General features: G+C 44.3%; 34 protein-coding genes. 29 read left to right on the top strand and 5 right to left on the bottom strand.

Features of this window, described 5'->3' with window-relative positions; genetic code table 11:
* Window positions 1-151 precede the first annotated feature (151 nt).
* Window positions 152-964 (top strand): alpha/beta hydrolase, encoded by an 813-nt coding sequence (locus tag DWW23_RS25180; RefSeq protein WP_122357219.1) that lies wholly within the window; start codon window positions 152-154, stop codon window positions 962-964.
* A 48-nt stretch (window positions 965-1,012) separates the two neighbouring features.
* On the opposite strand, the gene DWW23_RS25175 is transcribed toward DWW23_RS25180, so the two are convergent.
* Window positions 1,013-1,333 (bottom strand): YbjQ family protein, encoded by a 321-nt coding sequence (locus DWW23_RS25175; RefSeq protein WP_122357216.1) that lies wholly within the window; start codon window positions 1,331-1,333, stop codon window positions 1,013-1,015.
* A 181-nt stretch (window positions 1,334-1,514) separates the two neighbouring features.
* Window positions 1,515-3,770 (bottom strand): GH92 family glycosyl hydrolase, encoded by a 2,256-nt coding sequence (locus DWW23_RS25170; RefSeq protein WP_122357215.1) that lies wholly within the window; start codon window positions 3,768-3,770, stop codon window positions 1,515-1,517.
* A gap of 167 nt (window positions 3,771-3,937) precedes the next feature.
* Between DWW23_RS25170 and DWW23_RS25165 the strand changes: the two genes are divergently transcribed.
* The 23 genes from DWW23_RS25165 (at window position 3,938) to DWW23_RS25055 (ending at window position 30,038) form a co-directional block, all read left to right on the top strand.
* On the top strand, window positions 3,938-4,192 hold the full coding sequence (locus DWW23_RS25165; protein WP_122357214.1) for a sigma factor: 255 nt from the start codon (window positions 3,938-3,940) through the stop codon (window positions 4,190-4,192).
* A gap of 19 nt (window positions 4,193-4,211) precedes the next feature.
* The gene (locus DWW23_RS25160; protein WP_122357213.1) at window positions 4,212-4,550 is read left to right on the top strand and encodes a hypothetical protein; all 339 of its coding nucleotides are present in this window, start codon (window positions 4,212-4,214) and stop codon (window positions 4,548-4,550) included.
* A gap of 34 nt (window positions 4,551-4,584) precedes the next feature.
* Window positions 4,585-4,863 (top strand): LysO family transporter, encoded by a 279-nt coding sequence (locus DWW23_RS25155; protein WP_122357212.1) that lies wholly within the window; start codon window positions 4,585-4,587, stop codon window positions 4,861-4,863.
* Complete coding sequence (locus DWW23_RS25150) at window positions 4,860-5,486, top strand: lysine exporter LysO family protein (protein WP_122357211.1); 627 nt, start codon at window positions 4,860-4,862, stop codon at window positions 5,484-5,486. Before DWW23_RS25155 ends, DWW23_RS25150 begins: the two co-directional genes overlap by 4 nt.
* Window positions 5,487-5,521: 35 nt before the next feature.
* Entirely contained in the window at window positions 5,522-6,118 is a 597-nt protein-coding gene (locus DWW23_RS25145) for a hypothetical protein (protein ID WP_122357218.1), read from the top strand.
* A gap of 80 nt (window positions 6,119-6,198) precedes the next feature.
* Window positions 6,199-7,251: an HPP family protein gene (locus DWW23_RS25140; RefSeq protein WP_370449339.1), complete on the top strand. Its 1,053-nt coding sequence runs from the start codon at window positions 6,199-6,201 to the stop codon at window positions 7,249-7,251.
* 54 nt (window positions 7,252-7,305) lie between these two features.
* Window positions 7,306-8,187: an AraC family transcriptional regulator gene (locus DWW23_RS25135; protein ID WP_122357210.1), complete on the top strand. Its 882-nt coding sequence runs from the start codon at window positions 7,306-7,308 to the stop codon at window positions 8,185-8,187.
* An 87-nt stretch (window positions 8,188-8,274) separates the two neighbouring features.
* A complete protein-coding gene (locus tag DWW23_RS25130; RefSeq protein WP_122357209.1) occupies window positions 8,275-8,832 on the top strand; it encodes a flavodoxin family protein in 558 nt (185 codons plus the stop codon).
* A gap of 219 nt (window positions 8,833-9,051) precedes the next feature.
* Complete coding sequence (locus tag DWW23_RS25125; protein WP_122357208.1) at window positions 9,052-10,656, top strand: isochorismatase family protein; 1,605 nt, start codon at window positions 9,052-9,054, stop codon at window positions 10,654-10,656.
* 10 nt (window positions 10,657-10,666) lie between these two features.
* On the top strand, window positions 10,667-12,028 hold the full coding sequence (locus tag DWW23_RS25120; protein ID WP_122357207.1) for a Gfo/Idh/MocA family protein: 1,362 nt from the start codon (window positions 10,667-10,669) through the stop codon (window positions 12,026-12,028).
* 17 nt (window positions 12,029-12,045) lie between these two features.
* On the top strand, window positions 12,046-13,296 hold the full coding sequence (locus tag DWW23_RS25115) for a Gfo/Idh/MocA family protein (protein ID WP_122357206.1): 1,251 nt from the start codon (window positions 12,046-12,048) through the stop codon (window positions 13,294-13,296).
* Window positions 13,241-14,050 (top strand): hypothetical protein, encoded by an 810-nt coding sequence (locus tag DWW23_RS25110; RefSeq protein WP_122357205.1) that lies wholly within the window; start codon window positions 13,241-13,243, stop codon window positions 14,048-14,050. Before DWW23_RS25115 ends, DWW23_RS25110 begins: the two co-directional genes overlap by 56 nt.
* A 21-nt stretch (window positions 14,051-14,071) precedes the next feature.
* Window positions 14,072-15,118, top strand: coding sequence for an aldo/keto reductase (locus tag DWW23_RS25105; RefSeq protein ID WP_122357204.1), 1,047 nt, complete (start codon window positions 14,072-14,074; stop codon window positions 15,116-15,118).
* Window positions 15,119-15,146: 28 nt separating this feature from the next.
* Window positions 15,147-15,590, top strand: a complete 444-nt coding sequence (locus DWW23_RS25100; RefSeq protein ID WP_122357203.1) for an RbsD/FucU family protein — start codon at window positions 15,147-15,149, stop codon at window positions 15,588-15,590.
* Window positions 15,577-16,725 carry a galactonate dehydratase gene (dgoD, locus tag DWW23_RS25095; protein WP_122357202.1) on the top strand — a complete coding sequence of 383 codons (1,149 nt, stop codon included), beginning with the start codon at window positions 15,577-15,579 and terminating at the stop codon, window positions 16,723-16,725. Before DWW23_RS25100 ends, dgoD begins: the two co-directional genes overlap by 14 nt.
* Before the next feature lie 24 nt (window positions 16,726-16,749).
* A complete protein-coding gene (locus DWW23_RS25090; RefSeq protein ID WP_122357201.1) occupies window positions 16,750-17,526 on the top strand; it encodes an HpcH/HpaI aldolase/citrate lyase family protein in 777 nt (258 codons plus the stop codon).
* Window positions 17,519-18,841: an L-fucose:H+ symporter permease gene (gene fucP / locus DWW23_RS25085; RefSeq protein WP_122357200.1), complete on the top strand. Its 1,323-nt coding sequence runs from the start codon at window positions 17,519-17,521 to the stop codon at window positions 18,839-18,841. Before DWW23_RS25090 ends, fucP begins: the two co-directional genes overlap by 8 nt.
* Window positions 18,842-18,942: 101 nt before the next feature.
* Window positions 18,943-19,485, top strand: coding sequence for an RNA polymerase sigma-70 factor (locus DWW23_RS25080; RefSeq protein ID WP_122357199.1), 543 nt, complete (start codon window positions 18,943-18,945; stop codon window positions 19,483-19,485).
* 67 nt (window positions 19,486-19,552) lie between these two features.
* Window positions 19,553-20,554, top strand: coding sequence for a FecR family protein (locus DWW23_RS25075; RefSeq protein WP_122357198.1), 1,002 nt, complete (start codon window positions 19,553-19,555; stop codon window positions 20,552-20,554).
* Window positions 20,555-20,717: 163 nt separating this feature from the next.
* Window positions 20,718-24,029: a TonB-dependent receptor gene (locus DWW23_RS25070; protein ID WP_122357197.1), complete on the top strand. Its 3,312-nt coding sequence runs from the start codon at window positions 20,718-20,720 to the stop codon at window positions 24,027-24,029.
* A gap of 23 nt (window positions 24,030-24,052) precedes the next feature.
* Window positions 24,053-25,843 (top strand): RagB/SusD family nutrient uptake outer membrane protein, encoded by a 1,791-nt coding sequence (locus DWW23_RS25065; RefSeq protein WP_122357196.1) that lies wholly within the window; start codon window positions 24,053-24,055, stop codon window positions 25,841-25,843.
* Between the two features lie 72 nt (window positions 25,844-25,915).
* Window positions 25,916-27,610 (top strand): alpha-L-fucosidase, encoded by a 1,695-nt coding sequence (locus DWW23_RS25060; RefSeq protein ID WP_122357195.1) that lies wholly within the window; start codon window positions 25,916-25,918, stop codon window positions 27,608-27,610.
* 46 nt (window positions 27,611-27,656) lie between these two features.
* A complete protein-coding gene (locus DWW23_RS25055; protein WP_122357194.1) occupies window positions 27,657-30,038 on the top strand; it encodes a beta-L-arabinofuranosidase domain-containing protein in 2,382 nt (793 codons plus the stop codon).
* 13 nt (window positions 30,039-30,051) lie between these two features.
* Here the strand turns inward: DWW23_RS25055 and DWW23_RS25050 are convergent, their stop codons facing one another.
* The 3 genes from DWW23_RS25050 to DWW23_RS25040 form a co-directional block, all read right to left on the bottom strand.
* The gene (locus DWW23_RS25050; RefSeq protein ID WP_122357193.1) at window positions 30,052-30,903 is read right to left on the bottom strand and encodes an AraC family transcriptional regulator; all 852 of its coding nucleotides are present in this window, start codon (window positions 30,901-30,903) and stop codon (window positions 30,052-30,054) included.
* A gap of 183 nt (window positions 30,904-31,086) precedes the next feature.
* Window positions 31,087-34,359: a S41 family peptidase gene (locus DWW23_RS25045; RefSeq protein ID WP_122357192.1), complete on the bottom strand. Its 3,273-nt coding sequence runs from the start codon at window positions 34,357-34,359 to the stop codon at window positions 31,087-31,089.
* A gap of 52 nt (window positions 34,360-34,411) precedes the next feature.
* Complete coding sequence (locus DWW23_RS25040; RefSeq protein ID WP_158583243.1) at window positions 34,412-38,413, bottom strand: hybrid sensor histidine kinase/response regulator transcription factor; 4,002 nt, start codon at window positions 38,411-38,413, stop codon at window positions 34,412-34,414.
* A gap of 487 nt (window positions 38,414-38,900) precedes the next feature.
* Here DWW23_RS25040 and DWW23_RS25030 point away from each other — a divergent pair, with 487 nt between their 5' ends.
* The 5 genes from DWW23_RS25030 (at window position 38,901) to DWW23_RS25010 (ending at window position 47,965) form a co-directional block, all read left to right on the top strand.
* Entirely contained in the window at window positions 38,901-40,409 is a 1,509-nt protein-coding gene (locus DWW23_RS25030) for a hypothetical protein (RefSeq protein ID WP_122357189.1), read from the top strand.
* Window positions 40,410-40,430: 21 nt separating this feature from the next.
* Window positions 40,431-43,463 (top strand): TonB-dependent receptor, encoded by a 3,033-nt coding sequence (locus DWW23_RS25025; RefSeq protein WP_122357188.1) that lies wholly within the window; start codon window positions 40,431-40,433, stop codon window positions 43,461-43,463.
* 12 nt (window positions 43,464-43,475) lie between these two features.
* On the top strand, window positions 43,476-45,110 hold the full coding sequence (locus DWW23_RS25020) for a RagB/SusD family nutrient uptake outer membrane protein (RefSeq protein ID WP_122357187.1): 1,635 nt from the start codon (window positions 43,476-43,478) through the stop codon (window positions 45,108-45,110).
* Window positions 45,111-45,229: 119 nt separating this feature from the next.
* Entirely contained in the window at window positions 45,230-47,092 is a 1,863-nt protein-coding gene (locus tag DWW23_RS25015) for a DUF4838 domain-containing protein (protein WP_122357186.1), read from the top strand.
* A gap of 207 nt (window positions 47,093-47,299) precedes the next feature.
* Complete coding sequence (locus DWW23_RS25010; protein WP_122357185.1) at window positions 47,300-47,965, top strand: MIP family channel protein; 666 nt, start codon at window positions 47,300-47,302, stop codon at window positions 47,963-47,965.
* Window positions 47,966-48,308: the final 343 nt, after the last annotated feature.

Below are 48,308 nucleotides of genomic sequence, written 5' to 3'. Positions count from 1 at the left end.
AGCGAGAGCTGAAAGGTAGAAGGAGTTCATTCGAAAGAGTGGACTCCTTTTTTTATTTATCATGGTTTCACTTTTCTTTATTGGCATAATGGAACCGACTCCTTTTTTGTTTTATACAAATCCTTTATCTTTGTCCAAAAATCAATGCTTTATGATCAAGTCTTATATTTTATTTGTATTCCTTCTCGTATCCTCTGTTCTTTCTGCTCAGAAAGATATAAGTTATATCGTAGAAAAAGATGTTCCATATCGTACGACAGGCGATCCTTATGGCCTGGAACGTTGCAAAGTGGATATTTATTATCCGGAAAACCTGGAGGATTTCGGAACAGTCGTTTGGTTTCATGGTGGGGGACTGTCCGGTGGAAGTAAATTTATTCCGGATGAGTTGAAAAATTGCGGACTGGCAGTTGTTGCCGTCAATTATCGTTTATTACCCAAATGTTCTATTAAAGATTGTATCGATGATGCGGCCGCTGCGGTTGCATGGACTTTTAAGACAATCGAGAAATATGGAGGTAGTCGGCAACGTATTTTTGTCTCAGGACATTCTGCAGGCGGCTATCTGACAAATATGATCGGATTGGATAAAAAATGGCTCCAGGTATATTCGATAGATGCCGATTCTATTGCTGCGTTAATACCTTTTAGCGGGCATGCTATCAGTCATTTTGCGTACCGGGAATCTTTAGGGATGAAAGAGACGCAGCCCAGTATTGATGAATATGCCCCTCTTTATTATGTCCGTCCGGATGCTCCTCCTTTAATAATTGTGTCCGGAGACCGTGAAATGGAGATGCTGGGACGCTATGAGGAAAATGCATACTTCTGGCGTATGATGAAGGTGGCAGGACATAAAGAAACTTATTTGTATGAACTGGATGGCTATGATCACGGCTCAATGGCGGCTCCGGCTTTTCATATACTGAAGAATCATGTGAAAAAGATTTTGGAAACGCGTTGAAAGGGCGAAGAAAACCTGTTCCCGTGATTGACACGGGAACGGATTATATCATTCGTAGCGTACTGCTGTTCCGGCAGCTGTGACCATCAGCATACTTCCGCTCCCTCCTACAGTTTCATAGTCCAGGTCCACCGCAATGACAGCATTGGCGCCCAGGCGGGCAGCATGCTCGCTCATTTCCTGCAAGGCCGTATCTTTTGCTTCGCGTAACACACTTTCGTATGAGCCGGCCCGACCACCTACGATATCGCGTATTCCTGCAAAAAAATCTTTGAATACATTTGCCCCGATGATTGTCTCGCCGGAAACTATTCCATAATATTGGGTGATCTTTTTCCCTTCGATGTTGTTTGTCGTTGTTAATAACATAGCTTTTTTATTTTATAGTCTGCAGCAAATATATCCATTATATTGAATAGATGATTGGATTTGGAACAAATAAAAACGGGCAGAGGTTCATTTGTATGGAATCTCTGCCCGTCGTTTATCGGATGCCTATCCGTTTGTCATTGGATGCTTATCCGCTTGTGAACGGATAAGCACCGGATTTTTACGGATGTGTGTTCGTCATTTCAAATACAAGTTTACCACCTTTAACGATATCATTATGCGAGATAAACGGAGTATCCAGTACTTTGCCGTTCAGCAAAACTCTTTCTATATATTTGTTTTCCGGACTGTTGTTTTCCACCCGGATCTCAAAAGCTCCCCCTTTCACGCGTATTAAAGCACGATCTATCATCGGACGTCCCAATGTGTAAACCGGAATACCCGGAGCAACCTGGTAGAAGCCTAATGCACTCATAACATACCATGCCGACATCTGTCCGCAATCTTCATTACCGATGATGCCATCCGGTTTATTCGTATAGAATTCACGCATAATATAGTCCAGGCGTTCTTGTCCTTTCCAGGGTGAATCCGTCCAGTTATATAAGTAAGCCATATGATGGCTCGGCTCGTTACCGTGAGCATACTGGCCGATCAGACCGGTGATATCGCCTGATGCATGTTCACCATCGACCTGTGAAGATGTTGTAAACAAGGTATCCAGACGTGTTTCCAATTCTTTCTTGCCACCGATCGTAGCAATGAAGTTATCCATATCATGCGGTGCGAAGAAACTCCACTGGAAAGCATTTCCTTCCGTATAATCACTTCTCATGTGTGCGGAGTAACGCGGATTGAACGGAGTGCGGAAAGTTCCGTCACCCATAATGGGACGCATCATCTTTGTTTCCGGGTCCAGATAACGTTTGTAGTATTCCCCTTTGGCAGCATAAGCCTGTGCCAACGAATCCAATCCTGCTTTAGCAGCGATTTGTGAGATACACCAATCTTCATAAGCCATTTCCAATCCCCAGGATACGGATTCGGGAACGGAGTCAGCCGGAACGAAACCATATTTTTCTTTATAATAAGGATGGCGGGTGATCAGATCGAGTTCGCGTGTCCCCTTGAACTTTTCAGCCAGGTCTTCACGGTAAACAGAAGAACGTGCACCAGCTTCCGCCCATGTTTTCAGGTCACTGTCAGCCAGGTCTTTACAAACCAGGTCAGCCAGAACGGATACGGCAGGATAACCTACCATACAACCTGTGTAGCTGGAAGCTAACGGCCATTTCGGCAGGATACCGCCTTCTTTATATCCCTGTACCAATACTTTACCCCAGTCGGCAGCCAGATCCGGATTGATGATCGTCATCAACGGATGCAAGGCACGGAATGTATCCCACAAAGAGAATACGGAATAGTTCGTATAACCGGGTTCTGCCTTATGTACTTTTTTATCCATACCCAGATAGCGCCCATCTACGTCCTGATAAGCGAACGGAGCGATCATCGTATGGTATAGAGCTGTGTAGAAATTCACCATTACAGTAGGATCTGCCTGAATTTCGATTGCATTCAGCGCGTCGTTCCATATCTCAGCCGATTTGATGCGGGTGGCTTCGAAATCCCAGCCTGGAAGCTCTGCTTCGAGATTCTTTTCTGCTCCTTCCGTATCTACCATGGAAAGTGCCACCTTTACGTACAGAGGTTCTGCCTTTTCCGGGAATTTATAATGGAATTTCAGATCTTCAGTAGTATTGATACGCAGGAACAATGAATCCTGGCGTAATTTACCGTCGATATATTGGTATATTGTTTCGATAGGTTCAGAGAAGGTGATCCGGTAAGAAACCGAGTGGAAATGTGCCCACCCTTGTGTACGGACAGTACCTTCAACTGTCGAATCATTCACGAACAGGTAGCTGTTATCTACCAGTTTATGTCCCCAGTTCGGTTGGAGGATATGCCCCAGGTCGAGCATTACGCGGCGATCTTTAGGGTTGTCGTAGGTGTATTTGTGGAAACCGACTTTATCAGTACTTGTCAATTCCACGTTTACGCCGAAGTTATCCAGGCGTACGGCGTAATAACCCGGAGTCGCTTTTTCGGTGTCCTTATTGAAAAGACCGACAGGTTTGATTGAGTCGGCACCGGAGAAAGGCAGTAATGCTACGTCCCCCAGGTCGCCGATTCCGGTACCTGAAAGGTGTGTATGACTGAATCCGTAGATTTCCCGGTCGTCATAATGATAACCGCTACTGGCATCCCAGCCCATGATATGAGTGTCGGGGCTAACCTGTACCATGGCGAACGGACGGGTGGCACCGGGAAAGGTATGTCCGTGGAATCCGGTTCCGATGAACGGATCGACATACTTGATTTCATCGCTTAATAAGCCGCTGCCGGGGGCTGACTGGCATCCTGCCAGCAGGCAAAGTACAGCAGCCTGGAGGAATAAGATCGTCTTTTTCACTTTTTATTTATTGATTTAGTTTGATATTATGCGTATCAATTATTTGTTAGAACTGCTACAAATATAATGAAAAAGAACTATATAGCGGTGTTTTTCTATCATCTGGTAAAAAAAAGTGACAGGAAACTGCAACCTTTTACCTGGGTTACTCGTCTAATATAACAGAGATGAGAACAGACGAATTCATAACAAGGATACTGCCGCTAAAAGACAACCTGTTACGGGTTGCTTTCAGGATCACCGGTAATGCAGAGCGTTCGGAACAGATCGTTCAGGACGTCATGTTGAAGGTTTGGAATGAACGGGCCGCATGGATCGTAATAGAAGATCTTCCTTCTTATTGCCTGATGGTCACACGGAATATGGCGTTGGAAACAGTCAACTTAAAGAAGAAACGAACAGAAAGTTTCGTAGTCAGATAATATTGTTTAAACAGCGAATATGGATTGTAACCGTATTACATTATTGTTGGACAAATACTGGGAGTGTGCTACCACTATTGAAGAAGAACGGGAATTGCGTCACTTTTTCTCGGCAGAAACATTGCCGCCGGAGTTACGCCCTTACCGTGCCTGGTTCATGTCTCCCGAAGCTGAGATCCTGCCACCGTTAGGGAAGGAGTTTGACTTGAAAGTTCTCCAGCGGATCAGCAGGGAGAAGAAACGGCGGCATCTTCGTCTTTTCTATTCATTTACCACTTTGGTAAGTGTCATTATTATCCTTTTGTTAGTCCTGTTGCTGACATCTTCTTTTATGATAGAGAAGAATTGCTGTGTTTGATATATTCTTACCTTTGCAGGAAATTTGAAAGATCATGTTCACGGTAATTGGAATCATGTTTGGTGGCATCGCTGCCGGATATCTTTTGCGGAAGGTGGAACTGCTGCAAAAGATCGGTAAGCCTATTTCTTATACAATCCTACTCTTGCTGTTTCTGCTGGGTATCTCAGTAGGGGCGAATGATGCGATTGTCAATAATCTGACAACATTGGGCGGACAGGCTTTTCTGATCGCTTTGGCCGGAACTGCCGGAAGTGTGCTGGCTGCCTGGGGCGTTTACCATTTCTTCTTTAAGGAAAGGAGGGGGGAATGAGGGGGAGTCTGATCGTTGTCGCTTTCTTTGCATTCGGCTGTATCCTGGGATGGAGCGGGTATCTGCCGGATGTAATCGTTGAAAATAATATGACTATGTATGTGCTTTACCTGCTGATGTTTCAGGTAGGGCTGAGTATCGGTAGCGATAAGAAGTTGAAAGAGATCTTGTGCAGTATCCGACCTAAACTATTGCTGGTCCCTTTGGCTACTATTATCGGGACACTGACAGCTTCGGCTCTGATCAGTCTGGTGATAACCAAATGGAGTGTGTTCGACTGTCTGGCGGTGGGTAGCGGATTTGCTTATTATTCATTGTCATCTATCCTGATAACGGAATTGAAGGAGGCCTCTTTGGGTGTCCAGATGGCTACGGAGTTAGGAACGATCGCATTGATAGCCAATATAATCCGTGAGATTATAGCTCTGCTGGGCGCTCCTTTATTTGTCAGATATTTCGGCCGTTTGGCTCCTATCTGTGCCGGAGGAGCGACGACGATGGATACAACATTACCGATTATTACCCGTTATTCAGGAAAAGATCTGGTATTCGTTTCTATCTTCCACGGTATTCTGGTCGATTTTACGGTACCATTCTTTGTCTCTTTTTTCTGTTCAATGTGAATAGGATAGTCAATAAAGATAGCATAATGACCTGTATGAGAAACTTACTTATTGCTATATTGCTGCTCATTTCGTTCTGCGCAGCCGGACAGCCGGGGCGAAGACTGGATAAATTGGGAGATAACGATGCGATCCCGGCCGGACAAGCCGCATTTTACGGTGATTTCATCCAACGCCTGAAAAAGTTTAAGAGCGGAGGTTATCCCCAGGATATCCGGATAATCAATATTGAGACGAACGAAGTATTTATCTTCAGGGTAAAGTCTACCTTTAAGACCTCCAAGGAAAATCCGTTCTGTTACCTGATTGAACCGGGAACGTATGCGATCCTGAATTATTGGTGGACGGAAAGTAAATGGTATGGCGGTAAATCCTATATGGAACCCATTTATAAAGGAGAAGACTCTATCCTGGAGACGGAACGGAAGATAAAGAACAAGGAACAACGCCCGGACGAACTGGTCCTGTTTAAATTTACCGTTGCCCCGAATACGCTGAACTATGCCGGCACCTGGCATTTCGAGCAATCCCCCGTTTATTTTACCGACGATAAGGAACAAGCCGACGATCGAATGAAAGATAAATATAAAAAGCTGGACTTTTCATCTTCCCGCATGGCGATACCCGATTAAAACAGTCATTAGTTGTCTGATAGAATCTGTGTTTATCAATGATTTACTATCTTTGTACAGGTTTTAGATACAAGCATTGAATGACAAATCAGAATAACTCTTCCGGCAACCGGTTATTTAAAGGACTATTCGCAGATCCTCTCCAACGTAAACGTTATCTTCTGGCATTGGGCATGATCCTGCTGATGGTAGCTACAGCAGGTTTGTTGGGTGAGACAGAGGTTATCTTTCCTGAAATGGCCGCCCTCACGATCGGTATGTGGATTATCGATAAACGTGTGTGGAAAGTGAAACGCTGGCAGATGGTCACCCTAATGACTGTTGGTGCAATAACCGGCGTGTGTCTGGTCCTTTATTCCCCGTTCCCGCTGCTTGTCAATCTATGTCTGGCTTTTCTGTTTGCTGCGGTTTGTTTGTTGATCTCGCGGGCGACACTGATACCGTTGATTTCCGCCTGTATGCTTCCTGTTTTATTGAAGACGGAGAGCTGGATGTATCCGGTAGCTGTGTTTGTCATGTCGATGATCGTCGTGAGCGGGCAGAAATGGATGGAGAAAAGCAATATCCGGCATGAGGTTGTTTATGAACCGAATGAACGACTTTGGAAAAATGATATTATTCGTTGGATCAGCCTCTTGACGAGTATTTTGGCGATTGCTTCGTTAGCCTTGTTTACAGATAGTCCTTTCCTGATCGTTCCTCCGCTGGTCGTTGCTTTTGTGGAATTTACCAATTCGAAAGCCGGTTTCAGGAATCGTCCCGTGCAGATGATACTTTTATTGATAACAGGGGCTTTGGTCGGGTCGTTCAGCCAGTTGATCGGACATTATTATTTAGGGCTTCCGGAAACAGCGGTTGCCTTATTCGTGTTTATCATCCTTTTTACCGTATTCGAATGGGTCGGGAAGTTCTTTGCTCCGGCAGGTGCACTCGCCTTGCTTCCGATGTTGCTTCCGCAGGAGGCGTTGGTCTGGTTTCCTTTGCAGGTGGCTATCGGGGCGATGTTGTTTATCGGTACGGGACTCGTCTTTTTCATGCGATGCTATAAATGGCCGCATGCCCAGCTGATCTATTGCCTGACACCAGTTTATCTGCGTGATCGTCTGCCGCGTGGTAACAGGGGAAAAGAATGATTTAAATAAATCACTACCTTTGTGGAAAGTATCCGTTAAAAAGGTTATTCCGTCATGATAAAGTATATAAAAGTTCCGACAGCCCTTGTTTCGGGTGATTGTACGCAAAGTTCGCTCCGGTTGGAAGGGGGAACTGTTATTGAGTCCTGCATTCATAGCATGGGATCTTCCGGTACGATGTTCCTTGAAGAACATATGCTGATGATGGTACTCGATGGTACGGTAACCCTCCGTTACGGCAAACAAACCTATGTTGTCGGAAAGCATGAGATGATCTTGTTGCGAAAGGCGACGGTAGTCAGTTATGAAAAAGAGGGAAACCCCGATAATGCCGACATATTCGACAGCCAGATGTTTTGCCTGAAAGACGAGTTGCTGAAAGAGTTCCTTACGATGCAGCATGTCAATATTCCCCGTATGACGGAAGAGATCAGGAACACGGTCAATCCTATGAGCGACTGTCTGGTTGCCTTTGCCCATTCTCTGAAACCTTACTTCAATGCCCCGGCTTCCGTCAATCCTGGACTGTTGAAACTAAAGATCATGGAGATGCTGTATGATGTCTCGGAATGCAGCAAGAATATATTCCGCCAGATATTACAACTACGTCAGCCTGTGCGGACAGATATCCGGCAGGTGGTGGAGCAACATTATGCCTCACCGATCACCCTCCCCGAACTGGCTTATCTTTCCGGTCGCAGCCTGTCGAGCTTCAAACGTGACTTCCAAAGTACTTATAATATGCCGCCTGCCCAATGGATACGTGAACATCGTCTGAGCCGTGCGAAAGAGATGCTGCAAAATACGGCGATGTCTGTTTCCGATGTCTGCTATTCGTTAGGCTTTGAGAATCCTACACATTTCTCCCGTATCTTCAAAGATCACTACGGGATGCCCCCTTCCGAATTGTTGAATAAGAAAAGTATATTGAACTAAACAGTCATATTCTTTGAGCCGGATGGAAACTTCCGAAGACTTGTCTATCGTTAACTTTGTATACAACTAATAGTAAAAGTAGCGATTATGAACAAGAAAATCATTATTCTGAACGGCAGTCCCCGTCTGAAAGGAAACACGGCAGGACTTATCGACGCATTTGTGCAGGGAGCGGAACAGGCTGGACATACAGTGAAAACTTTTAACTTGCAAAAGATGAATATCCATCCTTGCCTGGGATGTCTGGGAGGAGGTAAAAATCCGGACAGTCCTTGTACCCAGAAAGATGACATGGACCAGATCTATCCTGTTTATGAGGAAGCGAATATTGTGGTACTGGCATCACCGATGTATTACTGGAGCATTACCGCCCAGTTGAAAGCCGCTTTCGACCGTCTGTTTGCCGTAGCCGAAAAAGACGGAGATTACAGAAACCAGAAGAAAGAATGTATCATGTTGATGGCGGCTGAAGGAGATACCAGAGACAATTTTGAGCCGGTAGAACATTATTATCATGCTTTATTGAAACATCTGGAATGGAAGAATGCCGGTGAGGTATATGCCGGAGGTGTTATGAAGATCGGAGATATTAAAGGACATCCGGCTTTAGATGAGGCACGGCAGCTAGGTTTGTCAATCCGGTAATCCGATTGTTTATCTGATAAAAAGCGGATGAGATCAGAGCCATTAAAGCTGGCTACTGATTTGATCCGCATACATGTGGCTGTAGTGCTGGTAGGCGGCTGGTTCTGTAAATCGATAAATGTCATCGGAATGTCGATTTATACTTATAGAATATCGATATTCTACATAAATTGCCAAAATGATATCCGGTATTTTTGTGTAAACTTAATTTAGAAAACCATGAGAATACGGATTATGCTAACCATGATTGTTGCTTTCCTGCTCTGCTTATCGGTGGGAGAAGCAACCGTACAGAAGAAGAAAGCTCCCGATCCTTTAAAGATCTCTACACAACAGCGGATTCCCTCTGATTTTATTCCAGGTTCATTTTTTGTTTCCAACCGAATAGAGAATTGGAAACCTAATGAGACGGCAATTATCATTTGCGATATGTGGGACAAACATTGGTGCAAAGGTGCTACAGCCCGTGTGGCGGAGATGGCCCCCGCATTGAATGAAGTACTTATTCTGGCCCGCGAAAAGGGAGTGACGATCGTGCATGCTCCGAGCGATTGCATGGATTATTATAAGGATTACCCGGGTAGGAAAAAAATAGCCGGATACAAGGATAAGAAAATCAGCGAACTGGCGAACGGAGAAAAACTACCGGCGGAAGAGAATGCTGCATGGCCGGTCGACCAGTCTGACGAAGGTTGCGATGACGATCCTTCCTGTCAAAACCATCGGGCCTGGACAAAACAAATCGATGCCTTAACAATACAGGAGAACGACCTGATCAGTGATTCGGGAAGTGAAATAGGTACTTATTTTAAAAAGAAAGGTATTAAGAATGTGATCCTGGCAGGTGTCCATACCAATATGTGTGTGATCGGTCGTTCTTTCGGACTGCGTGCAATGAAGAAGATGGGAATGAATGTCGTGCTTATGCGCGATATGACCGATCTGATGTATAACCATCGGAGGGCTCCGCAGGTAGACCATTTCTCCGGTCTCGACCTGATGGTAGAGTATATTGAGAAATACGTTTGTCCTACTATTGTATCCTCTGATTTTACAGGAAAAAAACAATTCTGCTTTCAAGGTGACAAGCGTCCCCGCATCGCGTTTGTGACTGCCGAAAGTGAATATCATGCCAATGTACGTTTACCGGAATTTGCACACGAATTAACCCTGAATAATATACATAGCGATTTTGCGTTGGGAGTCCCTGTCATGACAGGACCCGGACGACATAATCTGGAAAACCTGCAAATACTGGAAGATGCGGACCTGGCAGTTATATTTACTCGTCGTCGTGCTCTCGAACCTGAAAAAATGAGAAAGATAAAAGAGTATGTGGCAAGCGGACGTCCCTTGCTCGGTATCCGTACGGCATCACATGCATTCGACGCCAAGGGAAACGTGCCTCGTGAAGGTGGCGGTGTTGTAACGGCTCAGGAGAATGCTTCGGACCTGTTGGCTCAGTGGCCTGAATTTGATAAAGAGATACTCGGAGGCAACTATACCGGGCATTACGGGCATCTGAAAACTGGAACGGATGTGAAAGTAGTTCCCGGCATGGAAAACCATCCGATCCTGAAAGGGGTGGCGTCTGAGTTCAATAGTCCGAGCTGGCTATATAAAAACCGCCCGCTCCGTACCGGCAAAGCAACGATTCTGCTGTTGGGAAGCAATCCGGGAGTACCCGACGAACCGGTCATGTGGATCAATGGAAAAAATGTGATCTATACATCTCTGGGGCATTGGGATGACTGGAAAAACGAGAGTTTCCGGAACCTGATGTTCAATACTGTCGATTATCTGTTGAATAATTCTCATAAATAAATCAGCAAGTATGAACAGAAGGAATTTTATCAGGTCGGGAATGTTGGCTACAGCCGGCGTCTCGCTGGGAATGGGAAGCCTGTTGAGTACTTCGTCGTGCGTAGGGGCGAACGACCGTATCGTGTTGGCTTTGGTCGGTTCCGGAGGCCGGGGACTCGGAACGATCATAAATTGCTGTAAGATCAATGAAAATGTAGTGATTAAAACGGTCTGCGACGTGAACCGGACCAAATTGGCGAATGCGATTGACAAGGTGGAAAAAGAACTGGGGTATCGTCCGGCAAAAACAGAGAATATGCAGGAAATATTCGATGACAAAGATGTGGATGCTGTCTGGATTTCGACACCCGAGCATTGGCATACACTTGCCACGATATGGGCCTGCCAGGCGGGAAAGGATGTTTATGTAGAGAAAAATCCGACGATCAATATCTGGGAGGGACGTAAAATGGTGGAAGCTGCAAAAAGGTATAAACGGATTGTACAGGTCGGGTTCCAGAACCGCAGTGCGCCTTACGGATTTACCGCACGCGATTATATCGCTTCCGGTAAATTAGGGAAGATCGTAACCGTTAAATGCTACAATATGTTGGGAGGCGCTAAGTTTGAAGAAGCACCTGAAACAGCCGTTCCACAGTGGCTCGACTGGGATAAATGGTTGGGACCGGCACCGATGAGACCCTATAGTCCGACTATTGTCTCCGAAAACGGGCGGGGAGGATGGCTTAACTATTGGGCATATAGCGGAGGCGGCCTTTCTGACGATGCGTCGCATGTGATGGACCTGGCACGTATGGTGATAGGAGACCCCGGTCATCCGAAGTCGGTTTATGGTTGGGGTGGGAATCATGTGTTTGGCGGTACGCGCGAAACACCGGAGTTTCAGTCGATCGTTTACGATTTCGATGAGTTCACATTGACATGCGATAATGCTTGTGCAACCAATTACATGATCAAGACGCCGAATGATATTCGTCAGGATAACACTCGTTTCCCGGATTGGCGCAACAATGCCACCCGGACAGAGATTTACGGAACGGAAGGGCTGATGTATCTGGGTCGTCATGGGGGTGGCTGGCAGGTGTTGGGGCCTGGTAACGAGATCGTGGCACAGGATGGCGGCGTGATGCCGGATGCCGAGCACCAGATGGATTTCATCCGGTCGCTTCGCACACGGAAAACACCTAACGGGGAGGTGGAAGAATGCCACCGGAGTGCAACGTTGGTACATTTGGGTAATATCGCTTTCCGGACGGGGAACAGACAGCTCCTTTTCGACCCTGCTACAGAGCAGATCAGCAATAACGAGCAGGCAAACAAACTGGTACGAGGTAGTTATCGGTCCGGTTATGTGATCCCGGAAAAAGTATAACGAAAACAGAATAAACCATGATAGCTGCAAATGACAAGGTAGTCCTTGCGCTGATAGGCGTGGGTGGACGGGGAACCCAGCTCATACTTAGTATGCTGCAGTGTACGTTCGGCGTTGAAGTTAAATATGTCTGTGATGTAGATGAATCCAGGGGTGGAAATGCAGTTCAGGAGTTATCGAGGTTACAGGGGTATAAGCCGGTCAAAGTAGCAGATATGCGGACTGTGCTGGACGATAAAGATGTGGATGCCGTCGTGATCGCGACACCTGAACATTGGCATGCGCTGGCTATGGTCCGGGCCTGCCGGGCAGGTAAGGATGTTTATGTGGAGAAAAACGTCTGCCTCTCTTTTGAAGAAGGACGGAAAATGATCGGAGCGGCGACCGAGAACTCCTGTGTGGTTCAGTGTGGAACTCAGAATCGTAGTGCCGGTTATGCTTATGCCGCAAAAGAGTATCTCTCTTCCGGTAAACTAGGGAAGATAGTGGCGGTGAAAACCTATTGTATGCTGCCCGGAACCCGTAAATGGGTATTGAAGCCGGATACTCCTGCCCCTACGGGGTTGGATTGGAATCAATGGTTGGGACCGGCAGAGCAAGTCCCATACAACGTGTCCCGTCATAAAGCCTGGTCCGACTGGTGGGCTTATTCAGGTGGCGGAGCGATGTCCGGTGATGCATCGCATGTGGTCGATCTGGCCCGGTTGGTTTTAGGAGATCCCCAATTACCTCACAATGTGTTCTGTGCCGGAGGAAGGGTGATCTTTGATGACGAACGTGATATCCCGGATAATCAGACTGTAGTCTTCGATATGGGTGACTATCCTCTTACACTCGAATCTTCACAATACGGAGATTATCTGGAGAAGACACCGCAGGAAGTCCGTTTCAGTGACAGATTTCCGGAATGGAGAACCAATTCCACGCGCATAGAAATTTACGGAACGGAAGGGTTGATGTATCTCGGCCGTCATGGTGGCGGATGGCAGGTTTTCGGAAAGGATTGGGAGTTGCTGGCCGAGAAAACCGGTTTTTTCCCGGATGAGGCACATCATAAGAACTTTATTGAATGTATCCGTTCGCGAAAAACGACAAATGCTCCTATCCGGGAAGGCGTTATGAGTGCCAATATGGTCAATCTGGCTAATTTGTCTTATCGTTCGGGGAAAAAACTGATCGGGATCGACCCTGTGACAGAAACGATAACAGGCAATGAAGAAGCGGTACGTCTGGATAAGAGAACGTACCGGGACGGTTATCAACTTTGACGGTATGGGTATGAAAAGAACTATAAGTAAGAGAAATATACTGATCGCGGTAGTTGTAGGATTGGCTTTGCTGGTCGGGATATCCTGTCTTGTCGTTCTGCAGACATGGCACCGAGTACAGGTCGAATTTAATATCCATATCAATAAAGAAGCGGTCTATCTGTCTGCCTATGCGGAACCGCCTCAGTTCGCTATCTGGTTGGAGGATCCGGCAAGCGGTAAGTTGAAGCAGGTATTCGTAACTTATCGTGCCGGGGAAAGCGATTGGGAAGGAAAAGCGGATGTTCCGACTGCCATCCCGCACTGGTCGGATGTGTTCGGTAGTACGAATCCGGACGGGCAACAGGATTATGACGGTATATCTGGGGCAACTCCCAAGGATGAATATTTTCGTGTCCGGGCAGAGGTAAAACCGGGCAGCGAATGGATTTGCTGGATAGAAATGAACCTGGCTGGCGATTATAACGAGTTTTACCCGTTTTTCAACCGGGAGACTCTCCGGGAGGATGAGTATTCATGCGGCCAGCCCGCTCTTATTTATAAAATAAATATCAAAGCGGATAAAGGTAATTGCTATATACCGGAACTGACTTCCATGTCTTTGTGGGAAGACGGGATAAACAGGTTGCTTCCTGTCGATTCAACAATCACTACAGCGAAAGATATTTTTGATCATATCGATATCCGGGTCATCACTCCCAGACCCCGGCTGATCGATCATTATAAGGTAAAGGAGCAGAACGTATTGAATTAACTAACTTTTAATTGTAAATGAATGAAAACTACTAAATTAGGTAAATCAGACGTATCGGTATCTGCCATGACGATCGGCTGTTGGCCTTTCGGAGGAGGCGAGTATTGGGGTGAACAATCCCAGAAGGATGTAGACACGGTCGTTCATGCAGCTCTCGATCAGGGTGTGAATACATTCGATACGGCAGAAATGTATAATAACGGGGCGAGCGAATTGTCTTTGGGAAAGGCCTTGAAAGGATATAGAGAAAAAGCAGTGATCATATCCAAGATCAGTCCTTCTAATTGCCGCCAGGTACGGAAACATTGTGAAGCAAGCCTGCAACGCCTGGGAACGGATTATATCGATGTTTATATGCTGCACTGGCCCATTAATAAACTATCATTGGAACATTTTACTTCAGACAATGATGTTATCGGGTTGCCTCCGACTGTCGAAGAGGCGTACGCGCAGTTGGAGGAGTTGAAACAGGAGGGATTGATCCGCTCGATCGGAATGAGTAACTTCGGTCGTAGCCAGATGGCTGAGGTATTGGCAACAGAGGTACAGGTCGATGTGAATGAAATATGTTATAATGTCGTATCGAGAGCTATTGAAGCAGAAATTGCCCCTTATTGCATGGAAAACAAGATTGGTATTATCGGCTCGATGGGTTTACAACAAGGGGTGTTGGCAGGTATTTACAAAACTCCGCAAGAAGTGCCTATGCACCAGGCTCATTCGCGTCATTTTACGGATTCCAGAGGAGGAGGAACTTCACGGCACGGAGAAAAGGGTGCGGAAAAAGAAATATTTGAAGTGGTGGAACGGTTGCGGGAAATAGCGAATGATTTGCATATTCATATGGCTCAGCTTTCGATAGCATGGATATTGAAGAAGTCTTTTATGGCTTCGACATTGGTCGGGTCACGAAATCTGAAAGAATTGGAAATGAACATTGCTGCATGTAGCCTGGAAATACCGGATCCGGTGGAGGCATTGATCGATCGTATAAGCCTTCCCGTATTGGAGATACTGGGTAATAATCCGGATTATTACGAACATAGCTCGAAAAGCCGTATTTATTAACGATACTTGAAAAACAGGAGGATCCATTATGTTAAGAGGAATCGATAGAAAAATCTCACCGGAACTGATCAAGTTACTGATGGAAATGGGACATGGGGATGAACTCGTATTGGGGGACGGTAATTTTCCAGCCGCTTCGCATGCACAGCGGTTGGTACGTGCCGACGGTCATGGGACCGTGGCTATGCTGGATGCCATATTACCGCTTTTTCCACTCGATTATGCGGTCGATTTTACAGCAGTGGTCATGAAATATCCGGGTGAGAAGGAACCTGCCGTCTGGAGTAAATACAGGGAACATTTACAAAAATATCCTGACGGAAATAAACTGTTTATTATGCTGCCCAAACCGGAGTTTTACGAACGGGCAGGAAGGGCCTATGCCATTATAACGACCGGCGAACAGGAAGGCTTCGCTAATATTATTATCCGAAAGGGAATTATTAAAGCTGAAAATCATGAAAATAGATAAACTGGAGTTATTTAAAATACCACCAAGATGGTTATTCCTGAAAATCACCACGGACGATGGCTTTATCGGGTGGGGAGAACCTGTCGTTGAGGGACGGGCAGACACGGTAGAGGCAGCAGTCAATGAATTATCCCCGTATCTGATCGGGCGTGATGCGTCGCAGATAGAAGATATATGGCAAACCTTATACCGGGGTGGATTTTACCGGGGCGGTCCTATCCTGAGCAGCGCGATCTCGGGGATCGATGAAGCATTATGGGATATCAAAGGGAAAGCGGCGAACCAGTCGATTTGTAGTTTGCTGGGGGGCGCGGTCCGCCATAAAATGATGGTTTACCAGTGGATTGGCGGTGACCGTCCTTCGGATGTAATCCAGGCGGCAAAAGAAAAACAGGAGGCCGGGTTGAAGGCTGTCAAAATGAATGGAACCGACGCACTGGAATGGATCGATTCGTTCGGAAAAGTGGAGGAAGTGATCGGGCGGGTTGCCGGCATACGTGAGGCATGCGGGAAGGAGTTTGGTATAGGCATCGACTTTCATGGGCGGGTACATAAAACAATGGCTAAGGTGCTGATGAAGGAGTTGGAGCCTTATCGTCCTCTTTTCATAGAGGAACCGGTATTGGCGGAGAACGGTGAGTATTTTAAAATGTTGTCCGAGTTGGTATCGATACCGATCGCGACCGGGGAACGGCATTATACCCGTTGGGATTTCAAATCTTTGTTTGAACAGGGCGCGGTCGATATTATCCAGCCGGACCTGAGTCATGCAGGTGGAATTACCGAATGTAAAAAAATTGCGACTATGGCTGAAGCCTACGATATAACGGTTGCACCGCATTGTCCGCTCGGACCGATCGCTTTTGCCTCTTGCCTGCAACTGGATTTTAATACGGTCAATGCGGTTATTCAGGAAACAAGCGCCGGTATTCATTATAATGTAGGGGGCGATTTGCTCGACTATGTAAAGAATCCGGATGTTTTTGCATTCAAAGACGGATACATCGAGATTTTCGATGGTCCCGGATTGGGAATCGAGATCGATGAAGAGAAGGTTCGTGAAATGGCCCGGATAGGACATAGTTGGAAAAACCCGGTGTGGAGAACTCCTTCCGGAGTGATTGCAGAATGGTAAATGGAACCGAAAAAGAGGATTACTATGGATGTTTTGCATATATTTAAAGAGCGGTTAGCAAAAGGAGAAGCTGTTTATGGCCCTTTTATGAAGGCTACGGATGCGGCTTTCGTAGAGTGTTCCGGATATGCAGGGTTTGATTTTGTCATTCTGGATATGGAACATGGTCCTGTTGGATTTTCCGGTTTACAGCATCTGGTCAGAGCTGCGGAGGTCAGTGATGTCATATCGGTAGTCCGTACCTATGATTCGTTGGAAATGACTATCGGTAAAGCGTTGGATCTGGGAGCAAAAGGAATACAGGTGCCACAGGTCCGTTCGGCTTCGGAGGCCCGTGAAGTTGTGAAAGCAGCCCGCTTCTTTCCGGACGGAGAACGTGGCGTGTGCCGTTTTGTAAGAGCCGCCCGTTATTCGGCCATTCCCCGGGATGAGTATTTCAGGAAAGCAAACCGGTCACTGGTTATTCTGCAGATCGAAGGAACGCAGGCGATCGATGAGCTGGATGAAATACTACGGGTGGAAGGTTTTGATATTCTGTTTGTCGGTCCTTATGACCTTTCGCAATCGTTGGGAGTACCGGGGCAAGTTTCACATCCTTCGGTCATCAAGGCTATAGAAGATATTACAGGGAAAGCACGGGCGGCGGGAGTTGTACTCGGAGTTTTCTGTGATACGCCCGAATCGGCTGCTTTATGGAGAAAGGCAGGGATTCAGTATATCTCTTATTCTGTCGATGTAGGCATTTATATGGAAGCTTGTATATCTATTATTCACAAATTAAAACACGAAAACCATGAATGACACAAAAGATAAACCACATCTTATAACACCGGGATATACCTTTACTTTTATATTAGTGACGCTCCTCTTTTTCATGTGGGCTTTACCGAATACGTTGAATGATGTGTTGATCAAGCAATTCATGAAATCGATGGAGTTGTCGCGACTGGAAGCCGGTTTTGTACAGTCTGCTTTTAAATTGGGGTATTTTTGCCTGGCTATACCAGCGGGACTTTTTATGCAGCGGATGGGCTATAAAGCGGGGTTGATTGTCGGATTGTTGTTTTTTGCCCTGGGTTGTTTTCTTTTCCTCCCTGCGGCAATGGCAGGAGTTTATATCTATTTTCTCGGAGCTTTGTTTGTTATAGCCAGCGGATTGGCCTTCCTGGAACTGGGTGCTAACAGTTTTATCGTCGGACTGGGTGATCCGGCAACCTCTGAGCGAAGGCTGAACCTGGCCCAGTCTTTTAACCCGATCGGTGGTATTACCGGCGTAGCTGTCGGTACGATCTTTATTTTTTCGGGGAATGAACCGACAGCAGGGGAAATACTCGAGATGAAAACAGCCGGGACATATCATGCCTTTCTGGAAGCGGAGAACCTGCGTGTCGGTCCTACCTATATTATTCTGGGTATTATTGTACTGATAGTAGCCTTCCTGATCTGGCGTACTAAATTTCCTAAAATAGAGACATCGGGCGATACCGAACACAAAGGTAGTTTCAGGGCGTTGCTACAATACCCGCATTGGTATAATGCCGTCATTGCTCAATTCTTTTATCTGGGGGCACAATTGGGAACCTGGAGTTATCTGATCACCTATGTACAGGAAAACAGTCCGATGACGGAGAAACAGGCCGGAGGGTTATTGATACTGAATATGGTCCTGTTCATGTGCGGCCGTTTTTTCTCGACGTTTTTGATGAAATATATAAAACCTACCCGTTTGATGGGCGTTTATTCACTGATCAATATCGGACTGGTTTTGATCGTGATCGCCTCTTCCCGTTGGGCGAATGTGTTCGGATTACATGATCTTTCCCATTGGATCGGTATCGGTGCTATGATTTGTACCACATTCTTTATGTCGTTAATGTATCCCACTATTTTTGCATCCGGAGTGAAGGGGTTGGGGCAAAATGCAAAATTAGGAGCTTCCGTATTGATCATGAGTTTGATCGGAGGTGCGATCCTGACTCCTGTTATGGGACTTATCGCGGATTCTCATTGGGCGCATGCCGTAGCACCGGCGATGATCGTGCCGATGTTCGCCTATTGTGTAGTCGCTTATTTTTCTTTTATCGGTTCAAAACCCGGTGGACCTGTCTGTGAATGAAATAACTGCTATACCCGATATATGGAATGAGATTCATATAAAATTATATCTTTGTAGTAGCTATTATGGAACCTCGACCCCTCCCCATATGAAAGAAACTTATGGAAGAAAAAGGAGATCTGAAGAAAATAGCTTTTGGTGACATGCGGGCTTTTGAACGGATATTCATGCGTTATCAGCCCAAACTTGTAACTTTCCTGGCGGGCTTCCTCCAGGAGGAAGAACTTTGTCGTGATATGGCCCAGGATATTTTCCTCGATATCTGGGAAAAAAGGCATCGGCTGGCTCATGTGGAATCATTTACCGCCTACCTTTTCCAGATAGGCCGTTATCAGGTGTATAATTATTATGACCGCTTGATCGTGCATGAGAAATATGCCCTTAGCCAGATTCTCCACCCTGCTCCTGCTGAAACAGTCGAAGAAAGTCTGTTCCTCCAGGACCTGCAATTACAGATCGAAATACAAATCAATCAAATGCCGGTCCGGCGTCAGCGTATTTTCCGTATGAGCCGTTATGAAGGACTGAGTAATGAGGAGATTGCCGGAAAACTGAACCTCAATAAACGCACGGTGGAAAACAATCTGAGCCTTGCTCTTTCGGAACTGCGTAAGGTGTTGTTGTATCTCTGTCTTTTCTGTTGAATAACAGCTTTTTTCTTCGTGCGTATCACCTTCTTTCCTTTACTACTATATATAAAGGAAAAAGAATATGGAAAAGAAAACGATCGATCATATTATTCGAACCTTCTTTGGCAAACGCTTCCCGAAGCATACACGGCATATCTTCGGTCAATGGCTTTGTGCCCCCGGCGGGCAACAGGAAAAAATAGAGGCAATGGCAGAAGTGTGGAGAACTATTCCTGAAACTGCCGACGAACAAACATATAAAGACTGGCTGTCGGTTGCCGGCCGCATCGGAAATCGTAAGACATGGCGGACCGGACGTACACGGTTATACAAATGGAAACAATATGCAGCAACCATAGTGGTACTGGCCTTTTCCATCGGTATGACTTACCTCGTAACTAATCGGTTGACTCCTTACAAGACGATTGATATGGTGGAAGTTTTTATTCCTTATGGGGATACCCGGTATATCCGGCTTCCCGATGAGACGAAAGTCTGGGTAAGTGCCGGGTCCGTACTTATTTACCCGGAAGAGTTTGCTGCAGATGACCGGCCTGTATTTCTCTCCGGAGAAGCCACCTTTGAAGTGGAGCCGGACTGTGACAAACCGTTTTATGTTAAAACCCACTATATCGATGTGGAAGTAACCGGTACAAAATTTACAGTTAAATCTTATCCCGATGATCTCTTTACGACAACTACGCTAGAAGAAGGAAGGGTAGCTGTTGCAATCAAAAATAAGACATCGGGACGTTATCTGCTTATTCCCGGCCAGCAGCTGGTCTATTCAAACCGTGAAGGTTCTTTTTATGTCCATGATATCGATATGGATATTTACAGGATGGAACGGAAAGGATTCCTTGTATTCGATAATACTCCGGTCGAGGAAATACTTGTCGCACTGGAACGTAAATATAATGTGACATTCCATTACAACACGTCATTTTACAGGAACCATACATACAATGTGAAATTTATGCCGGGTGAAACGGTCGGCGAGGCTATGGAGGTGCTTCGTTTGCTGACCGGCATGAACTATACCATCCAGGGAAGAAATATTTATATTAATGACAAAAGGAGATAACATCATGCAAAAAAGAAACCGGGAAGAATAACCTTTGCCGATTTGCTCTCCCCGGCGTTCGAGATCTCAATGATTATATCTGTAACGAGAACCAATCAAATCAATCTCATAAATCATATAAATATACAAAGATATGAAATTAACCATTCTAATACATAATCGCATGTATAAAAATAAAACCCGGATACTTTTCATTGTTGCACTAACCCTTTTTTGTGTATCCGGCCATGCCCAGCAACAGCGGGTACGTATTGCAGGGAATAATGTAACGTTGAAAGCAGCTTTCAAACAGATCGAACAACAAAGTAACCTGTCTATCGATTACAATGCCCAGGAATTGGATGATAGCGGAGTTGTACGATCGCTGCCTGTAGAGGGAACCGTACAGGACGTTTTACCGAAGATTCTTCCCGGACGTCATTTCGATATCAAATATCAGGGGAGCCACATTGTCATTACCCGGATAAATGATAACAACACACAACGGGAGAAAATAATTTCCGGAACTGTAACGGACGAAAACGGTGATCCTATTATTGGTGCTAATATTGTAGAAAAGGGGACTACCAACGGTCTTATTTCCGATCAGAACGGGAAGTTCTCTTTATCGGTAGCTCCCGGGGCTGTAATACAAGTCACTTATATAGGTTTCATGACTAAGGAATTTACCGTAGGAGCACAGCTACACTATGCCATACGTCTGGAAGAAGATAACCAGACTTTGGATGAGGTGATCGTTATCGGTTACGGAACCGCTCGCCGCCGCGAATTTACCGGTTCGGTAAGCTCCGTGAAGCTGGAAAACTCTCCCGCAGCCCTTATGCCCAACCTGAACGTGCTGGAGTCGCTGAAAGGAAATGTATCAGGTCTGAATGTCGGAGCCACCGCCGGTGTCGGATCAGACCCGGAAATGCTGATACGCGGACAAAATTCAATTAACGAATCGTCGAACAAGCCGCTTATCGTATTGGACGGAGTCATCTATATGGGGGAGATCGGCGATATCAACCCGAGTGATGTGGCTAGTATCGATGTACTGAAAGATGCAGTTTCTGCCGCTGCCTACGGAACAAGGGCAGGTAATGGTATTATTGCGATCACGACCATGAAAGGACAGACGGATAAACCGGTCATCACGCTGAATGCCAATGCCGGTGTACATGCCTGGCAAAAACGACCGAAAGTAATGGGAACCGAAGAGTGGATACGTAAAGTCAATACTGCCGGTGGATATTCGGAAGGTGAAACTTCCTGGATGAAACCCGGGGAACTGGCTAATTATCAGAATGGTGTAGAACAGGACTGGTTCGATGAGATCAGCCGTACAGGAACTTTTCAGGATTATCAGTTATCTGTTTCCGGCCGGGGAAAAGGCGTTAACTATTATCTATCTACGGCTTATGAAGAAAGCCACCATGTGATCAAGGGAGATGATTACAATCGCATCTCGGTCTTCGGTAAGATCAATACGGATATAACCGACTGGTTGAATATCGGGGTCGATGCTCGTTATTCCCGCCGTGACTATTCCGGCGTCGAAGCCAGTGTAAATTCGGCCTTTGCCCTGACTCCTGTAGGTGTGATCTACCGGGATGAAGAAGGCAACCTGGAAAAATATCCGCGTGAAATCGGTTCGACCAATGCGTTGTGGGATGCAAAATCCGGAACGCGCGATAATAAGGATATCCGTCAGAACTTCCGTCTGAATGCGTATGCGACGGTACAGGTCCCCTGGGTGAAAGGGCTGAGCTACCGGCTTAATTTCCAGCCAAACCTGGACCTTACGGAAACGGGTAACTTCTACCATGAAGGTTATTATATAACCGAAGGGGCAGGGCTTGAACGTTATTCGCCTGCCGCACTCGAAAACCTGTTGGCTAAAGCTAATGGTGACTTGCAGAATACGAAGACATACAGTTATGTAGTAGATAACATCATCACCTATAAAAACCGGTTTGGCCTGCACGATGTGGAAGCAACTCTGGTTGCGACCCGTGATGAGATGAAATATACGCGTAACCAGATCACAGGTAGTGATTTTGCTTCTGCCGGTAGTACAACATTGGGATCTTCCGGCCTTCATTACGCCACAGTCCAGAAATTCAATCTGAATGGTGCTTACAGAAAGGCTAATATCGGTTACCTGGCCCGTGCGAATTATGGTTTCAACAGCCGGTATTACCTGACGGCTTCTGTTCGCCGGGACGGGGCTTCCGTTTTCGGTTCCAATACTAAATGGGGAACATTTGCATCTGTAGGAGCTGCCTGGCGTATCTCCGAGGAACGTTTCCTGAAGAACTTCAAACCGTTGGATAACCTGAAGCTGAAGTTTTCATGGGGACAGAACGGCAACCAGGCTATCGATCCGTACGCAACCTTGTCGAAAGTGCAGAACGGACCGGCAGGAGGTATTCGTTACGAATTCTCCGATACGGGAGATAAGATCTATTATGGTTTGGTACAGAGTAATATGGGAAACTATAACCTGGGATGGGAGAGTACGGATGCCTTGAATACCGGATTTGAATCGATTTGGTTGAATAACCGTTTGTTTGTCGATATAGATATTTATCATTCCAAAACATACGACCAGTTATTCAGCCGTGTGATCCCTTCTATGACAGGTTTCTCCAGTATCACTACTTCCATGGGACAGGTGAACAATACGGGAGTGGAACTGACGGTTAATTCGGTCAATGTCCAAAACAAAGATTGGAGATGGTCTACCTCGGTTACTTATTGGAAGAATAAAAACAAACTGGTAAAATTATATGGGGAAGATATCGATGGAGACGGAAAGGAAGACGATGACATCGGTAACTCGCTGTTTATCGGTAAATCGTTAGGTGCCATCTACGGTTTCAAGCAGATAGGCATCGTGCAGGAAGACGATGCAGAGTATATGGAACTGACCGGTGCCCTGCCCGGTAATCCGAAATATGCAGATTTGGATGGGAAGCCGGGTATCACAAACGATGACCGGACGATCCTGGGTTACTCGAAAGAAAACTTCAGGCTGAATATGAGTAACACCGTCAGATATAAGAATTTCGAGTTATATATCATGTTGGTGGGTATCTTCGGAGGTAATAACTATTACATGAAAGAAAATCCGAGGGCTTTCCAGATCAACGGATCAGGCATGTTTATGGATAATACGATCTCGATCCCTTACTGGACTCCGGAGAATAAAAGCAATACCTATCCGTCGGCGACTTTTACAGGCGATAACCGTTTCAAAGGATTACAATCGAGGACCTTTGTAAGGGTACAAGATGTCTCCCTGTCATATACCTTCGACCGTTCATTGCTTAAGTCGGTCAATATCAATAACCTCAAGGTTTATCTGACAGCTAAGAATCCTCTGATATTTACTAAGTGGGAAGGTGTGGATGCCGAAACAGGGCGTAGATATAACGATGGTAACCTGCCGGTACTGTCTACCTATTCGTTAGGGGTAAACATCAGTTTTTAACAGTAACTTAAAATATTCCGAATATGAAAGCAATAATATCCATATTAACTGTCTGCATGTTGGCCATACTGTTCAGTATGACAAGCTGCAATGATGATAAATTCCTTGAGGAGAATCCGGAATCATTCTATACCATCGATAACATCTATTCGACCTCTGCCCAGGTAGACCAGATTGTGATCGCTATCTACTCGCAACTCAGAACCATGTGGACCAATCCGGGAGAAAGTGCTTCCTATTACGATTGGAGAGGCAAGGGGACGGATATGTACGATGTAGGCAGCAACCGTAAAGGATCGACTTTCAGTGATTATAGTACCATTAACTCGAATCATAATACATTTAAAGATATCTATGCAGATATGTATAAGATCATCTCCCGTACTAACCTGGCGATGTATGCGGCAGAACTGCCGCAGATTACCTGGGCTTCGGCGGACGAAAAAGCCTATATCATTGCACAGGCTAAATTTTTCCGTGCGTTTGCCTATAGGAACTTGGGAGAATTGTTCGGAGGTGTCCCCATTGTGGACGAGTTGGTTACCGGTCCCCGTTACGATTTTGAAAGAAGTACGAGGATACAGACCTATCAGTTTGCTATCGACGATCTGGAGAGTGCATTGAGCGATTTGCCTGAAACTACAGCCAGCGGAGGGCGGATTGTCCGGGGGGCGGCACAACATAACCTGGCACAATTATATCTTTCGCTCGGTATCCAACTGGAGGCGGAAGGTAAGTCGGGTGAATCACAGGCAGCTTATACTTCCTCTGTCAACTATGCAAACCAATTGATCGACGGAGGAACCTATTCTCTGATGACGGGTCGGTTCGGTAAACGGGCGAACGAGGCGACTTTTACGATCGATATTCATGAAAGCGGAAACTCCGCCAGGGCGGTGGTGGACACTCTGCTGTTTTATCCGAATCATTTCTGGGATTTATTCCAGGATGGAAATATCAATTATCAGGATGGAAATAAAGAGAGTATCTGGACTTTACAAGTCGATTGGGATGCCTATCAGGCAGAAGATAAGCAATCTTATCTGAAATATACGCGTGCTTACGGTCATTCGTTCCGTGACTGTATTCCGGACGTCATTACCGGTATGCTGGAGGATATCGGTGGCCGCGGAATTACCCGTGTCAATGCAACGATGTACACACGTGATTTCATCTATGACGATAAATGGGGTGAAGACCTGCGTAATTCGGAAGTAGTCATGCGAAGGCGCTTCAAAGGGAATGTTCCGGGTTCCCCTTATTATCTGAAGGTAATCCCCTGGGATTATATCTATTATGGCAATACGAGCAGTGCCGTCAACGATAATAACCGGAGCCGTGCCTGGCCTCAGTCGTGCAAGGTGACTACCGATAAATATGTAGGAACTGATATGGGGCAGGACCGCAGCAATCTGTTCCGCGATGATTATTACATCCGTTTGTCGGAAACGATTCTTCTCCGGGCGGAAGCGAAACAACGTTTAGGAAATAAACAAGGGGCGGCATCCGATATCAATCTTTTACGGGCACGTGCCCAATGTAGTTACATGGTGACTGCGGCCGATATGGATGACAATTTCAATATGATCCTGGATGAAAGAGCACGGGAATTGATATATGAAGAAACTCGCTGGAATACATTACTTCGTATGGGCGGCACGATTGCTGTCGACCGGATACGTCAATATGCTTTCTGGCCGGAAACAAAAGCGACTTTAAATTTCAACTATAATCTGTGGCCTATTCCCCAATCGGTTATTGATACGAATAAAGATGTCGTTCTGCAACAAAACCCGGGTTGGACAGACAGATAGGCTAAATAATCAAACCGGCAGCAGATTTGTCAGAAAAAAGGTCGGTCTGTTGCCGGATAAATAAGATGATATATGAAATATAAACTATCTGTTATCTGCATTTTGTCCTGCCTTTTCCTATCTTTTGCATATGCTCAGCAGGAAGAGATCCTTCTGGCTCCAAAAGAGCACAGGAGACCGGAAGGATATGATCCTGCTCCCTATCGTTATCCCTATTCCCTATTTGATATGAAAGAGAAATTCTCTGATGCTCTGATGCTACACGCAGCCGGAGAATATCAGCGGATTATCGGTGTGATTGAACGCGGAAGATATAAAGCAGAGGGAGAGTCTTTGGACCGGCATCAGACACCGGAATGGTTCGAGGATATGAAATTCGGGATGTTTTTCGATTGGAACCTCTGGTCTCTCGCCGGTTACGCTACCGAATTGGAAAACGAACCGGTTTATCCCGACTGGTACGAATACCGTATGGTACCGGGCAGGCCTTATAAGGACAGGCAGCCGAACCTCAAACCTTACCATGATAAGAATTGGGGAACTGATTTCGGCAGAGGAGATTTTATTCCATTGTTTAAGGCAAATGATTATTCTCCTGAACAGTTGACAGACCTGGCGTTAGAAGCCGGAATGAAATATGTGATTCCGTTTGCCAAACACTTTTCCGGTTTTTGCCTCTGGCCTTCTTCTTATACCCACATGGATATGGGAGACAGACACGATAAAGATTTGATAGCCCCTCTTGTAGCCCAATGTAAGTTGAAAGGCTTGAAATTTGGCTTTTACTATTGTACTCAGGACTGGGAATATCCGATCATAGGGGATAACGGCGAACTTTTACAGCGGACCTGGTTTCGTGGAAATACGAATATAGGAACCGATGTCCCTCTGTCTGAAACGTCGTTACCTGAAGCTGAAACGTGGGTAGCCTGGGAGAAACTCATTCCCGGTAAAATACCGGTGAAAGATTATCTGAAAGACTATCTCATTCCTCAGGCGGCCGAGTTTATAGATATGTATGATCCGGATATCCTGTGGTATGACGGGGACTGGACTACTCCGGTTGAAGAATTGGGAACCTATGAAATAGCCGCTTATTTCTATAATCAGGCGGAAGGGCGGAAAGAGGTGGCGGTAAACGATCGTTACGGCATGGTAGGCGGTAGAACATTACGCAATATACGGGGGGATATTTTTACCAGCGAATATGGTTATGGGATATCCAAAGGCTATAAAACAAAGTTGTCGCATGCCTGGGAGGAAAACCGGGGTATCAGCCAGTCTTTCGGCTTTAACTGGCAGGATACGGAAGAAAATGTCGTTACATCCAAGGAGTTAGTGGATATGTTGATAAATATTGTTGCACGGGGTGGTAATTTATTGTTGATCGTCAATCCGGACGGTCAGGGAGCATTGCCCGATATGCAGGTGAAAAGACTGAAAGAGATCGGACAATGGTTGAAAATAAATGGGGAAGGTATTTATTATACCCGGCCTTATGATATTATCGCCGAAGAAGCAATACGCTATACTTGCAGTAAAGACCGGCAGACCGTATATGCTATTTCTCTGGACTGGCCAGGTGACCGGTTGGAGTTAAATACAGTCAGGCCAGCTGATAACAGTAAAATTTATTTATTGGGAAACGATATCCCTTTAAACTGGGAATACAAAGATGGTAAAACGTTCATTTTCATACCCGAATATTTACAGGATATGGAAAAACGGCCCTGCAAATATGCTTATACTTTCTGTATCCGCCAATAGGCGGAATCCGGCATGATTTTTATGAACTCTAATAATCAATGATTAAATGAAAATAAAATATATTATAACGCCTCTTGTCATACTTTTTTGTATCGGGTCTGTAATTGCGCAGGTTACTGACCTGAAAGGTGGTCCTATGGGAGTAGAAAGAGTTGCCGGCAGGACGCATGAACCGGCATACAGGTCGCAACCAGGCAATTTCCCGGATACTTGTTGGATACAGGTAGATCTTGGCAGGTCTTTTTCGATCGAAGAGGTAAAACTTTACCCGTATATACGTGATAACTGGGACCGTTACACTCGTCCCGGTTTTCCTTTACGCTTCAGGATAGAGGCATCCGATGAAGAAACATTCTCCCAATCCGCATTGATAACCGATCAAACGGAAAAAGATTATGAAGTCACTATTGTCGAGAAGATAGATACTTATGTCCCGCAAAATCCTGTATCCGGCCGTTATGTCAGGCTCACTGTGACGAAACCGCCGCAAAACCGGAATAAATATTATTTTGATCTCTGGCGTTTCGAAGTGATTGCAGAAAACCGGAATGTGGCAGAAAACAGACTACTATCCGATTCGGGTTCCGGTTATCTCGGCAAACATACGCTGCTTCGTCCCCGTCGTCCCGTAGGAGAAAGTGTTGTCTATGACCATATAGAGAATGTGACTTCACCTGAGAACTGGAAACCTGTAAATACTCAAATGAAAGTCCCTCGTACAGGTGTCTGTGTTGGCGGATTATTTAAACAGGCGTTAGAACGTAATGCCGATTACCTGCAAACCTCGTTCAGTATTAACGATGTAGTACGCGATTTCCGCATCCGAGCAGGAAAACCCGTCAGTGAAAAGAAAGACCGGCCTTATGAAGCCCCCTGGGTCAGGATATTAGGTGGTTCTCTTGCCGGGCGATACCTGATGGGAGCGGGTAATCAACTTCGGTGGCTGGAGGATAAACGATTACGTAACGGCATGAATACGGTCATCGATGTAATTGAAGAATGTGCCGACCCCGACGGATATCTGCTCGGTTTTCCCGAAAGAAATATATTGTTCTGTGAAACCGGTGGCTATAGCCGTTCCTGGTTGACCCAGGGATTGATTGAAGCGGGCTTGTCCGGAAATCCCAGGGCCTACGAATTATTGCGCAATTTCTATGATTGGTTCAATACCTGCCCTTATCTTGAAGAATTGATGCTTCGGGGAGGATTCGGTATACAGGGTGTTATTGCCAATACTCGTACCTATCATACTCCGGTCGGAGTGCCGGAAGATATCCAGACCGTACAAAGATATTATCAGATGAATTTCTGGTTGGAACAACTGAAAGACCGGGACCCGGATGCACTTTGGCAATATCCTTACGATCGCTCACACTGTTATCTGATCGTCGTATTGAGTGCACTGATCGATATGTATATGGCAACCGGGGATGAGATGTATCTGCATGCGGCATTGGGTGGTTGGGATTTGATACACGACTATTTTGAACATACCGGAGGTAGCATTGCTCTTTCCGAGCATAATGACTATCCTCCTAAATCCTATCATTTGCATACGGCAGATACCGGAGAGTTGTGCGGCAGTTCGTTCTGGACCTTTTTTAACCAACAGTTACGCCTGCTTTATCCTGATAATGAGAAATATGCGAATGAAATAGAAAAGTCTATTTACAATGTGGCATTGGCTAACCAGGATCAGAACGGCAGGATCCGTTATCATGTCCGCCTGATCGATAAAAAGAAGAAAGGAGATCAGGATAATACTTGTTGCGAAGGACAGGGAACCCGTTTGATCGGAGCTTTACCGGAATTTATTTATAAAATAGCGGATGATGGCATTTATGTCGATCTGTTTAACCCTTCAACTCTCACCTGGAAGCAAAATGGCATTCCGTTAACTTTGCAAATGGAAAGTTCTTTTCCGGAAAATCCTGCTGTAAAACTGGTCCTGACGACAAAGAAAAGCATTACCGGTAAAATACGCATCCGTGTCCCTTCCTGGGCCTCGTCGGCTATGACCGTTACAGTCAATGATAAAGAAAAGTCGACCGGCATTCCGGGCAGCTATATTGTCCTTGACAGGAAATGGAATAATAAGGATGTCATCACCTTCTCTTTGCCGATGGATTTTAGACTGGTTAAATATGCAGGTATATCAAAAGACTTTGAAGGGCAGGATGCTTATGCTCTGGAATATGGACCGCTTCTGATGGCCGTAACCGGGGATTCTATCCAAAAAGGAAGGCTTCAAATCCCTCTTTCTCATGATGAGTTGACACGAAGGCTTGATCCGGCCAAAGATAAACCGCTTCATTTTACAGTTTCTTGCGGCAATAGCTCATTTGAGTATAAGCCTTATTATATTATCGATACGGAGTTGTTTACGTGTTATCCCTTCATTTCCAGGGAGAAAATTTCTATACTTTAAGTCTCTGGGTATGTTATTCCTCATTCTGGAATTGTGCTTTATATGCTTGAGGAGATTTACCGGTTATTTTTTTAAATAACCGGTAAAAATAAGACAGTTCGTTGAATGAAAGGTTGAAGGCGATGTCTTTGACAGGCTTTTTACCGATGACCATCATCAATTGTGCCTTCTCTATTTTCTTCTGATTGATATATTGTAAAGGAGTACAATTCATCTCTTTTTTGAACAGGCGGATAAAATGATCTTTGGTCAGATAGCACATGGACGATAAATCTTCAATTTTAATATTTTGATTTATGTTTTCTCTGATGTAACGTAATATATTGACGATCCGCTCATCGGTAATAGTTTGTTTGGACGATGATTTTTCCAGAAAGCGGGAAAATAGTTGTATCAATATACCGCTTGTTTCTACCACGGAATAATAAGGATACTGGTCATTTTTAGCGATACTTTGCATTAGAGTAGGAAAATTATCATAGGTATCAGGATCCGACCGTTTCAGTTCCCTATCCGGGTTGATCTCCAACAGGCGCTTCATCAGTAAGACATCTATTTCTTTTGCGGGAACATCGAAGGGGAATTTTAACCTGTCAAAAATATTTTGTTCATCATAAATGTGCATATAATAAAGGACAAACGTACTGTCGTTTTCATATCCATGCGTCACGAAAGAAGGAACCAGATAAAGGTGTCCCGGTTCTATCGTAAATGTACCGTCCGGCATTAGTATTTTTGCAGAACCGCTTTCCACCATATATAATCGGGCGAAAGGACTGTTTACTCCTTTCCAGTTCCAATCGGCGTAATGTACCTTTCGTGCAATATTCAATAGTATCAGATTCAGAGATTCTTTCCTGTTCATGATCAAGTTTCTTTCTATGATTCATTACTACAAAAATAATTTTTTTTGAGGAAAAACAGCTTGTAAAAAAGGAATTCTCTTTTTATTTCTATCAAATGGAGAAAGTACAATAAAAAAGCGGATCAAATCAGTTGCTGTTAAAAGGCAACTGATTTGATCCGCTTTTTTATATTTGTCAGGTATTTACTTTTTTACCGTCTGTAACATAACTTTCACCGCTTCTTCCAGTTGATGGTCTTCGCCTTTCAACTGTGATTCCGGGGTGTTGTAGATTTCAATATCCGGTTCCAGTTCATGGTTCTCCAGGTAGTTACCTTGCATATCCTGGACACCAACCTGCGGAATACCGAATATAATAGATGGATCGATCTGAGCTTCCCACCAAACGGCTGTCATAGTTCCCGGCACGGGAGCACCGATCAGCTTACCGATACCCAATGTCTTGTATACCCAGGGGAAGCCGTGGGCGTTCGAATAGTTATCTTCGCAAACCAGTACACACGACGGTTTCAGCCATTTGTTGAACGGATCGCTACCGATATACTGTCCGCGTGGCATGAAACGCTGATATTCTTTACCGCTCAATAACGTAGCCAGGTCGTCATGCAACCAGCCTCCACCGTTGTGGCGGGTATCGACGATCACCGCTTCCTTGTTGCGGCAACGGCCCAGTAATTCGGAGTAGACTTCGCGGAAACTTTCGCTGTTCATGCCTTTGACATGTACATAGCCGATTTTTCCACCAGAAAGTTCGTCTACTCTCTTGCGGCAGTTTTCTACCCAACGTTTGTAAAGCAGGTTCGACTGTTCACCGTAAGAGATCGGCTTAACCTGTTCCTCAAAACGTTCTTTCGTTGCCGGATTGTAAACGGACAATAGCACTTTTTTTCCGGTTTTTCCGCTTAACAACGGATAATAATCTTCCCCATTCTTAATCGGTTTCTCATTGATCTTTTCGATGATACAACCCGGTTTGATCTTGGTATCTGCCAGGGTCAACGGGCCTTTTGCGATGATCTCGGCAATCTTCAAACCGTCGCCGTTGTAGCTGTTATCATAGAATGCCCCCAGGCAAGCCGTTGCCGGAGTAGCGGAGCTGGCATAGTAACGGGCACCTGTATGTGAACCGTTTAATTCGCCTAACAATTCCGATAACATTTCCTGGAAATCGTAATTGTTGTTGATGTGCGGCAAATAGCGGGCATACGCTTTCTTATAGCTTTCCCAATCGATGCCATGGATAGTCGGATCATAGAATTTGTCTTCCACCTGACGCCATACATGACTGAAAATATATTCGCGTTCCTGTGGAGGACGGTAAGAAAATTCAGCTTTGAACGGGATATTTTCAGTCTTGCTATCCTTGACTGCTACCTTTTTCAATTGGCCACCCGAAACAAGGAAGAGGTTTTCACCTTTTTTGTCGGTAAACATTCTTCCGCCACCAACACCTTTTATCAATAGCTTAGTTGTATTTTCTTTGAAGTTGCGTTCCCACAGGTCGTAACCGCTTTCAAAAGCGGCGCAATAATAAAGTTTATCGCCTTTCGGTGTCAATACAGCATCTCCCATGTTGGAGGAATTGATTGTCAGGCGGATAACACGGTCTTTGCGATTCTCCAGGTCGAACTTCAACGGATCGACAGGCTTATCCTTGTCGTCTTTTTTATCTTTATCGTCTTTCTTTTTATCCGCTTTTTTCTCTTTGGAATCCTTTTTATCATCTTTTTTGTCCTTGTCCTTCTCTTTGTCTTTATCTTCATCTTCGATCAGGGCGAGTTCTTCTTTGCTCAGACGGAATTTATCGTAAGCTTCGGCATCAAAGAACATGATATAGGTATCGTCCTGTGAACCCCAGCTGCCATGACTGCGGTAACCAGCCCGGTCGGACGACCAGATCATTGCTTTCCCATCGAGTACCCATTTAGGATTACTGTCCGAATAACCGCTTTCCGTCAGATTGGTAATATCTCCGCTGCCATCCGCTTTTACCAGTGCGATGTCTTTGTTATTCCATCCGCCGATAGCTATATATTGTACCAGGAACCATTTGCTGTCGGGTGACCATTGATAAGTCTGGTCTCCGTCGCTGTAGGAGTAATTATATTTACCATCCAAGACTGTACGTACCTGTTTGCTTTTCAGATTGATCACACGCAATGTCGTACGATCTTCCAGGAAAGCAACCTCTTTTCCGTCAGGTGAATAAGCCGGTTGGAAAGATGTTTTTTCCGTTACAACCAGCGGTTCCTCTTTTATTTCCTGTGCATAGGTAAAATATTTATCGTCTTTACGAACCAGGCTGCTCTGGTAGATACCCCATGTATCTCCCCGTTCTGCAGAATAAACCAGAGAACGACCGTCAGGGCTGAAATCGATGTTACGCTCCTGTTGCGGTGTATCGGTGATCTGGCGGGTTGTTTCAAATTCAACGGAAGTAACATATACATCACCTCTTACGATAAAAGCCACCTCTTTCCCATTCGGAGATACGGCAATGCTGGTTGCTCCGTTCGACATCAGACGGTGGACCAGATCGTTCTCTGTCTGGTCAGAGATAATGCTTACTTTTACTTTTGAAGGTTGGCCGCCCTCTTTGACCGTATATATTTCACCGTCATATCCGTAGCAAAGCATTCCGTTATTGTCGGAAGTCAGGAAGCGGACGGGGTGTGTCGTATGATTGGTTATCTGTTTGCCGTTTTTGCCGGTCAGGTCGTTCTTGAAGATGTTGAAACTGCCTTTTTCTTCGCTTAGGTAATAAAAAGCTTTTCCGTCGGCTGTCCAGACCGGGTTACGGTCTTCACCGCGGAAAGTGGTGATCTTCTTGAAAGACCGCTCGTTATCCAATGAACATAGCCAGATATCACGTGTGATGGAAGATTGGTGATGTTTACGCCAGGGATCTTCATATCCTTTGAAGTCATTATACAACAGTTGGCTTCCGTCTTTGCTGAACGCTATGTTTTCCATTGCCAGTGAAGAGTATAATGTCGGTCGTCCCCCGGTAGAGCTGACCTGATAGACCTGTGAAAACAGTGACGAAGGGAACTGGCTGTCTTTTACGTCCTGTTGGATAGAGGCTGTATAAAGAACGTGGTCGTTGTCGCTGAATGTTTGAGGATATTCGCTGGCCGAATGGGTCGTTAGTTGAGTCGGTGCGCCTCCTTCTTTATTCATAATGAAGACGTCGAAATTTCCGTTACGGTCGGAAGCGAAAGCGATCCGTTTTCCGTCGGGCGACCAGACCGGGCGTGTGTCATGAGCCTGATGGGTTGTCAACTGGGTGGCTTTACCACCGGTAGCCGGTACGGTATAGATATCACCTTTGTAGGTGAAAGCTATTGTTCCTCCGTCCGGAGAAATTGCCGGATAGCGCATCCATAACGGATCGTTGTCGGCAAAAACGGACCCTGTTAACAAAAGGGCCGATGTTAAGATTAGTAATTTTTTCATGCGTTTATGAATTTCTACAAAAGTACAGGATTATTTTCACACATGAAAAAAATTAGGAAGATCTCTCTATCTGATGTTCCTGGTATTCACTAGGACTTTCTCCAAAATGTCTTTTAAAACATTCACGAAAATATTTGGGTGAATTGAATCCGCACCGGTAAGCAATTTCACTGACAGTCAGATCACTGTCGGACAGGAGTTTTTTGGCCTGCTCCAATCGTATGTTCTTTAGAAAATCGTTGGGAGTCTGATTGGTCAGCTGCTTTATTTTTTTGTAGAAAGGAGTATGGCTCATACCCAGTTCTTTCCCCAGGTCGTCTATTTTCAAATCGGAATTGCTCAGGTTCTCCTTTATTATTCCGATCAGGTGAAGAAGGAATTGATTGTCTTTATCTTCAACAATAACTTTTTCGGGCTGAAGGGCCTGCAAGGTATTATTCCGTCTGGAGATAAGTATGCGGCTTTGCAGAATGTTTACAATTTTTGATTGCAGGATCGAGGGATTGAACGGCTTAGTGAGGTAATCGTCTGCACCGGCATCCAATCCTTCCACCTGATTCATGTCGGAAGCCAGGGCTGTCAACATGATGAAAGGAATGTGACAGGTATTGACATTCTGTTTTATATGTTTACAAAATTCTCTTCCGTCCATCTCCTGCATTAATATATCGGAAAGAATAACATCGGGTTGTTCCTTTTGAGCGATCTCCAATGCTTCCTTACCGTTTTCTGCAGTTAATATGTTGTAGGCATTCGACAAAAGGCTTGCGATATATATACGAAGCTCTTTGTTATCTTCCGCGACCAGAATAGTATGATGTTTAACCGCAGCTTCTTCATCCTGTTTTTTTTCGTTTATTCCGTTTGAAGGAACCGATAATGATTCTTTTTCCACTAAAGTCTTAATTTGCTGTTTGTCTGATTCTACGGACTCGATATAAGGAATTTCGACAATGAAAAGACTTCCTTTTCCTATCTCACTTTCCACTTTGATATTGCCTTGATGCAGACTCACTAATTTTTTTACAAGGGCCAATCCTATTCCGGTACCGGCAGTAATATCTTGTTTTATCTGGTAGAAACGTTCGAAGATAAACTCCTGCTGATCTTTCGGTATTCCTTTTCCTGAATCTTTGATGCAGATGTATATTTTTGAATTTGTTTCTTCCTTGTCTTTTCGTAAGGAAAGGATTATTTGTCCGTTTTCAGGTGTATGTTTAATCGCATTCGACAATAAATTGGAGATGATTTTCTGAATTATGACAGAATCTGCCTGACATATTAGAGCCTCCTCCTCATAATCGAACTGTAGGTTGATCCGTTTTTCTTTTGCTAAAGGGTAGAAGGGCTGGATCTCGTTTTTTAAAATGGCTGAGAGATCGGAACAGATTGGCGAAAAGGTGAAAAATCCGGCTTCGGATTTCGAGAAATCAAGGAGTTCGTTTACTAATCCTAATAGTTTCAACCCATTATTTTGAATGATTTTCAGATATTCGTGTTGCATAGCCTTACCGACATTCTTGTTCAGTATACTGTTCACAGGACTGAGTATTAATGTTAAAGGCGTCCGGAATTCATGGGTGATATTTGAAAAGAACTGTATTTTTAGTGAGTTTAATTTTTCCAGTTGCTTTCGTTCGAACTGCTCATTGGCCAATAAATTTCTCATTTTTATACGGTTGGTGTAAAAGCGGGTAATCAGGTAAAAAGTATAGATGATAATAATAATGTATATGGCATAGGCCCAAACGGTTCTCCACCAAGGAGGAAGGATAACGATTTTCAGCGTACTGCCATATTCATCCCATATTCCGTCGTTGTTGGAAGCGATAACCTGAAAGTGATAAGTTCCCGGATCCAGGTTGGTGAACATGACATTTCGTTGTTGACCAACGAATCTCCATTGGCTATCATAATTTTTTAACCGGTAGGCATATTGATTTTTTTCCGTATTAGTATAGTTCAATGCTACGTAATGGAGGCTGAATACTGAATTTTCGGGAGAAATCCGGATCTCATTTTTTCCGGTGACCGGTAGATAATGTGTTTTTTCTATCTTTTCTTCCTGATCGTTATTATAGAACTGACAATCGGTAATAATCACTTTAGGCAGGTTGGGATTGACAGAAATTTGTTTGGGGTCAAAATGATAAATGCCATTGACGCAGCCAAAGAAAAATTTACCGTCCTGGTCATGTAAAAAGCTCATATTATTAAATTCCCGGTTCAGAATACCGTCCTCGGGACCGAAATTGGTAAATCTTTCATCATCTAAATTCAGACAACTCAAACCTTTGTCGGTAGAGATCCATAGGTGATTGTTATCCTGATCATACAACAAACCTTTTATCAGGTTGCCCGGCAGTCCGTCGTTAGTTGTATAGTGTTGGATTTCTCCGGATTGGAGGGTATATTTTATAATACCGTTATACGTCCCCAACCATAATATTTCGTTTATGAATCGGATGGGGGCGATTTTGTTTTTGTCTGCATACGGATTTTCTTGATCGGGTTGACAGATTAACTGGAATTCATTGCTAAATTCCTCATAGCAGAATAGTCCGCAGATACTTCCTGCCCAGATCCTCCCTTCACAATCTTCGTAAAGGGACAGGATATTGTTGGGGTTAAGTTGATTGTTGAATGTCCGGTAGAACTCTTCGAGTATTTGTTTTCCGGGGTTGTAACGGAATATTTTCCCTTGTGAGGTCGCAATCCAGATGTGATGCTTTTTATCTTCGATGATAAATTTGATAGTTGTGGAAGAGGACAGCTTTTGCCGGATAAGCCGCTCTATATGGCTTCTTTCCGATTCCGGTCCGAGTATTTTCAATGATTTATCGTATGTTCCGATCCAGGTGAAACCTCTGGAGTCATATAGGGAACTATTGATAGGTGTGTCTTTTAATCCTGTAAACCTCTCATTTGCTTCGTGTGGAGCAATTTTATTGGTTGTTTTGTCATATATATAAAGACCTTTATTGTCTATGCCTACCAATAGCTTTTGTTCGCCTTGTTTACTAAGAGTCAAAACAGACTGGATACTGTTGTGCGAAAGGTCTTTTGACAAGATAGGGATATATTTGAATAGATTACGGTTGGGGTCGAATTTATTGATGCCTCCGTTGGTGGTACCGACCCATAAAATGTTGGTACGATCTTTATAAAGGCAAGTAACTGCGTCGGAGTTCAGGTTTTTATTATTGACAGTGCCAATGGTGGTACTATTTCCGGTTTGTGTATTATATTCGAGTAGACCGCTGTTTTCTGTCGCAATCATGATACGGGTATCGGAGATAGCACAGAGGCTCTGTATGTCTTTGATAGTTATAACCGGGGATGCCTCTCCGTATTTTAATAGTCCCTTCTCTTTACTTCCGATCCATAGTTCGCCGTTGGAAGCATTCAAAAAAGAAATAATAGAGACATGCGTATGGAGTGAGTCGAGTGATGTCTGATACATTTGTTTGCTTTTTGTATCTAAGTGCATAAGTCCGAGCTTTGAACAACCGATCAATAAAGAATCACGGTAAGAGGTAACCGTGCGGATAGGATCCTGGCGGATGGTAATATACGACTCCAGTTGTTTTTCTTTCGGTAAATAAGCGTATAGCATACCTCCGGCCGTACCGATCCAGAGTGTCTGATTTTGATCTTCGAACAGCGCCGTGACATGACGATTAGCAGGAGAATAGCCTGATAATTGTTCTAAATCGACATGTTCGAAATTATCTGTTTGAGGTTGGTAGCAACAGACTCCGTTGTTTGTTCCGATCCATAATCGCTCCGATGAATCATTATAAATAGTAGAAATATAATTTCCTTTTAATGAATGAATGTCATTAGGAATACTATAATATTCTCTCATTCGGTAACCGTCGTATTTATTTACTCCGTTGGTGGTGCCGATCCATATAAATCCCTGCGAATCCTGTTGGATACAGGTGATGTAGTTTTGTGATAGCCCATGTGTGGTTGTTATTTGCTCAAAATAATAGTCATATAAGGTTTGTGCATTTGTTACACCATGCAAGATCACGAAAAAAAATAACAAGTGTATTCTTTTTAGCGTTGGTATCCGGGGATTATCTAAAATTTGTAATGTATTCATTTCATTAAAACTGTGGTTGTTTAATAATAAATAGTACAAACGAACCTCTTACTTTGGTAAGCTCTGTTTGCTAATGGTAGAGGTATGATTTTCTTTGAAAAAATTAATGGTATTTTTGTTTTTACTCCTTTCTCTCTTTCCAGCTTCCAATTGTCATAAGCTAGCCGTTTTTCCTACAGTAAATCTCCTTTTATACGCTCTCCTATTTCTCAAATTTAGATTATCTGGTGAGATATATCCTCTTATTTTTAAAAAAAGTAGGATTTTTCTCCTTTTTGGTAGGATTTTTTCTTTTGGCTGAGAATATACGACCTGTTTAAAACATATTTCAGAAACCTGTCTTGGGAGGGAAAATTACATTTGCCAATGTCTTTCGGATGAAATTCAAGCATGTAAATTTTCAATTATTAACTTTTAAAGAATGTTCCTGATGACACAAAAGGTATGGAAATATCTGGTACTCTTTCTGACTGGAAGTTTGTTTCTGTTTGTGGGTTGTTCGGAAAAGGAGAACAACAAAAAAGACGACAATGGCTCCATCGAAGAAATCTCTGCAGAACGGTTCCGCAGTAACCGTATATTCATTAAGCATGGGTTGCAGATACAATGTTGGTTGGCTACCGATAATTTCAAGTTAGCAGGTGAGGCAGGTCAACCGGCCTATGTGATGCAGCCGTCGGATTGGGCATTGACGGGATTTACCGGTCCGACTTTTTATGGTCCTCCTCTTGTCAACACCTCTTTTTTTAAACATTTCCCGGGAAATCAATGGGCTATTGCGAAAGCACCACATGGCGACCAGATAAAGGTTGGTCCCACCGATCATGAAAAGCAAAGCGGTTTCCTGTCGGACGATCAGAAAACTTATCTCGATAAGCTGGTTACGATTTGTTTTGGCGATGAAGAGGTTTACTCCGATACGAATCTTTATTTCCTGAAAGATTGGTATTTGACGGCACGAAAACATTATCCGGATGCCCTGTTACACAATAACCAATATCCGGGATTGTGGTCTACTTCCAATCTGCGCAAATATGTGAAGGTGGCCCTGCCGGATCTGATAACCTACGACAGGTACTATTTCCATACTTCTGACAACGACGATTATATCGGTGTGAGAGACATGTCCCAGCATCTGAAAACTTATCGTGATGTTGCTTTGGAAGGGTGGGATGGAAATAAAAAGGAGTATATCGCTTTCGGACAATACATTCAGGGATTTGTGAATCAAGGTACCTATAAACTGACCGAATCTCAGCTTCGCCTGTATTATTTTATGACTCTGACATTCGGCGGAAAATGGTTGAATTGGTTCCGTTATCTGCAAGGTGACGGCTATGGCGGAGCTACGGCACCGACTCCCTGGTCGCTCTTGTTTGAAAACGGTATACCGGGACGTCCTTCCATTTACATGACCTGGGCTAACCAGTGTAATAAGGAATGTTTGAATCTGGGTGATTACCTGGTTCGCCTGAAAACATCCGATGTACGTTATGTCGCCGGAACTTCACGTTATTCGGAAGGGCAACCGGATAATGTCGATGTTTTCAATCCGACAGGCAGTTGTATCAAACAAATCTGCGGACGTTTTTTTATTGACGGACTTGAGGCGGATGACGGTGCCGACCTCTATCTGGGTTATTTCGATATTATACCGAAAGAAGAACAGGGCGATCCCTCTTTTTTCAAGAAACAGAATGCCGATTTCTTTATGGTGACTAACGGTATGGCATCGAAATTGGAACAAGAGGCAACAGCCCTTAGCCAGATGGTGACACTCACGCTCGATTTATCTGATTTTGACAGTCAAAAACTCTATTGGATCAACACGGAAACCGGCGAAAAAGAGGAGCTGGAAGCCGTGAACAGAACAGAAGAAGGTTCGACCTACAAATTCTTGTTGAAAGGTGGAACCGGAACTTTATTTATTGTGGAATAATCTTATTTTAAACATGTTATTATGAGAAAAACAAAAACTAATTGTGCAAATGTGATCTTTCGGTTGCGGCATTATTCGCTGTTTTGGGGGATTACCGGTATTTCTTTGCTGGGGGCAGCAAATGCTTCTGCGGAAAATGTATCAGAACAATCGTCAGAGAAGGTCTCTTCCGTGTTACAATCCGTTCAGTCGAAGTTGAGAATCCGCGGGCAGGTATATGAAAAACTGGCCAATCCGATGCCGATGGTGGGCGTGAATATTACTGTGAAGGGCAAGCCGGTAGGTGTGACCACCGATATGGACGGTATTTTCGATATAGAGGTCGATAAAGGAGATGTACTGGTTTTCTCGTTTATTGGTTTTAAGACGGCGGAATACAGGGTGGAACGGCGTGAAGCTAATCTGGTTATTTCTTTGGAGGAAGATGTTAATACGTTGAACGAGGTAGTGGTAACGGGTATCTCGGAAGAACGTAAACTGAATTCTATTTCCGCCATATCGCAGGTTAAGATTGAAGCGAATGTGGTCAATAAACCGATTACTTCTTTATCGCAGGCATTACAAGGTGGGATTACGGGTATTTCCGTATCGCAGGGAAGCGGTCTTCCCGGTGGCGATGCTGCCACGATCAAAATCCGTGGTATATCGACGATTGGCAATAGCGACCCGCTGGTTCTGGTAGATGGTATTCCTATGGATATGAATCAGCTGGATCCGAACACCATCGAGAGTGTGACTGTACTGAAAGATGCTGCAGCTGCGGCTGTTTACGGTTCACGTGCAGCCAATGGTGTGATTGTCGTAAAAACCAGACGAGGGGATGTGGGGAAAGTAACCGTGAATTACAGCGGATACGGAGGTGTGCAGAAGGCTACTTATATGCCCGAATTTGTAAATGCTCCTACTTACATGCGAATGGTAAATGAAGCCTATGGCAATATCGGAGGTGATCCGGTGTATTCAAGCTCGGCTATTGCAACAACAGAGGCCGGGACCGATCCGTTACATTACCCGAACACGGATTGGATGGATTTACTTTGGAAAAACCAGGTGTTGCAAAATCATTCGCTCTCCATTTCCGGTGGTAATAATGTTGCCCGTTTCGCAATTACCGGTAATTATCTGAAACAGGATGGATTTATGGATAATTATGATTATAACCGGTTGAATTTGCGTGCCAATACAACAGTTAATCTGAGGGAGAACATCAGTGTCGATGTTGACCTGAATATGATACGTTCCAGCCAGCGTACACCCTCGGTGGCTGATTCGGGAGGTTTGGATATGTTGTACTTATTGTATGGTATCCCGCCGACAATTGTAAGTAAATATCCGGAACGTGAGAACGACCCGAATACGTATTATGGCAATTATGGTTCCAACATGCAAAACCCTTTGGCGCAGTTGGAGCAAGGGGGGTACACACAGAACGTAACCGATAATATCAGTGTGAATTTACAGCCTCGCTGGACTATCATCCCTTCCCTCACCTGGCGTGGTCAATTCAGCTACCGTGTAAATAGCAGTACCAAAAAAGAAGAACGTCATGCATTTAATTTCTTCGACTACGACAACGGACAGCTTCTGGCAACCTGGGGAAACCGTTTTGCTGCCGGCCTGACCCGCTCCAGCTATTATTACCTGGGTACGACATTGGAATATACCCTTGAAAGAGATAAGCATCGTTTGTTTGCTATCGGAGGTACAAATGTTGAGTTGAATAATTCGGATGCCTGGAACGAGTATTCTATGCATTCTGCATTCATAAAGGCAAATTATACATTCAACGACCGCTATCTGCTGGAAGGAACCCTGCGTGTAGACGGATCTTCCCGCTTCGGTAAGAAACATAAATATGGATACTTCCCTTCTGTCGGTTTGGGATGGAATATATCGGAAGAGTCTTTTATGAAAGATATTAAGGAGATTAATAACTTAAAACTGAGAGCTTCTTACGGGCAGCTGGGCAACGAGAACATCGGTCTATATAAATACCAGACCTTGATCGATCCGGGTAACGGTAATGAAACGACATTCGGTAATCCGGACATCAGTTGGGAAAAAGTGAATATGTTCGATATCGGTGCCGATATCAGCCTGTTCAACGGTATGATTGACATCGTATTCGATTATTACGACAAACGAACCTCGGATATTTTGCTGACACCCCCTAACTCAATGGTCGGAGGTATGGGAACAACGACGATCAACGCAGGGCGTGTAAACAACAAAGGATGGGAGCTAAGTGTAAATGTTGCAAAGAAGTTCGGGGATTGGGATTTCTCTGTTTACGGCGGTGTATCACAGAATAAGAACAAGATAACCGATTTGCTCGGTGGTCCGTATGATAATGGGAATTCGATCCATACCGAAGGGCATGCCTTGAATAGTTTCTATATGTATAAATCAAACGGGTTGTTGCAGGAAGACGATTTCACGACGGGTGCCGACGGTACACTGGTTCCCAAAGAAGGTGTCGTCATTATCGATGGACAGAAACCTGGTGATATTCATTATGTAGACGTAAACGGCGATAAAGCCATTACTGCCGACGACCGTGTGATTATGGGTAACAGCGAGCCTAAGTTTAACTATTTTGCCAATATCACTGCCAGATGGAAAGGTATCGACCTGGAAATTTTATTTCAGGGGGTAAGAGGTGTCGAAGCCTATTATGGCGGTAATTTCGCTGTGCCTTTGCGTTTGGACGGAAACTCGACGACTCCGCAGGAATTCCATTTGGATTATTGGACTCCGGAAAATCCGGGAGCCTTTTTCCCGCGATTGACTCCGACACCGGGAAATAACTCTCTGTCTTCCGATTACTGGAAGTTTGATGCAAGTTATTGCCGTGTGAAATATATTCAATTGGGATATACCTTCAAGCAGGACTGGACGCGTAAATTCTTTGTAAATAACCTTCGTCTGTTTGTGAACTTTCAAAATCCGTTCACTTTGTCTGCCGAAAGTCGTGTAGATCCCGAAGGACGTGGAGGTCATACGACTTATCCGATGGTTAAGACTTATTCAGCCGGTTTAAATATTACATTTTAATAGATTACAAATATGAAAAAATATATTTATATATTGGGTTTGGCTCTGGCAATGAGCAGTTGTGAGGATTTTTTGACACGTGACGATCCTCAGGGTATTACGGATGAAGAATTCTGGAAAACCAGCGGACAGGTTGAATCCGTTTTAGGACAGTGTTATAATTTACCGCACGGATTTCACCATTATACAGCACCGTATGTCTCGATGGTTCATGCGGAAGGACTGACGGATAATTCTTATCATGGGGCCGATTACGAAGGATGGATTGTTTCGGTAGCGAACGGTACCGTTACGGCTGAAGAAGGAAAAATGAAAGATTTATGGTCTGAGCGTTATAAAATTATCCGGAAATGTTGCCGTCTGCTTGAGAATATGGACAGAGCTTACTTTGTCGATGAACCGGAACGTGAGAAGATACGGGGAGAAGCGATCATCCTGCGTGTCTATTACCATTGGGAGTTAATGCGTTGGTATGGTTTGGTAGAGGGCATTCCTATCGTTGATCATTCACTTACCCCAGTCGAGAATTTTATGCCCCGTTCTTCGGCCAGCGAGGTATACGACTGGATGCTGAATGAGCTTGACAGGGCAATCGCTGTTGCCGATTTGCCTTTCAAATATGACGATAGTCGTAAAACCAAAGTAGACCGTTCGGTAGCCTATGCATTGAAGTCGATCATCGCCTTGAATGCAAAACGATATGAAATTGCCAGGGATGCAGCCAAAAGGATCATCGATTCCGGAGAATATGAATTATATTATACTTCTCAGGCCGACAATGATCCGGGTAAGAATTTCCGTGATTTATTCCGCTCGGTAGGTCAGAATAATAAAGAACGTATTCTCTATACATCTGCAGGATTGCGGGAAGCCTTTTTCCGTAGTGCAGGTCCCGGGTTAGGGCAACAATGTACAGTGCATCCATTGCAGGGGTTTGTCAATGCCTTTGAAACGATGCAAGGCAAGACGTTGGAAGAGTTGGGAACCGATTCCCTGGATATCTATTCCCGCAACCCGTTATACCATAATAACAGAGATCCGCGTTTAGGTTTATCGGTTATTATGCCGGGCGACAGTACAACTTTTACAGGTTATACTTATAATCCTTTTAGTGACGGACCGGAAGCTATCGGACGGCCAAATGCAACACGTTCCGGTTTTATGCTGAAGAAATTCATAGACCCGCTGGACCGTAACAAGCCGTATAACGGATCGAATGCATTCTATATTATTCGTTATCCGGAAATTTTGCTGAATTATGTAGAGGCTCTGATCGAACTGGGCGATTGGCAGAATGCCGATGTCCTGAGATACATCAATGACATTCGCCGTCGTGCCGATATGATAGAAGCGACTGCCGGTGTTTACAATACGCAAGACAAAGTTCGTCAGTTGATGCGCCGCGAACGGAGAGTTGAGTTAGCCTTCGAAGGAACGCGTTATCTGGATATCCGTCGATGGGGAATAGTGAAAGAAGTAATGGATGGTCCTATCTTCGGAGCTATTCATCCTGATACAGGTAAGCCGATCCAAATTGAAGAACGAATCTTTATTTCCGGCAAAAATGAAGTATATCCTATCCCGCAGTCGGAAATTCTGGCGAATAAAAATATGACTCAAAACAAGGGTTATTTTGGTAACGAATAAAAGTCTGTAAATCAATATTGGGAGAAAAAGAGTAAGGCTGTTCAACAAATCTTGAACAGCCTCTCTTACTTCCGGCTTGATATTTATAGAGAAAATGATGTATATTAATAGTTAAAGATATGATTATAAGATTTTTGACCTTTTGTTCCTTTTGTTGTGCACTTCTTCTGTCCGGATGTATACAGGAACAAAAAAGTTTTACCTTCGATAATGCTTGCATTGTGATCAGTCCTGATCCGACCAGTTCTGTCCGGTTGGCAGCAACAGAGTTACAGTATTTCATTCATAAAACAACAGGTTTTTGTCTGGAGATTATTTCCGAATTACCCTCTGAAAAGACCAGAGCCATTTTTGTTGGAAAAAGTGCGTACACAGAAAAAATGAAATATCCGGATAGACCCTTTGAAGAACAGGAATATTTGATCGACATCACTTCCGGACATATCGTTTTGATCGGTCAGGATGAAGACTATCAGTCGGATGCCGAACGTAATAAAGGACGGGACAATAACGGTCTTTCTCCGAAAAAAGACCGGCTTGTACTGAACTATGCAGCTGCAACCGGTGATTCTTCCGTAAAAGACGTTATGTTTGCTCTTCCTTCTATCTATGATGCACAAGGCACCTGCTATGCTGTTTACGACTTCATCGAACGTTTCCTGGGGGTACGTTTTTTCGGTCCCCATCCGGAGAATGTCTTTATTCCTGCCGCAAAGAAAATAAAAATCGATCGACAACAAATTCGCCGGACTCCGGCAATCAAACATCGCCATACAACATATACTTTCGATTGGCCGCTTATTAAAGACCAATATATAGGAGCCAGTGTAGAAATGCAGCAACTTTTTCTCCGCCGCTTGCGGATAGGAGGGCGTAAATGGGCCTCTAACCATGCTTTTACCGGCTATCAGGCCCGTTTTTTGCAAACACATCCCGAATACTTTGCCAAAGGTCGTGGCGGAGGAGCTTCTGAACGGCAATTCTGCTATACCAATCCTGGATTTATCAGGCAAGTAGCCCAGGATGCCGTCAATTATTTTAAGGGAGGAGGAACTATTGCCGAACAGGTTGCCCTGGGTGATTATTTTGCAGTTGTCCCATTGGATAATGCCAGCTGGTGTACCTGCAATGCCTGTCAACAGGAATTGGCTTTGGATAAAGAGAATATTGTTGGAGAGCATTTTAATTGCGGAACGGCCACACATTATATGTGGAACTTTATTAATAATGTAGCCCGGGAAGTCAAAAAGGAAGTGCCGGATAAAAAGATTGCAGCTTTGGCTTATCATGTTTATGCTTATCTGCCAAAAGATGTGGAGTTGGAAGATAATATATCGGTTGCTCCCTGCCTGCATCCACGAAACTATTGGGCTCCGGGGATGGAAAGAAATGAGATGAGTTTTTATAAAGCCTGGATAGAGGAAAGTAAGAAGTCAGGGCGGGATATTTACCTGTGGAATTATTTATGTTTTCCAACGGAACGTGGGTTGGTCACGGACTTTCACGTATTCCCGGGTTTCAATATCCATAAAACAAGTGAACAACTTCGTATGTATGCTGCCGATCAAGTGAAAGGTATTTTCTTATGTGGAACCGGCGAGCAACTGGATTTTTATATTACAATGAAATTGATGGATGATCCCAGCCTCGATACCGATGTCTTGCTGGATGATTTTTTTACCAACTATTTTGGTTCTGCCGCATCCGCCATGAAACAGTTTTATCTGAAGATAGAGTCGGTGTATAGCGATTCGAAGAATTATCCTGAAGAAATTCAAACCAAAGATGCCCAGTATCACCAAACTGAAGAGCTTGCCTGGAAATATCTGGGAACAAAGGAGGTGATGGACGAATTGGGTGAATACATAGCTGATGCCCGAAAGACCGCTTCGAATGAGATCGAAAAATCTCGTGTGGAAAGCTGGGTAAAAGGTATTTGGGAGTATATGATGGAAGGCTATCATGCTTACAATCAAAAATAGAGGCATTTATTTTTTACCTGATAGCACTCAATGTCTCCGATAAATGCAGGTTGAAGTTGTTCTGTAATATTCGAAAATAGAAACTAAAAAACCAAAACAAAGTAATATAAGTATATGTTTAATAAATATGAAGTATAGTCAATAAGGCGAGATAGTTAACAATTTATTCCTATACAAATACTATTTAAAAACAAATTTTGATCACTAATGAAAAAGTATTTTGCAGAGATGATCGGGACAATGGTGCTTGTCCTGATGGGCTGCGGTAGCGCAGTGTTCGCAGGGACGGTTCAGCCGTTTGCATCGGTGGGTACGTTAGGTGTTGCTTTTGCTTTCGGGCTGGCTGTTCTGACGATGGTTTACACGATTGGAAAAATTTCCGGTTGTCATATTAATCCGGCTATTACGCTGGGTATGTTGCTCTCTAAAAGGATTTCGGGAAAAGATGCGGGAATGTATATGGTATTCCAGGTGATCGGTGCGATCATCGGCTCGTCTATCCTGTTTATCTTAGCGAAAGATTCAGGTTCGACTACGACATTAACGGGGGCGAACGGTTATCACGATCTCGTCCAGGCTTTTGTCGCCGAAACGGTATTTACATTCATCTTCCTGCTGGTGGTTCTGGGTTCTACATCCAAAGGAGCCAATAACAAGTTTGCCGGTATTGCTATCGGTTTGGCTCTGGTATTGATCCATATTGTTTGTATTCCTATCACCGGGACATCCGTGAATCCGGCACGTAGTATCGGTCCGGCTTTGTTCCAGGGTGGTGAAGCTCTCTCTCAATTATGGTTGTTTATCGTAGCTCCGTTCCTGGGTGCAGCTATTGCTGCCTTTGTATGGAAAGGTATTGATACGGAAGAGGCATAATCCTTTGTTACTACATTTATATTCCAATCCCCGGAGGACAGTTGTTTTCCGGGGATTTTTTGTTTGACAAATTGATACTACATTTAGTTGTTGTATTGAAACTTTTCGAAAAATTTGTTAATCGGGGATAGGGCGAGTTATTGTATATTGATTACTATATCAATAAAGTCGTATGTATTTCTATGAATTTACTATTTGCCTATAAAAAAGACTATGTTTATCAATTAGTATAGATTTTGAATGGAAAAATTAACCTTTACCATAGTTCTGGTAGAACTCTTTTATTTTTCGGGTTAAATATATGATATTTTTTTTAATAACTAATTGTTTAACAGGAAAAATT

This window comes from Parabacteroides sp. AF14-59 (genome assembly GCF_003479515.1).
Classification (GTDB): Bacteria; Bacteroidota; Bacteroidia; order Bacteroidales; family Tannerellaceae; genus Parabacteroides; species Parabacteroides faecis.
Note: the sequence above shows the minus strand (reverse complement) of the source record. Positions and strands in the feature narration are given on the sequence as shown.

Coding starts and splice junctions, on each gene's coding strand:
- DWW23_RS25050 (WP_122357193.1), bottom strand. CDS start 30,903: ATGAACAGGAAAGAATCTCTGAATCTGATACTATTGAATATTGCACGA.
- DWW23_RS25120 (WP_122357207.1), top strand. CDS start 10,667: ATGAACAGAAGGAATTTTATCAGGTCGGGAATGTTGGCTACAGCCGGC.
- DWW23_RS25110 (WP_122357205.1), top strand. CDS start 13,241: ATGAAGAAGCGGTACGTCTGGATAAGAGAACGTACCGGGACGGTTATC.
- DWW23_RS25165 (WP_122357214.1), top strand. CDS start 3,938: ATGAGAACAGACGAATTCATAACAAGGATACTGCCGCTAAAAGACAAC.
- DWW23_RS25125 (WP_122357208.1), top strand. CDS start 9,052: ATGAGAATACGGATTATGCTAACCATGATTGTTGCTTTCCTGCTCTGC.
- DWW23_RS25140 (WP_370449339.1), top strand. CDS start 6,199: ATGACAAATCAGAATAACTCTTCCGGCAACCGGTTATTTAAAGGACTA.
- fucP (WP_122357200.1), top strand. CDS start 17,519: ATGAATGACACAAAAGATAAACCACATCTTATAACACCGGGATATACC.
- DWW23_RS25145 (WP_122357218.1), top strand. CDS start 5,522: ATGAGAAACTTACTTATTGCTATATTGCTGCTCATTTCGTTCTGCGCA.
- DWW23_RS25105 (WP_122357204.1), top strand. CDS start 14,072: ATGAAAACTACTAAATTAGGTAAATCAGACGTATCGGTATCTGCCATG.
- DWW23_RS25080 (WP_122357199.1), top strand. CDS start 18,943: ATGGAAGAAAAAGGAGATCTGAAGAAAATAGCTTTTGGTGACATGCGG.
- DWW23_RS25025 (WP_122357188.1), top strand. CDS start 40,431: ATGAGAAAAACAAAAACTAATTGTGCAAATGTGATCTTTCGGTTGCGG.
- DWW23_RS25090 (WP_122357201.1), top strand. CDS start 16,750: ATGGATGTTTTGCATATATTTAAAGAGCGGTTAGCAAAAGGAGAAGCT.
- DWW23_RS25070 (WP_122357197.1), top strand. CDS start 20,718: ATGTATAAAAATAAAACCCGGATACTTTTCATTGTTGCACTAACCCTT.
- DWW23_RS25160 (WP_122357213.1), top strand. CDS start 4,212: ATGGATTGTAACCGTATTACATTATTGTTGGACAAATACTGGGAGTGT.
- DWW23_RS25055 (WP_122357194.1), top strand. CDS start 27,657: ATGAAAATAAAATATATTATAACGCCTCTTGTCATACTTTTTTGTATC.
- DWW23_RS25115 (WP_122357206.1), top strand. CDS start 12,046: ATGATAGCTGCAAATGACAAGGTAGTCCTTGCGCTGATAGGCGTGGGT.
- DWW23_RS25135 (WP_122357210.1), top strand. CDS start 7,306: ATGATAAAGTATATAAAAGTTCCGACAGCCCTTGTTTCGGGTGATTGT.
- DWW23_RS25180 (WP_122357219.1), top strand. CDS start 152: ATGATCAAGTCTTATATTTTATTTGTATTCCTTCTCGTATCCTCTGTT.
- DWW23_RS25155 (WP_122357212.1), top strand. CDS start 4,585: ATGTTCACGGTAATTGGAATCATGTTTGGTGGCATCGCTGCCGGATAT.
- DWW23_RS25060 (WP_122357195.1), top strand. CDS start 25,916: ATGAAATATAAACTATCTGTTATCTGCATTTTGTCCTGCCTTTTCCTA.
- DWW23_RS25010 (WP_122357185.1), top strand. CDS start 47,300: ATGAAAAAGTATTTTGCAGAGATGATCGGGACAATGGTGCTTGTCCTG.
- DWW23_RS25150 (WP_122357211.1), top strand. CDS start 4,860: ATGAGGGGGAGTCTGATCGTTGTCGCTTTCTTTGCATTCGGCTGTATC.
- DWW23_RS25130 (WP_122357209.1), top strand. CDS start 8,275: ATGAACAAGAAAATCATTATTCTGAACGGCAGTCCCCGTCTGAAAGGA.
- DWW23_RS25175 (WP_122357216.1), bottom strand. CDS start 1,333: ATGTTATTAACAACGACAAACAACATCGAAGGGAAAAAGATCACCCAA.
- DWW23_RS25075 (WP_122357198.1), top strand. CDS start 19,553: ATGGAAAAGAAAACGATCGATCATATTATTCGAACCTTCTTTGGCAAA.
- DWW23_RS25030 (WP_122357189.1), top strand. CDS start 38,901: ATGACACAAAAGGTATGGAAATATCTGGTACTCTTTCTGACTGGAAGT.
- dgoD (WP_122357202.1), top strand. CDS start 15,577: ATGAAAATAGATAAACTGGAGTTATTTAAAATACCACCAAGATGGTTA.
- DWW23_RS25045 (WP_122357192.1), bottom strand. CDS start 34,359: ATGAAAAAATTACTAATCTTAACATCGGCCCTTTTGTTAACAGGGTCC.
- DWW23_RS25100 (WP_122357203.1), top strand. CDS start 15,147: ATGTTAAGAGGAATCGATAGAAAAATCTCACCGGAACTGATCAAGTTA.
- DWW23_RS25015 (WP_122357186.1), top strand. CDS start 45,230: ATGATTATAAGATTTTTGACCTTTTGTTCCTTTTGTTGTGCACTTCTT.
- DWW23_RS25065 (WP_122357196.1), top strand. CDS start 24,053: ATGAAAGCAATAATATCCATATTAACTGTCTGCATGTTGGCCATACTG.
- DWW23_RS25020 (WP_122357187.1), top strand. CDS start 43,476: ATGAAAAAATATATTTATATATTGGGTTTGGCTCTGGCAATGAGCAGT.